50 protein-coding genes and 1 tRNA gene (2 of these 51 only partly in view) are annotated in these 57,050 nt (G+C 72.1%); 33 read left to right on the top strand and 18 right to left on the bottom strand.

Annotated features, from left to right (window positions below; all coding sequences use genetic code 11):
• Positions 1-711, bottom strand: the 5' portion of a protein-coding gene (locus tag AC1DWH_RS07690; protein WP_477093157.1) for an exodeoxyribonuclease III. 81 nt of this gene lie to the left of the window's left edge; only the first 711 of its 792 coding nucleotides appear in the window; its start codon is at positions 709-711; its stop codon lies off the left edge, out of view.
• Between the two features lie 125 nt (positions 712-836).
• Between AC1DWH_RS07690 and AC1DWH_RS07685 the strand changes: the two genes are divergently transcribed.
• On the top strand, positions 837-1,592 hold the full coding sequence (locus AC1DWH_RS07685; protein WP_456847520.1) for an SDR family NAD(P)-dependent oxidoreductase: 756 nt from the start codon (positions 837-839) through the stop codon (positions 1,590-1,592).
• Positions 1,593-1,788: 196 nt separating this feature from the next.
• Here AC1DWH_RS07685 and AC1DWH_RS07680 read toward each other — a convergent pair whose 3' ends face one another.
• Positions 1,789-2,373 carry a TetR/AcrR family transcriptional regulator gene (locus AC1DWH_RS07680; protein ID WP_477093231.1) on the bottom strand — a complete coding sequence of 195 codons (585 nt, stop codon included), beginning with the start codon at positions 2,371-2,373 and terminating at the stop codon, positions 1,789-1,791.
• A 76-nt stretch (positions 2,374-2,449) separates the two neighbouring features.
• On the opposite strand from AC1DWH_RS07680, the gene AC1DWH_RS07675 reads away from it, so the two are divergent.
• On the top strand, positions 2,450-4,750 hold the full coding sequence (locus AC1DWH_RS07675; RefSeq protein WP_477093156.1) for an MMPL family transporter: 2,301 nt from the start codon (positions 2,450-2,452) through the stop codon (positions 4,748-4,750).
• 57 nt (positions 4,751-4,807) lie between these two features.
• Here AC1DWH_RS07675 and glpK read toward each other — a convergent pair whose 3' ends face one another.
• The 3 genes from glpK to AC1DWH_RS07660 form a co-directional block, all read right to left on the bottom strand.
• Positions 4,808-6,331 carry a glycerol kinase GlpK gene (gene glpK, locus AC1DWH_RS07670; protein WP_477093155.1) on the bottom strand — a complete coding sequence of 508 codons (1,524 nt, stop codon included), beginning with the start codon at positions 6,329-6,331 and terminating at the stop codon, positions 4,808-4,810.
• A gap of 101 nt (positions 6,332-6,432) precedes the next feature.
• Positions 6,433-7,158 (bottom strand): MIP/aquaporin family protein, encoded by a 726-nt coding sequence (locus AC1DWH_RS07665; RefSeq protein ID WP_456846232.1) that lies wholly within the window; start codon positions 7,156-7,158, stop codon positions 6,433-6,435.
• Positions 7,159-7,243: 85 nt separating this feature from the next.
• Positions 7,244-8,989: a glycerol-3-phosphate dehydrogenase/oxidase gene (locus AC1DWH_RS07660; protein WP_477093154.1), complete on the bottom strand. Its 1,746-nt coding sequence runs from the start codon at positions 8,987-8,989 to the stop codon at positions 7,244-7,246.
• 144 nt (positions 8,990-9,133) lie between these two features.
• Between AC1DWH_RS07660 and AC1DWH_RS07655 the strand changes: the two genes are divergently transcribed.
• On the top strand, positions 9,134-10,123 hold the full coding sequence (locus tag AC1DWH_RS07655) for a sugar-binding transcriptional regulator (RefSeq protein ID WP_456846230.1): 990 nt from the start codon (positions 9,134-9,136) through the stop codon (positions 10,121-10,123).
• 73 nt (positions 10,124-10,196) lie between these two features.
• A complete protein-coding gene (locus AC1DWH_RS07650) occupies positions 10,197-10,700 on the top strand; it encodes an amino-acid N-acetyltransferase (RefSeq protein ID WP_456846229.1) in 504 nt (167 codons plus the stop codon).
• Here AC1DWH_RS07650 and AC1DWH_RS07645 read toward each other — a convergent pair.
• Positions 10,687-11,040, bottom strand: a complete 354-nt coding sequence (locus AC1DWH_RS07645) for a cupin domain-containing protein (RefSeq protein WP_477093153.1) — start codon at positions 11,038-11,040, stop codon at positions 10,687-10,689. The genes AC1DWH_RS07650 and AC1DWH_RS07645 overlap by 14 nt on opposite strands.
• Before the next feature lie 134 nt (positions 11,041-11,174).
• Here AC1DWH_RS07645 and AC1DWH_RS07640 point away from each other — a divergent pair, with 134 nt between their 5' ends.
• Complete coding sequence (locus AC1DWH_RS07640; RefSeq protein WP_456846227.1) at positions 11,175-11,765, top strand: GNAT family N-acetyltransferase; 591 nt, start codon at positions 11,175-11,177, stop codon at positions 11,763-11,765.
• Here AC1DWH_RS07640 and AC1DWH_RS07635 read toward each other — a convergent pair.
• Positions 11,747-12,649 carry an HhH-GPD family protein gene (locus AC1DWH_RS07635; protein WP_477093152.1) on the bottom strand — a complete coding sequence of 301 codons (903 nt, stop codon included), beginning with the start codon at positions 12,647-12,649 and terminating at the stop codon, positions 11,747-11,749. The genes AC1DWH_RS07640 and AC1DWH_RS07635 overlap by 19 nt on opposite strands.
• Positions 12,650-12,843: 194 nt before the next feature.
• Between AC1DWH_RS07635 and AC1DWH_RS07630 the strand changes: the two genes are divergently transcribed.
• Both AC1DWH_RS07630 and AC1DWH_RS07625 read left to right on the top strand, forming a co-directional pair.
• A complete protein-coding gene (locus tag AC1DWH_RS07630; RefSeq protein ID WP_456846225.1) occupies positions 12,844-13,455 on the top strand; it encodes a hypothetical protein in 612 nt (203 codons plus the stop codon).
• Between the two features lie 88 nt (positions 13,456-13,543).
• Entirely contained in the window at positions 13,544-14,857 is a 1,314-nt protein-coding gene (locus tag AC1DWH_RS07625; RefSeq protein WP_477093151.1) for an APC family permease, read from the top strand.
• Here AC1DWH_RS07625 and disA read toward each other — a convergent pair.
• Positions 14,854-15,972: a DNA integrity scanning diadenylate cyclase DisA gene (gene disA / locus AC1DWH_RS07620; protein WP_456823999.1), complete on the bottom strand. Its 1,119-nt coding sequence runs from the start codon at positions 15,970-15,972 to the stop codon at positions 14,854-14,856. The two genes, AC1DWH_RS07625 and disA, sit on opposite strands and share 4 nt — an antisense overlap.
• Before the next feature lie 833 nt (positions 15,973-16,805).
• On the opposite strand from disA, the gene AC1DWH_RS07615 reads away from it, so the two are divergent.
• The 6 genes from AC1DWH_RS07615 to AC1DWH_RS07590 all read left to right on the top strand — a co-directional run bounded on the left by AC1DWH_RS07615 (position 16,806) and on the right by AC1DWH_RS07590 (position 23,401).
• Positions 16,806-17,981, top strand: coding sequence for an ROK family transcriptional regulator (locus tag AC1DWH_RS07615; protein WP_477093150.1), 1,176 nt, complete (start codon positions 16,806-16,808; stop codon positions 17,979-17,981).
• Between the two features lie 66 nt (positions 17,982-18,047).
• The gene (locus tag AC1DWH_RS07610) at positions 18,048-19,382 is read left to right on the top strand and encodes an ABC transporter substrate-binding protein (protein WP_456845589.1); all 1,335 of its coding nucleotides are present in this window, start codon (positions 18,048-18,050) and stop codon (positions 19,380-19,382) included.
• Positions 19,383-19,396: 14 nt separating this feature from the next.
• The gene (locus tag AC1DWH_RS07605) at positions 19,397-20,323 is read left to right on the top strand and encodes a carbohydrate ABC transporter permease (protein ID WP_477093230.1); all 927 of its coding nucleotides are present in this window, start codon (positions 19,397-19,399) and stop codon (positions 20,321-20,323) included.
• Entirely contained in the window at positions 20,320-21,150 is an 831-nt protein-coding gene (locus AC1DWH_RS07600; protein ID WP_477093149.1) for a carbohydrate ABC transporter permease, read from the top strand. Before AC1DWH_RS07605 ends, AC1DWH_RS07600 begins: the two co-directional genes overlap by 4 nt.
• Positions 21,147-22,412, top strand: a complete 1,266-nt coding sequence (locus AC1DWH_RS07595; RefSeq protein ID WP_477093148.1) for a 6-phospho-beta-glucosidase — start codon at positions 21,147-21,149, stop codon at positions 22,410-22,412. The genes AC1DWH_RS07600 and AC1DWH_RS07595 overlap by 4 nt, the downstream gene beginning before the upstream one ends.
• A complete protein-coding gene (locus AC1DWH_RS07590) occupies positions 22,400-23,401 on the top strand; it encodes an N-acetylglucosamine kinase (protein ID WP_477093147.1) in 1,002 nt (333 codons plus the stop codon). Before AC1DWH_RS07595 ends, AC1DWH_RS07590 begins: the two co-directional genes overlap by 13 nt.
• Positions 23,402-23,563: 162 nt before the next feature.
• Here the strand turns inward: AC1DWH_RS07590 and AC1DWH_RS07585 are convergent, their stop codons facing one another.
• The 3 genes from AC1DWH_RS07585 to radA all read right to left on the bottom strand — a co-directional run bounded on the left by AC1DWH_RS07585 (position 23,564) and on the right by radA (position 26,585).
• A complete protein-coding gene (locus tag AC1DWH_RS07585) occupies positions 23,564-24,625 on the bottom strand; it encodes a LacI family DNA-binding transcriptional regulator (RefSeq protein ID WP_477093146.1) in 1,062 nt (353 codons plus the stop codon).
• Positions 24,626-24,693: 68 nt separating this feature from the next.
• Positions 24,694-24,924, bottom strand: a complete 231-nt coding sequence (locus tag AC1DWH_RS07580) for a hypothetical protein (protein ID WP_477093145.1) — start codon at positions 24,922-24,924, stop codon at positions 24,694-24,696.
• A 239-nt stretch (positions 24,925-25,163) separates the two neighbouring features.
• Positions 25,164-26,585 carry a DNA repair protein RadA gene (gene radA, locus AC1DWH_RS07575; RefSeq protein ID WP_477093144.1) on the bottom strand — a complete coding sequence of 474 codons (1,422 nt, stop codon included), beginning with the start codon at positions 26,583-26,585 and terminating at the stop codon, positions 25,164-25,166.
• Positions 26,586-26,785: 200 nt separating this feature from the next.
• On the opposite strand from radA, the gene AC1DWH_RS07570 reads away from it, so the two are divergent.
• Positions 26,786-27,643: a hypothetical protein gene (locus tag AC1DWH_RS07570; protein WP_477093143.1), complete on the top strand. Its 858-nt coding sequence runs from the start codon at positions 26,786-26,788 to the stop codon at positions 27,641-27,643.
• 18 nt (positions 27,644-27,661) lie between these two features.
• On the opposite strand, the gene AC1DWH_RS07565 is transcribed toward AC1DWH_RS07570, so the two are convergent.
• The 4 genes from AC1DWH_RS07565 to AC1DWH_RS07550 all read right to left on the bottom strand — a co-directional run bounded on the left by AC1DWH_RS07565 (position 27,662) and on the right by AC1DWH_RS07550 (position 31,171).
• Positions 27,662-28,042 carry a VOC family protein gene (locus AC1DWH_RS07565; protein ID WP_477093142.1) on the bottom strand — a complete coding sequence of 127 codons (381 nt, stop codon included), beginning with the start codon at positions 28,040-28,042 and terminating at the stop codon, positions 27,662-27,664.
• 88 nt (positions 28,043-28,130) lie between these two features.
• Positions 28,131-29,687 carry a sensor histidine kinase gene (locus AC1DWH_RS07560; RefSeq protein ID WP_477093141.1) on the bottom strand — a complete coding sequence of 519 codons (1,557 nt, stop codon included), beginning with the start codon at positions 29,685-29,687 and terminating at the stop codon, positions 28,131-28,133.
• Between the two features lie 14 nt (positions 29,688-29,701).
• Positions 29,702-30,439, bottom strand: a complete 738-nt coding sequence (locus AC1DWH_RS07555) for a response regulator transcription factor (RefSeq protein WP_456845578.1) — start codon at positions 30,437-30,439, stop codon at positions 29,702-29,704.
• A gap of 78 nt (positions 30,440-30,517) precedes the next feature.
• Positions 30,518-31,171, bottom strand: coding sequence for a TetR/AcrR family transcriptional regulator (locus AC1DWH_RS07550; protein WP_456845577.1), 654 nt, complete (start codon positions 31,169-31,171; stop codon positions 30,518-30,520).
• Between the two features lie 99 nt (positions 31,172-31,270).
• Here AC1DWH_RS07550 and AC1DWH_RS07545 point away from each other — a divergent pair, with 99 nt between their 5' ends.
• The 16 genes from AC1DWH_RS07545 to AC1DWH_RS07470 all read left to right on the top strand — a co-directional run bounded on the left by AC1DWH_RS07545 (position 31,271) and on the right by AC1DWH_RS07470 (position 52,898).
• Positions 31,271-33,793, top strand: a complete 2,523-nt coding sequence (locus AC1DWH_RS07545) for a beta-d-glucosidase (RefSeq protein WP_477093140.1) — start codon at positions 31,271-31,273, stop codon at positions 33,791-33,793.
• 125 nt (positions 33,794-33,918) lie between these two features.
• Positions 33,919-35,607 carry an ABC transporter substrate-binding protein gene (locus AC1DWH_RS07540; RefSeq protein WP_477093139.1) on the top strand — a complete coding sequence of 563 codons (1,689 nt, stop codon included), beginning with the start codon at positions 33,919-33,921 and terminating at the stop codon, positions 35,605-35,607.
• Between the two features lie 91 nt (positions 35,608-35,698).
• Entirely contained in the window at positions 35,699-36,781 is a 1,083-nt protein-coding gene (locus AC1DWH_RS07535; RefSeq protein ID WP_477093138.1) for an ABC transporter ATP-binding protein, read from the top strand.
• Positions 36,778-37,755, top strand: coding sequence for an ABC transporter permease (locus AC1DWH_RS07530; protein WP_477093137.1), 978 nt, complete (start codon positions 36,778-36,780; stop codon positions 37,753-37,755). Before AC1DWH_RS07535 ends, AC1DWH_RS07530 begins: the two co-directional genes overlap by 4 nt.
• Position 37,756: 1 nt before the next feature.
• A complete protein-coding gene (locus AC1DWH_RS07525; RefSeq protein ID WP_477093136.1) occupies positions 37,757-38,749 on the top strand; it encodes an ABC transporter permease in 993 nt (330 codons plus the stop codon).
• Positions 38,746-39,870, top strand: coding sequence for an ABC transporter ATP-binding protein (locus AC1DWH_RS07520; protein ID WP_477093135.1), 1,125 nt, complete (start codon positions 38,746-38,748; stop codon positions 39,868-39,870). The genes AC1DWH_RS07525 and AC1DWH_RS07520 overlap by 4 nt, the downstream gene beginning before the upstream one ends.
• A 198-nt stretch (positions 39,871-40,068) precedes the next feature.
• Positions 40,069-40,437, top strand: coding sequence for a hypothetical protein (locus AC1DWH_RS07515; RefSeq protein WP_477093134.1), 369 nt, complete (start codon positions 40,069-40,071; stop codon positions 40,435-40,437).
• Between the two features lie 141 nt (positions 40,438-40,578).
• Positions 40,579-41,526, top strand: a complete 948-nt coding sequence (locus AC1DWH_RS07510) for a phosphatase PAP2 family protein (RefSeq protein WP_477093133.1) — start codon at positions 40,579-40,581, stop codon at positions 41,524-41,526.
• A gap of 78 nt (positions 41,527-41,604) precedes the next feature.
• Positions 41,605-44,325 (top strand): type I DNA topoisomerase, encoded by a 2,721-nt coding sequence (gene topA, locus AC1DWH_RS07505; RefSeq protein WP_477093132.1) that lies wholly within the window; start codon positions 41,605-41,607, stop codon positions 44,323-44,325.
• 240 nt (positions 44,326-44,565) lie between these two features.
• Complete coding sequence (locus tag AC1DWH_RS07500; protein ID WP_477093131.1) at positions 44,566-45,573, top strand: Gfo/Idh/MocA family protein; 1,008 nt, start codon at positions 44,566-44,568, stop codon at positions 45,571-45,573.
• Between the two features lie 61 nt (positions 45,574-45,634).
• On the top strand, positions 45,635-46,267 hold the full coding sequence (gene tmk / locus AC1DWH_RS07495) for a dTMP kinase (protein WP_477093229.1): 633 nt from the start codon (positions 45,635-45,637) through the stop codon (positions 46,265-46,267).
• Positions 46,264-47,403: a DNA polymerase III subunit delta' gene (locus AC1DWH_RS07490; RefSeq protein WP_477093130.1), complete on the top strand. Its 1,140-nt coding sequence runs from the start codon at positions 46,264-46,266 to the stop codon at positions 47,401-47,403. Before tmk ends, AC1DWH_RS07490 begins: the two co-directional genes overlap by 4 nt.
• 62 nt (positions 47,404-47,465) lie before the next feature.
• Positions 47,466-49,052: an alpha/beta hydrolase gene (locus AC1DWH_RS07485; protein WP_477093129.1), complete on the top strand. Its 1,587-nt coding sequence runs from the start codon at positions 47,466-47,468 to the stop codon at positions 49,050-49,052.
• Between the two features lie 51 nt (positions 49,053-49,103).
• Complete coding sequence (locus AC1DWH_RS07480) at positions 49,104-49,613, top strand: hypothetical protein (RefSeq protein WP_477093128.1); 510 nt, start codon at positions 49,104-49,106, stop codon at positions 49,611-49,613.
• A gap of 85 nt (positions 49,614-49,698) precedes the next feature.
• Positions 49,699-49,771, top strand: a tRNA-Thr gene (locus tag AC1DWH_RS07475).
• Positions 49,772-50,234: 463 nt separating this feature from the next.
• A complete protein-coding gene (locus tag AC1DWH_RS07470) occupies positions 50,235-52,898 on the top strand; it encodes a winged helix-turn-helix domain-containing protein (protein ID WP_477093127.1) in 2,664 nt (887 codons plus the stop codon).
• A 291-nt stretch (positions 52,899-53,189) separates the two neighbouring features.
• Here AC1DWH_RS07470 and AC1DWH_RS07465 read toward each other — a convergent pair whose 3' ends face one another.
• Complete coding sequence (locus AC1DWH_RS07465) at positions 53,190-53,816, bottom strand: hypothetical protein (protein WP_477093126.1); 627 nt, start codon at positions 53,814-53,816, stop codon at positions 53,190-53,192.
• A gap of 210 nt (positions 53,817-54,026) precedes the next feature.
• Here AC1DWH_RS07465 and AC1DWH_RS07460 point away from each other — a divergent pair, with 210 nt between their 5' ends.
• Both AC1DWH_RS07460 and AC1DWH_RS07455 read left to right on the top strand, forming a co-directional pair.
• Entirely contained in the window at positions 54,027-55,154 is a 1,128-nt protein-coding gene (locus tag AC1DWH_RS07460) for a sensor histidine kinase (protein ID WP_477093125.1), read from the top strand.
• Positions 55,151-55,828, top strand: a complete 678-nt coding sequence (locus AC1DWH_RS07455; protein ID WP_477093124.1) for a response regulator — start codon at positions 55,151-55,153, stop codon at positions 55,826-55,828. Before AC1DWH_RS07460 ends, AC1DWH_RS07455 begins: the two co-directional genes overlap by 4 nt.
• Before the next feature lie 144 nt (positions 55,829-55,972).
• Here the strand turns inward: AC1DWH_RS07455 and AC1DWH_RS07450 are convergent, their stop codons facing one another.
• Positions 55,973-56,221: an SCO4226 family nickel-binding protein gene (locus AC1DWH_RS07450; RefSeq protein WP_477093123.1), complete on the bottom strand. Its 249-nt coding sequence runs from the start codon at positions 56,219-56,221 to the stop codon at positions 55,973-55,975.
• Positions 56,222-56,393: 172 nt separating this feature from the next.
• On the opposite strand from AC1DWH_RS07450, the gene AC1DWH_RS07445 reads away from it, so the two are divergent.
• Positions 56,394-57,032: a DUF4203 domain-containing protein gene (locus AC1DWH_RS07445; RefSeq protein WP_477093122.1), complete on the top strand. Its 639-nt coding sequence runs from the start codon at positions 56,394-56,396 to the stop codon at positions 57,030-57,032.
• 7 nt (positions 57,033-57,039) lie between these two features.
• Here AC1DWH_RS07445 and AC1DWH_RS07440 read toward each other — a convergent pair whose 3' ends face one another.
• On the bottom strand, positions 57,040-57,050 hold the final stretch of the coding sequence (locus tag AC1DWH_RS07440) for a hypothetical protein (RefSeq protein WP_477093121.1). Its footprint extends 529 nt past the window's final position; 11 of the gene's 540 nt are visible here — the last part of the coding sequence; the start codon falls outside the window, past its right edge; its stop codon occupies positions 57,040-57,042.

Genomic DNA, 57,050 nt, shown 5'->3' with positions numbered 1-57,050 from the left:
GGTGACCCGGGCGGCCAGCGCCGGCGTCGCGTAGGTCAGGTCGATGCGCATGCCCTCGTTCCGGGGGAACCGCAGCTGCTGGTAGTCCCAGTAGGTGTACGTGTGCTCGGCCGGGAGGTGGACGCGGGAGACCTCGGTGTAGCCGGCGCCGGCGATGGCGGTGAACGCCTCGCGCTCGGCGGGCGTCACGTGGGTGCGACCGGCGAAGCGGTTGATGTCCCAGACGTCGGTGTCCAGGGGGGCGATGTTCCAGTCGCCGACCAGCGCCACCTGCGCCGCGGGGTCGGCATCGAGCCAGCCCGCCGCGGCGTCCCGCAGTCGGCCGAGCCAGTCGAGCTTGTAGGCGTAGTGCGGGTCCTCGATCTCCCGACCGTTCGGCACGTACAGGCTCCACACCCGCACGCCGCCGCACGTCGCACCCAGCGCCCGCGCCTCGGCCGCCGCCGGGTCGCCCCACGTCGGCATGCCCGGGAAGCCGACCTCGACGTCCTCGATGCCGACCTTGGAGACGATGGCGACGCCGTTCCACTGGCTGAACCCGCTGGTCACCACCTCGTAGCCGAGCGCCTCGAAGCCCTCGCGCGGGAACTGCTCGTCCTTGCACTTGGTCTCCTGCAGCGCCAGGACGTCGACCCCCGTCCGCTTCAGGAAGGCCAGTGCACGGTCGGTGCGGGCGCGGATCGAGTTGATGTTCCAGGAGGCCAGACGCATGGGGCAGGACGCTACCCGGCGTCACCGACAGCCGGGACCTGGATGAATTCGGGCATGTGGGTGTTGAAGGGGAGGAACCGCTCCCGTACGGTGCGCAACAAACACCAGCCACGGGAGGTCGGGAGTTGGAGGACGCGCTCACGGGCCGTCGCGCGCTCGTCACCGGTGGCGCCTCCGGGGTCGGGCGTGCCGTCGCGCTCGCGCTGGCCCGGGCGGGCGCCGACGTCGCGATCACCTACCTGTCGCACGACCCGTCGGACGTCGTCGCCGAGATCAAGGACGAGGGCCGCACCGCCGCCTCCTTCCAGGTCGACCTGCGCCGCAGCTGGGACGTCGACAAGGCGATCAGCGACGCGGCCTCGATGCTGGGCGGCGGCATCGACATCCTGGTCAACAACGTGGGCGGACCCGTCGAGCGCCGCAGCGTCTCGGCGATGGACGACGCCCACTGGCACAACGTGCTGGACCTCAACCTCTCGACCGCGTTCTACGCCAGCCGTGCCGCGCTCGCGGTGATGCCCGACGGCGGCCGGATCATCACGATCGGCGCCCAGGCGGCCCGCAGCGGCGGCGGGACCGGGATGGTTGCCTACTCGACCGCCAAGGCCGCGCTCGAGGGCTTCAGCCGGGCGCTCGCCCGCGAGCTCGGACCGCGCCGCATCACCGTGAACGTCGTCGCGCCGGGCTTCGTCGCCGGCACCCCGCTGCACGCCACGCACACCCCCGAGCCCGCGCAGCGCGCTGCCGTCGCGGCCTCGCCCCTGAGCCGGGCGGGGACCGCCGACGACGTCGCCGAGGCCGTCGTGTACCTCGCCTCGGAGGGCGCCTCGTTCGTCACGGGCACGGTCCTCGACGTCAACGGCGGCGCCCACTTCAGCTGACGCCGCGAACCGCCGCGCCCTTTGCGTCCGCACATCCGGTCCGGGACGCTCGAATCCGCGGACGTCGGCGCTCGGCCTCCCGTTGCGTCCGCACACCCGGTCGCCAGGGCGCTCGAACCCGCGGACGTCCGCACTCGTGGGGGTCGGGGCCCGACTGAGCGCGGACGTTGCGGGGCTGGAACAGGAGAAGAGGAGCTCAGGGCTCCGTCGGCCAGCCGCTGACCGCCGACCACGCCCACGACGCGACCTCCTGCGGCGGGGGCAACGGGTCGCGCTCGAGCCACGCGACGAGCACGCCGATGACGGACCCGGCCAGGGCGGCGGCGGCGATCGGCAACGGCATCGTCGAGAGCGCGGCCGGCCGCCCGTGCAGCGCCAGCCCCTCGAGCGCGAGCGCCCCGATGCGCCGGCGGAGGCGCGTGACGGCGACGGGGGAGCCGTGCTCGCCCAGGGCGCTGCGGTACAGGGCGACGTTCTCGGCGACGTGGGTGGCGTACCGGACCAGCACCTCGGGTGTCTCGGGGTCGGCCGTCCCCGGGCGGATCTGGGTCAGGTCGGCGCCGACCAGGGCGGCCTGCGCGTCGAGGGCGTCGGCCAGGAGAGTGTCGGTGTCGGGGTAGTGCTGGTAGAACGTGCTGCGGTTGACGGTCGCGCGGTCGGCGACGTCGGCGACCGAGATCTCGTCGAGACTGCGTTCCCGTGCGAGCGAGAGCAGGGCATCCTGGAGCAGTCGGCGCGTGCGCAGGACCCTGGGGTCCACCCGGGCGCCCTCGTCCTGCATCGTCACCCTCCCATGATGCCACCCCGGCTATCCAACATCTGTCGTATATCCTGCGCACGTCGACCGAGGAGTGAACATGGCACGCGTGCTGGACCGTCTGGGCCGGGGAAGCTTCCGCCACCGTTGGATCGTGCTGATCACCTGGCTGGTGATCCTGACCGCTGCCGCATTCGGCGCGGTCGCGTCGGGGCTCAACCTGTCGAACACGTTCTCCATCCCGGGGACCGAGTCCGACAAGGCACAGGCACTGGTCGCCGAGCGGCTGGGCGCCCAGGCCGCGGGCGTCGGAGGCAACAACGCGGCGGACGCGCAGGACACCACCAAGCCGTCGAGCTCCCGCGTCGTCGTCGGCGCGCCCGAGGGGGAGTCCTTCCTCACCGGCACGGGCGTCCAGGACGTCATGACCGCGCTGGCGCCCGTGGCGGAGGCCGAGGACGTGGCCGGCATGTCCGACCCCGTGGCCAGCCAGGCCGTCGCCCCCGACGGCAGCGTCATGTACGTCGACGTGCAGTTCACCGTGCCGGCCGACGACGTCCCGGCGGCCACGACGGACACCCTCGAGACCGCCAAGGCGAGCCTCGAGGCCGACGGCTACGAGGTCGCGCTGTCGGGTGGCCCGTTCACCGAGCCGCTCAAGCTGGCCGGTCCGACCGAGGCGCTGGGGCTCGTCGTCGCCCTCGTGGTGCTCGTGGTGACCTTCGGGTCGCTGCTCGCGGCGGGCATGCCGATCCTCACGGCCCTGCTGGGTGTCGGCATCGGCGTCGCGGGCGTGCTGTCGCTCTCGGGGATCACGGAGATCTCGTCGTCGACCCTGACGCTCGCGCTCATGCTCGGCCTGGCGGTCGGCATCGACTACGCCCTGTTCCTGCTGTCCCGGCACCGCCAGCAGCTGGCCGACGGGATGGACCCGCTCCAGTCGGCCGGGCACGCCGTCGGCACCGCGGGCAGCGCCGTCGTGTTCGCCGGCACCACCGTGGTCATCGCGCTCGCGGCCCTGACGATCACAGGGATCCCGTTCCTGGCCGCCATGGGTCTGGCCGCCGCCGGGACGGTCGTCGTCGCGGTGCTCGTCGCCGTCACGCTGCTCCCCGCCCTCATGGGCTTCGCGGGCGAGCGCCTGCGGCCGCGGGGCCGCGCGATGCGGCAGGCCGAGCACTCCCGGGCGGCCCGCAACCGCTGGGGCACGCTGGTCACGACGCACCCGATCATCACGCTGCTCGTCGGTGCGGTCGTGCTGCTCACCATCGCCATCCCGGCGCTGAGCCTGCGCCTCGGCCTGCCCGACGCCGGCCGGGAGCCCGAGGGCTCGGGCGACCGCAAGGCGTTCGAGATGCTGGCCGAGGGCTTCGGCCCGGGCTTCAACGGCCCGCTCGTCGTCCTGGTCGACGCCAAGGACGACCCGTCCGCGCTGTCGAGCGCGGTCGTGGAGGTCACGACGACGGTCGCGGCCCTGCCGAACGTGGCCTACGCGGCGCCGATCGCCGCGCCGGGTGCCACCGAGGGTGCGGAGGCCGCGCTGGTCGTCGTCATCCCGACGGGCGCGCCCGACTCGGTGGTGACCGCGGACCTGGTCCACGCCATCCGCGACGCCCGCCCGGAGCTCGAGGAGTCCACCGGCACGCAGCTGTGGGTCACGGGCGCCTCGGCGGCGAACATCGACATCACGCAGAAGCTGGCCGACGCCTTCCCGCTGTTCCTGCTCATCGTCGTCGGGCTGGCGATCGTGCTGCTGCTCGTCGCGTTCCGGTCGCTGCTGGTGCCCGTCACCGCGGTGCTCGGCTTCCTGCTGACCATCGCGGCGGCGTTCGGCGCGACGACCGCGGTGTTCCAGTGGGGCTGGCTGTCGAGCGTGTTCAACGTCGACTCGACGGGCCCGCTGCTCAGCTTCCTGCCGATCCTGCTGGTGGGCGTGCTGTTCGGGCTGGCCATGGACTACCAGGTGTTCCTGGTGTCCCGGATGCGCGAGGAGCACGTGCACGGCGCCGACCCGACCACGTCGGTCCGGCTCGGGTTCGCCCACGGCGCCCGCGTGGTGCTGGCTGCCGCGCTGATCATGATCTCGGTGTTCTCGAGCTTCGTGTTCAGCGGCTCCGCGCAGATCGGCCCGATCGCGTTCGCGCTGGCCATCGGCATCCTCTTCGACGCCCTCGTGGTGCGGATGACCATGATCCCGGCGGCGATGACCCTGCTGGGGAAGTCCGCCTGGTGGCTGCCACGCTGGCTCGACCGGATCATCCCCAACGTCGACATCGAGGGTGCCGCGCTCGACAAGACCGGCGCCCACACGGCCGAAGCCCCCGTCGACGTGGTGCCCGAGGGCACGCACACCGGCGCCCACGCGGCGCACGGCGTGCACGCCGCATCGGACGAGGACTGACACGACGAGGGCCGGGGTGCCTCGTCGCGCCCCGGCCCTCGCCCGTCGATCGGACGATCAGCTCACGTCGTCGTCCACCCAGTCGAAGGTCTTGGTGACGGCCTTCTTCCAGTTCCGGTACTGACGGTCGCGCTCGTCGTCGGCCATCGCCGGCTCCCAGCGCTTGTCCTCGGCCCAGTTGTCGATGACGTCCTGCTCGCCGCTCCAGAACCCGACGGCGATGCCGGCCGCGTAGGCCGCGCCCAGGGCGGTGGTCTCCGCCACCTTCGGCCGGACCACGGGGACGCCGAGGATGTCCGCCTGGAACTGCATGAGCAGCTCGTCCTGGACCATGCCGCCGTCGACCTTGAGCTCGGTCAGGTCGACGCCCGAGTCGGCGTTCATGGCGTCCAGCACCTCGCGGGTCTGGAACGCCGTCGCCTCGAGCGCGGCCCTGGCGATGTGCCCCTTGTTGACGTACCGCGTGAGGCCGACGAGGGCTCCACGTGCGTCGGAGCGCCAGTACGGCGCGAACAGGCCCGAGAACGCCGGCACGAAGTACGCGCCGCCGTTGTCGTCGACCGTCTTGGCCAGCTCCTCGATCTCCGGCGCCGTCGAGATCAGCCCGAGGTTGTCGCGCAGCCACTGGATCAGCGAGCCGCTCACGGCGATCGAGCCCTCGAGCGCGTACACGGTCGGCTGGTCGCCGATCTTGTAGCAGACCGTCGTCAGCAGGCCGTTCTTCGACGGGACCGGCGACGTGCCCGTGTTGATGAGCATGAAGTTGCCGGTGCCGTAGGTGTTCTTGGCCATGCCGACCTCGAAGCACGCCTGCCCGAAGGTGGCCGCCTGCTGGTCGCCGAGGATGCCGGCGATCGGGACGCCCGGGACCATGCCGCCCTCGCGGCCGGTGCCGTACACCTCGGACGACGACTTGATCTCGGGGAGCATCGACAGCGGGATGCCCATGTCCGCGGCGATGTCCGCGTCCCAGGTCAGCGTCTCGAGGTCCATGAGCATGGTGCGCGAGGCGTTGGTCGGGTCGGTGACGTGCACGCCACCGTCGACCCCGCCGGTCATGTTCCACAGCACCCACGAGTCGGTGTTGCCGAACGCCAGGTCACCGGCCTCCGCCTTGGCCCGGGCACCCTCGACGTTGTCGAGGATCCACTTGACCTTCGGGCCGGAGAAGTAGGTGGCCAGCGGCAGGCCGACCTTGGCCTTGTAGCGGTCTGCGCCGCCCCCGAGCGCCCCCAGCTCGTCGGCGATCTTCTGCGTGCGCGTGTCCTGCCAGACGATCGCGTTGTAGACGGGCTTGCCGGTGGTCCGGTCCCAGACGACGGCCGTCTCGCGCTGGTTGGTGATGCCGACCGCGGCGAGGTCCTTGTACGTGAGGTTGGCACGGGTCAGCGCGAGACCGACCACCTCACGGACGTTCTTCCAGATCTCCTCGGCGTTGTGCTCGACCCAGCCGGCGCGCGGGAAGATCTGCTCGTGCTCGATCTGCCCGGTCTCGACGATCTGGCCGGAGTGGTCGAAGACGATCGCTCGGGAGCTCGTGGTGCCCTGGTCGATGGCAAGGACGTACTTGGTGTCGGGCATGGTGAAGATTCCTCCGGGTGGTTCTGGGGATCCGGACGGCGCTCACCGGGGGGTTGGTGGCGCCGTCCGGACGGGACGACGGGTGGTGCGGGTGCTCGGTCTCAGCCGATGTAGGCGTGCGCGACGAGTCCGCCGATGACGCCACCGACGAGCGGGCCGAAGACCGGGACCCAGGAGTACGCCCAGTCGCTGGAGCCCTTGCCCCGGATGGGCAGGAGGGCGTGCGCGATACGGGGGCCGAGGTCACGTGCAGGGTTGATGGCGTAGCCGGTGGGGCCACCGAGGCTGGCGCCGATGCCGACGACGAGCAGGGCGACGGCGAGCGGGCCGAGACCCGAGGGCGTCTTGCCGAACGCCAGGATGACGAAGACCAGCACGAACGTGCCGATGACCTCCGTGATGAAGTTCCACGCGTACGAGCGGATCGCCGGGCCGGTCGAGAAGACTGCGAGCTTGGTGGCGCCGTCGGCGTCCTCGTCGAAGTGCTTCTTGTAGGCGATGAAGCAGAACAGTGCACCCAGGGCCGCTCCGGCCATCTGGGCTGTGACGTACAGGAAGCCGTTGGCCGCTGTCACGGGAACACCCGGCGCGAAGTCCGCCGCCCCGCTCGCCCAGATGCCGATGGTCACCGCAGGGTTGAGGTGTGCACCCGACTTGAAGGCGGTGTAGACACCAGCGAAGACCGCGAGGCCCCATCCGAAGTTGATGAGCAGCCAGCCACCGTCGAAGCCCTTGTTCTTCGGCAGGATGACGTTCGCGACGACGCCGGTACCGAGCAGCACCAGCATGCCGGTCCCGAGAACCTCGGAGAGGAAGACCTCTCCCATTGTGTAGTCCACTGTCGACCCTTTCTGACGGACGTCGTTGTCACGTGCGCCCCGCGGAGGACCGCGGGGAGTCTTGAGGTGGTGCTCAGGTCCCCTCGGGGACCATCGGCGACAGGTCGGCCGCGCGGAGTCGCACCTTCACGGCCTCGACGTCGTCCTGCTCCTGCGCGGCCGCGTCCTCCGCCTCGCACCGGGCCCGGTAGGCCTCGATCTCCTGGCTGCGCTTGTGGGCGTCCCAGCCCAGGACCGGGGCGACGAGGTCCGCGATCTCCTCCAGCGCGCCGACGCCCTTGTCCACCTGCTCGTAGTTGAGCCGGGTCCGGTGCATCAGCACGTCGTCCAGGTGCAGGGCGCCCTCGTGGCTGGCCGCGTAGACGATCTCCGCGCCGATGTACGCGTCGGCGTTCTTCAGCGGCTCGGCCAGCGCCGGGTCGGCGTCGACCAGGTCGATGAGCTCGCCCAGCAGCGACCCGTACCGGTGCAGGAGGTGGTCCATGCGCGGCCGGCTCCACCCGTACTTGTGGCTGATCGCCCGGGCCTGCCGCTGGAACACCTGCAGCCCCTCCGCGCCGACCAGCGGGAGGTCGTGCGTGATGGACGGAAGGCTGGTGGCCCGGCTGCCGATGGCGAAGTCGACCGCGTCCTTGGCCATCACGCGGTAGGTGGTCAGCTTGCCGCCGGCGATGACCGTGAAGCCCGGCGCGGGGGAGGCGACGGTGTGCTCGCGCGACACCTTCGCGCTGCTGGTTCCCGCCTTGACCTGCGGCTGCAGCAGCGGGCGCAGGCCGGCCCAGGTGCCGATGATGTCCTCGCGCGTGATGGGCCGGGACAGCACCGCGTTGGCGTGCTCGATGACGTAGTCGATGTCCGCGGCGGTGGCGACCGGGTGGATGAGCTCCTGCTCCCACGGGGTGTCCGTGGTGCCGATGACCCAGTACCGCGACCACGGGATGATGAACAGCACCGACTTCTCGGTCTGCAGGATCAGCCCGACGTCGCCGGCGATCCGGCTGCGCGGCACGACGATGTGCACGCCCTTGCTGGCCAGCACGCGCAGGCCGCCCTCGGCCCCGGCCAGCGACTCGGTCTGCTCGGTCCAGACGCCGGTGGCGTTGATGACGGCCCGGGCGCGGACGTCGATCCGCTCGCCGGTCTCCAGGTCCATGACCTCGGCGCCGGTGACCGCACCGCCGGTCGTCGTCTGCAGGTCGAGCACCTGCGTGCGGGTCGCGGCGTACGCGCCGTAGCTGACGGCGGTGCGGACCAGGGTCTCGACGAGACGGGCGTCGTCGACGCTCGCGTCCCAGTACCGGACCGCGCCGATCGCGGCGTCGTGCCGCAGGTCGGGGAACAGGCGCTCCATGCCCTTGCGGGTCAGGTGCCGGTGGATCGGGAGGGCGCGCCTCGAGCCGGTGACCGAGGCGAGGGTGTCGTACAGGGCCACGCCGGCGCCGACATAGGCACGCTCCCAGACGCGGTTCTCCAGCGGGTACAGGAAGCTGACGGGCTTGACCAGGTGCGGCGCGAGGCGGTTGATCAGCAGGTCACGCTCGGTGAGTGCCTCGCGCACCAGGTGGAAGTCGAGCATCTGCAGATAGCGCAGACCGCCGTGCACGAGCTTGCTCGAGCGGCTCGAGGTGCCGCTCGCCCAGTCCTGGGCCTCGACGATCGCGGTGGAGAGTCCTCGGCTCACGGCATCGAGGGCGATCCCAGCGCCGGTGACGCCGCCTCCGATGACCAGGACGTCGAGCTCGTTCCCTCGCTCCCCACTGACGCGCATGGCGTCGAGTGCGTCCTGTCGTGCCTGGGCCGTCAGCGGCGCCGTCCTCATCCGTGTACCCCCGGTGGTTCTGTTGTCCGCGTTGTCCCACTCGCCCGGTACGGGCTTGCTCGCTATCGTCGTCACCAGGCGAACGAACGCGCAACCTGGCTGCACAAACGTGCAACTTTCGTCCGCGTACTGGAGGGGGCGCCGATGTACATCGAACGGGAGCAGGACGTCCTCCGTGCGGCGTCCATGTACTACCTGCAGGACATCAAGATGGAGGTCATCGCCCGCCACCTCGGCACGTCGCGGTCGACCGTCTCCCGCCTGATCAAGCGCGCGCGGCAGTCCGGGCTGGTCGAGATCACGCTCCGGCCCGCGAGCACCCGTGCACCCGGGCTCGGCCGCACCATCGCCGCGACGTTCGGCATCGACACGTACGTCGTCCCCGTGCCGGACTCCGCCAGCCACATCGAGCGCCTCGACCAGGTCTCCATCACGGCCGCCAGGCTGCTGTCCTCGTGGTTCGACTCCGACATGGTGCTCGGCGTCGCCTGGGGCACCACCCTGGCCTCCGTGTCCCGGTACCTCGCGCCGAAGCCGACCCGGGGGTCCGCGGTCGTCCAGCTGAACGGCGCCGCGAACATGCGCACGAGCGGGATCGAGTACGCCAGCGACCTCATCTCGACGTTCGGCACCGCGTTCGCCGCCGCCGTGCACCACTTCTCGGTGCCCGCGTTCTTCGACTACCCCGACACCAAGGCCGCGATGTGGCGCGAGCGGTCCGTCCGCCGGGTGCTCGACATGCAGCGGCGGGCCGACATCGCCGTGTTCTCCGTCGGCGCCGTCGCCGGTGCCGTCCCGTCGCACGTCTACTCGGCCGGGTACCTCGACGACGCCGACGTCAAGAACCTGCACGACGAGGGCGTCGTGGGCGACGTGTGCACGGTGTTCCTGCGCGCCGACGGGTCCTGGCAGGACGTGCACCTCAACGAGCGGGCCACCGGGCCGACCCCCGTCGAGCTCCAGCGAATCCCGCGGCGCGTCTGCGTCGTCGCCGGCGACAACAAGGTCGCGCCACTGCTCGCCGGTCTGCGCGCCGGGGTGGTCACCGACCTCGTGGTCGACGAGATCACGGCGACCGGGCTCCTCGAGGCGGCCGAGCCGCCCCACCGGGGCCGGATGCGCACGCGGGTCTGACCGCGGTCACGCGCCCGTCTCGTGGGCCGGGCCGTTCCGCGGTCCGGGCCGACCTCGCCAGTAGGTTGGCCCGATGTCCTTCCGTGTCCGCCCCGCCCTGCCGGCCGACGTCCGCGCCATCCGCGCCCTCGTCGAGCCCTACGCCCAGGAGCGGATCCTCCTGGCCAAGGAGTGGGTCGGGTACTACGAGGCCGTGCAGGAGTTCCTGGTCGTCGAGGCCGACGACGGGACCGTCATCGGCTGCGGCGCCCTGCACGTCATGTGGCAGGACCTCGCCGAGATCCGCACGCTGGCCGCCGACCGCGGCTGGCGCGGCGCGGGCGTGGGTCACGCGCTGCTCGACGCGCTGCTGGAGCGTGCCCGGGAGATGGGGCTGCGCCGCGTCTTCTGCCTGACCTTCGAGGTGGCCTTCTTCGAGTCGCACGGGTTCCACGTCATCGAGGGCACGCCCGTGACGCCCGACGTCTACCTCGAGCTGCTGCGCTCGCACGACGACGGCGTCGCCGAGTTCCTGGACCTCGCGCGCGTGAAGCCGAACACCCTGGGCAACACGCGGATGCTGATCAACCTCGACTGACCTCGGGGTGGTGCGTCAGGTCCACCTCGTCGGTGGTCTCGACGATCACCGCCAGGAGGTCGGTCGTCGCCCACGTCTGGTGCGACTCGCCCGGCTCCCACAGGACGAGCGTGCCCGGACCGACGTGCCGGCGCGGCTCGTCGTCGACCTGGATCTCGCCCTCGCCCGCGACGACCGCGAAGAGCTGCCGGCGCACGGTCGGGTGCCGGCCGAGCGTGCCACCCGCCGCGAGGCGGCCCACGTGCACGGAGGTCCCGCCGACCGTCGGGAGGAGCTGCATCACGACGCCCGCGCTGTCGAACGCGGTGATGTCGTGCGCCGGGAGCTCGAGGAGTCGCATCAGCGCGTCCGGTGCAGGTCGTCAGGGGCGCTCGCCATGACGCATGCTCCCATGCGGGGTCGTCGTGAGCGGGAGTCGCGCGCGGCGGCGGGAAAAGCCTGGGCCGTCTCGTGCCGCTCGGGCAGGCTTGCCGCGTGAGCACCTATCTGGCGACCGATCGCCTGGTCCTGCGTCCCTTCACGGCCGACGAGGCCGACCTGCTGATCGAGCTGGACAGCGACCCGGCGGTGATGCGCTTCCTGTCCGGGGGCGAGCCGACCGCGCCGGAGTTCGTCCGTGACCTGGTCCTGCCGAGCATCCTCGCGGGCTACGAGAGGTGGGAAGGCCGCTTCGGGCTGTTCGCGGCTCAGGAGAAGGACGGGGGCGCGTTCGTCGGGTGGTTCTGCCTGCGTCCCGAACGGGAGGGCCCGCTGGACGAGGTCGAGCTCGGGTACCGGCTGCGCCAGGAGGCGTGGGGCAAGGGGTATGCCACCGAGGTCGCGTCCGCGCTGGTCGGCAAGGCGTTCTCCGAGCTCGACGTGCGCGTGGTCTGGGGCGCGACGATGTCCCTGAACCTCGCGTCGCAGAAGGTGATGGAGAAGGTCGACATGACGGTCACGGAGATCCTGGCCACCCCGGACGACATGCTCGCCGTCGAGGGCTCCGAGCTCGGCGGACCGAAGTACGAGATCACCAAGGAGCAGTGGGAGCGCCGGCAGTCACGCGGTCAGGACGGCAGCCGGTAGGTCGGGGGGTCCTCGTCGCTCACGGCCGGGACGCGCGTGACCAGCCCGTCGGCGACCAGGCTGTCGACGCAGCGCGCCAGCTGGCGTGCGTCGGGCCAGGCGGCGTCGACCGCGGCGGCCGGGACGGGGCCGAGGGCCTCGCGCAGCAGGGCCATGACGCGTCCCCGCACCTGCCGGTCGGTGCCCTCGAACGTCTGGGTCCGCCGCCGGCCGGTGTGCTCGTCGGCGGGGCGGCCGGCGGCATACCAGGCGCACACGTCCCGGACCGGGCACGCGTCGCAGCGCGGCGAGCGGGCGGAGCAGACGAGCGCGCCGAGCTCCATCGACGCCGCGGCCCAGCGGGCGGCCGTGGCGTCGTCGTCGGGCACGTACGCCGTCGCGCGGCGGACCTCACCCACCGTCTGGCTCGGGGCCGGCAGCGCGACTCCGTCGACCGTGCGGGCCAGCACGCGCCGAACGTTGGTGTCGAGCACGACCGACCGCTTGCCGTACGCGAACGCCAGCACCGCGGCCGCCGTGTAGGAGCCGATCCCGGGGAGCTCGCGCAGGGCGCCCTCGTCCGCCGGCACCTCGCCGCCGTGCCGTTCCACGACCGCCCGAGCGCACTCCTGCAGCCGCAGCGCGCGCCGTGGGTAACCGAGGCGGTCCCAGGCGCGCAGCACGTCCCCGGTCGACGCTGCGGCCAGGTCCGCGGGAGTCGGCCACCGCGCCATCCACGCGCGCCACGCCGGCTCGACCCGGACGACCGGCGTCTGCTGCAGCATGACCTCGCTGACCAGGACGCCGTACGCCGTCCGGTCGGCCGCCCGCCACGGCAGGTCGCGCGCGTGCTCGTCGAACCACGCGAGCACCGGCTCGCGCAGCTCGGCGGGGGACGGCGGCACCGCAGCATCCTGCCCCAGGTGACCCCGACCTGCGTCGTCGTCCGCCTCGTCGTCGTGGCGGGCGCCGGGCCGGGAGATCGTGCGTCTCGCACTCCGGGCGGCCCCGCGCGTCGGTCGGGCGCCCGGCAGGCCGTGCCTCTACGGTGGTCGCGCCGCGACGTCACGCGGTGCACCCGAGATCGGCCGGAGGACGCATGAGCGAGTCGCGACGACTCCCGGGCCGGGTCTACTGGGTGCGTCGGTTCGTCGTGCTGGGCATCCCGCTGCTGGTGATCCTCGTCGTCGTGTGGCTGGTGGCCGGCCGCGGTGGCGACGACGGGGACGGGGCCCCCGCCGCCCAGACGTCGTCGCCGGCGCAGTCCGCTCCGGCCGAGGCCCAGCCGAGCACCACGCCCACCACCGACGACTCCGGGGTCGCCGACTGCGACGCGACGGGGCTCGTCGTCGCCATGACGCCGGACGCCGAGTCCTACGCCGCCGGGGTGAGCGCGACGTTCACGGTGTCGATCACCAACACGGGCAGCGACCCGTGCCTGGTCGACGCCGGCGAGGCCCAGCGCGAGATCGTCATCACGTCCGGCGCCGACCGCGTCTGGTCGAACCGCGACTGCATCGTCCCCGGCACGGAGTCCCGCACCCTGCTGCTGCCCGGCGGCGGCAACGACACCACACCGTTCGCCTGGAACCGGGTCCGGTCGGCGGAGGGCTGCCCGGCCGGGCTGCCCGCTCCCGGTGCCGGGACGTACTCCGCGCAGCTCACCCTGGCCGGGGCCGTCGCGCCGCCGGCCGTGTTCGGGCTCGGCTGACCAGCCATACCCCTCCGCGGCTCCCACCGGCGCGGCTAGGGTCGAGCGTGCCGACCGCGGCACGGCCGTAGCACCCGAGGGAGAGTCCATGTCCGATCCCGCTCCGGCGGCGAACGCGCAGCTGAGCGTGCGGGGTGCCGTCGTGCTCGGGGTGGGTGCGATGGTCGGCGCGGGGATCTTCGCGCTCCTCGGGCAGGCCGGCGAGGTCGCCGGGTCCGCGGTGTGGCTCTCGTTCCTGCTGGCCGGGGCGATGTCGGCCACGCTGGGCTACACCCTGGTGAAGTTCGCCATGCGCTGGCCGTCCTCCGGCGGGCTGATCGTGTACCTGCAGCACGGCTACCGCAGCCGCCGCGTGGTGGGGGTCGCCGCGTGGCTGGGGTACCTCACCGCCATCGTCGTCGTGGGCGCGATGGTCGCCGCCTCGTTCGGCGACTACGCCGCGGTGGTGATCGCCGACGGACCGTCCGGTGGCTGGCTGTCCAAGCTCTGCGCCGTCGCGCTGGTGGTGTTCGGGGCGTGGCTCACGGTCGCCGGGCCGCGTCTGGTCGACCGGGTGCAGTCGGCGATCGTCGGCCTGCTCCTGGTCGTGTTCACCGTGTTCGTCGTCGGCACGCTCCCGCAGGTCGACTTCGCGTTCCTGGCGCCGAGCACGTACCCGGGCGTGAACGACATCGTGGCCAGCATCGCCCTCACGTTCTTCGCCTACCTCGGCTTCGCGGTCATCTCGTTCGTCGGCGACGACATGGCCGAGCCGCGGCGCCAGCTGCCCGTCGCGATGTACGCGGCGCTGGCCCTCACCACCGTCCTCTACGTGGCGGTCGCGGTGTGCGTGTTCGGGACGCTCCCGGTCTCCGAGGTGATCGCCGCCGGGCCGCGGGCGCTGGCGGTCGCCGCGGAACCCACGCTGGGGCAGGCCGGTTACGTGATGATGACGTGCGCGGCGCTGCTGGCGACGGCCTCGACCGTGACCGCGATGCTCTACAGCTCCGTCGGGCTGACCCGAGCGCTGGCAAGCTCGGGGACGTTCCCGCCGGCGTTCGGCCCGGGGACCCGGCTGGGCCGGCACGGCGGCCTGCTGCTGACGGCCGGGCTGATGGCTCTGCTGGTGACCGGGCTCAGCGTGGGCGCGCTCGCCTCGGTCGGCAGTGCGGTGTCGCTGGCGGTGTTCGTGCTCGTGGCCGTCGCGGCGTTCCGGTTGCGGACCGAGCTCGGCGCGTCGCCGGCGCTGACCGCGGTCGCCGTCGCGGTCTCGGGCGTGGTGCTCGTCTGGTTCGTCGTCGACCTGTGGGTGTCCCAGCGGCGCTCGTTCTGGATCATGCTGGTGCTGATCGCGCTGGCCGTCGTGGTCGACTGGGCCTGGGCGCGACGACGCCAGGCGTCCGAGGCCGGCGCTTCGAGCTAGACGTACCGCTCGAGGATGCTCGACTCGGCCAGCCGCGAGAGGCCCTCGCGCACGGCCCGGGCGCGCTGCTCGCCCACGCCGTCGACGGCCATGAGGTCGTCGATGCCTGCCGCGAGCAGCTTCTGCAGGCCACCGAAGTGCGCGACGAGCCGGTCGACGATGGCGCCGGGCAGGCGGGGGACCTTGGACAGCAGGCGGTAGCCGCGCGGGCCGGCGGCCGCGTCGAGGGCGTCGCCGCCGCCGGGCAGGCCGAGCACGCTGGCGATGCGGGCGTTGTCCAGCAGCTCGGTCGAGTCGAGCTCGGCCAGGGCGTCCAGCACGGAGTCGACGTCGCGGCGGCTGGTGTCGACGTAGTCGCGGATGATCAGCGCGCGGTCGGACCCGATGCCGCCGACGAGCTCGTCCAGCTGCAGCGTGAGCAGGCGGCCGTCGGTGCCCAGCTCGACGACGTAGCCCTCGATCTCCTCGGAGATGCGGCGGACCATCTCGAGGCGCTGGACCACCGCGGACACGTCGCGGACGGTCACGAGGTCCTCGATCTCGAGGGCGGACAGCGTGCCGCTGACCTCGTCGAGCCGCGACTTGTACCGCTCGAGGGTGGCCAGGGCCTGGTTGGCGCGGGACAGGATGGTGGTCGAGTCCTCGATGACGTGCCGCTGGCCGCCGACGTACAGGGCGATGATCCGCATCGACGCCGAGACCGAGACGACGGGCAGGCCGGTCTGCTTGGCCACACGCTCGGCGGTGCGGTGCCGGGTGCCCGACTCCGAGGTCTCGATGGTCACGTCCGGCAGCAGCTGCACGGCCGCGCGCACGATCCGCGAGATGCCCGCGTCGACGACGACCGCGCCGTCCATCTTGGCCAGCTCGCGCAGGCGGGTGGCGGAGAACTCGACGTCGAGCACGAAGCCCCCCGAGCAGATGCTCTCGACCGTCCTGTCGAACCCGAGGACGATCAGCGCGCCGGTGCGGCCCCGCAGGATCCGCTCCAGCCCGTCGCGGAGCTCGCCGCCAGGGGCGACGGCTGCGAGGGTCGACCTCAGGAGGTCGTCAGGAGCGTGCGGCACGGTTGCATGGTAACGACGCAAGCCGACGACGGCTCTTGCGACCCGCATGCCGGACCCGTTCGCCTGCAGGCGTTCGCCCGTTCGCCGCCGACGGGTGCCGCGTCGCGACACTCCGGCCATGGCCGGTGCACCCCCGGTCGTCCGCTCGAGCGCGGCCACTCGTCGCCGAGCGCGGCCACTCGCGGCCGAGCGCGGCTGGTCGTCGACGAGCGCGGCCACTCGCCGCCGAGCGCGGCTGTTCGCCGCTGAGCGCGACTGCTCGCCGCCGAGCGCCGTGCGTGGGCGGGCGCATTCGTTGACCGACGGGTGCGCTCCGCGACGAAGGACCGCGCTCGGCAAGGGCGTCGACGACTGACGGCGCCCGCTCATGCCGCGCCGGCCGCGGTGTCGAGCGCGGGCCCCCGTCCCCGAGTGCGGTCCGTCGCCACCGAGCGCGGTCACCGGGCGGGCGCGCTCGGTGACGGACGAGTGCGCTCCGCGACGTAGGACCGCGCTCGGCAAGCGGGTCGACGACGGACGGCGCCCGCTCATGCCGCGCCGGCCGCGGTGTCGAGCGCGGGCCTCCGTCCCCGAGCGCGGTCCGTCGCCACCGAGCGCGGTCACCGGACGGGCGCGCTCGGTTACGGACGGGCGCGCTCGGCTACGGACGGGCGCGGTCGGTCGCGGACAGGTGGGAGCGCCCGGCGGGCGCGCTCCGCGCCAGACGGTGTCCGCAGCTTCGCGGCGACCGACGGGTGCCCCCTCGGGCGAGAAGTAACCCGGCCGTTACGAGACCGAGACGTGTCCGACGTCGTCAGGCTGTTGTCTATTAGGAAAGTTGCCTGTTAGTTTGACGAGGTCGCGCACAGCGGCCTCGGTCAACGACGATCGGACGAGTGGACATGAGCGGCACGCCCAGCCAGCCGGGGACTCCCGGGCTGCTGCGCGCCATGAACGACAAGGCCGCGCTCGCCCTGCTGCTCGAGCACGGCCCGCTCACCCGCGCGCAGATCGGCGAGCTCACCGGCCTGTCCAAGCCGACCGCCAGCCAGGTGGTCACGCGGTTGGAGCAGCTCGACCTCATCGACGTCGTCGGCTCCGTCGCCGCGGCCCGCGGGCCCAGCGCCGTCACGTACGCGGTCCGGACCGACCGGGCCCACGCGGTAGCGGTCGACGTGCGGCCGCACCGGGTGCTGTCCACGCTGGTCGACGCCGCCGGCACGGAGTACCCGATCGCCGAGGTGCCGCTGGCGCGCACCGCTGCCGAGCGGTCGGCCGTGAGCGACATCAGCGCCGCGATCCAGGCCGCGTGCGAGGCGGCGGGCGCGACGCCCGACACGGTCGTCACCGTCATCGTCGGCCTGCAGGGCGCGGTCGACCCGCGCACGGACGACCTCGCGTTCGTCGGCCTGATCCCCGGCTGGCCGCGCAAGGCCGTGCGCGCGCAGCTCGAGGACGGGCTCGGGGTCAGCGTCCGCATCGACAACGACGTGAACCTCGCGGCCGTCGCCGAGCGGGTCGAGGGTGCCGGCCGGGACGTCGACGGCTTCGCGCTGCTGTGGATGGGCGACGGGCTCGGCCTGGCGGTCGACCTGGGCGGCAGCCTGCACCGCGGCGCGTCGGGCGGGGCCGGCGAGATCGGCTACCTGCCCGTCCCGCGTGCGGCCGCCGAGCTGGTCCCGTCGGCCAAGGACCTGCAGGACCTCATCGGCGGCATCGCCGTCGGCAAGCTGGCCCGGGCGCACGGCGCCCGCGGCCGGAGCTTCGACGCCACGCTCAAGGACCTCGCCGTGCACCCCGCGCGGCCCGCGGTCCTCAGCGAGCTCGCGACCCGTGTCGCGGTCGGCGTCATCCCCGTGCTCGCCGTGCTCGACCCGCCCGTGGTCGTGCTCGGTGGACCGACCGGCGCCGCCGGCGGTCAGAACCTCGCCGACCTGGTGCGAGGACACATCCGCAGGACCACCCGGTGGTCCCCGCACATCTCCGTGAGCACCGTGGCTGATCACCCGGTGCTGCGCGGTGCGCGATCCGTCGTCGGCGCCGACCTGCGCTCTCGGCTGCTCGACCTCGTCCCCTAACCCCATCGACGCACGGCGACCCCGGCCGACCGGGTGCGTCGTCGCGCCCCGACACAGGAGCACACGATGAGAACTCGAAAGTCCCTGCTCGTCGTCCCCGCGATCGCGGCCGTCCTCGCACTGACCGCCTGCGGCGGCGGCGCCTCCGGAGGCCCGACCGCCGAGGCCACCGCCCCGGCGAAGGTGACCGGCGACATCCAGTTCTGGCACTTCTTCACCGACCGCGAGGCCGACGTCATCCAGTCGGTGGTCGACGACTTCGAGAAGGCCAACCCCGGCGTCACGGTCACGGTGAAGTCCGGCCAGGACGACGAGAAGATGCGCAAGGCGATCTCCGCCGGCCAGGCCATCGACGTGGGCCTGTCGTACTCCACCGACCAGGTGGGCCCGCTGTGCTCGTCCGGCGACTTCGCCGACCTGACCAGCTTCATCGAGCGCGACGGCGTCGACCTGACGCAGATCCCCGACACGGTGCTCGGGTACACGTCGTTCGACGGCAAGCGCTGCACGATGCCCGCGCTCGCAGACGTCTACGGCCTCTACTACAACACCGACCTGCTGGCCGCGGCCGGCTACACCGAGCCGCCGAAGACGCTCGCCGAGCTGTCCGACATGGCCGTCAAGCTGACGACGTTCAACGACGACGGGTCGATCAAGCAGCTCGGCTTCATGCCGCTGCTCGGCTACTACGAGAACGCCGAGGCGCACTGGGCCCCGGCCGCCGACGCGGAGTGGCTCAACGAGGACGGCACGTCGGCCATCGGCTCGTCGCCGGGCTGGACCTCCATCCTCGAGTGGCAGAAGGACCTCATCGACCGCCTCGGCGGCTACCAGAAGCTGGCGGACTTCCAGGCGGCGCTCGGCCAGGAGTTCTCGGCCGAGAACGACTTCCAGACCGGCCGCGTCGCCATGAACATCGACGGCGAGTACCGGACCGCGTTCATCGACGACCAGGCCCCGGACCTGACGTACGGCACCGCGCCGATCCCGTCGGCCGAGGGCTACGAGGACAGCTACGGCGCGGGCTACATCACCGGCAACATCATCGGCATCGGCAAGGGCTCGAAGAACCCCGAGGCCGCCTGGGCGTTCATCAAGTATCTGACCACCGACACGGCCGCCCAGGTCAAGCTGTCGAACGGCCTGAAGAACGCGCCGACCACCCACGACGCGATCACCTCGCCCGACCTCGAGGTCACGCCGCAGTTCCAGACGTTCCTCGACATCTTCGAGAACGCGAAGTCGTCGACCACCCCGCCCAGCGCCATCGGCGCGGAGTACCAGACGATCTTCGGGACGCACACGGCCAAGTGGCAGCAGGGTGACGTCACCGACCTGCCGGGCATGTTCACGCAGGTCGACGACGAGATCGACGCCGCCGTCAAGCTCCAGGCGGGCTGACGCCCGTGGCCTCGATGATCCAACGCCGACGGAACAGGGCGGCGCTCGCCTTCCTGTCCCCGTCGCTGCTCGGCATGCTGATCTTCTTCGTGTTCCCGCTGGTCATGACGGTCTACTACTCCTTCACGGCGTTCGACCTGTCGAACCCGCCGCGCTGGAACAACTTCGCGAACTGGAAGTTCCTGTTCACGAGCGACCCCCTGATCGGCACCGCGGTGCTCAACACGCTGTGGTTCGTCGCGATCCTCGTGCCGGTCCGGATCGTCGGGGCCATGGTCGTCGCCTGGGTGCTCACCCGTGCCCGGCGCAGCTCGGGCGTGCTGCGCACGCTGTACTACCTGCCGGCCCTCATCCCGCCGGTGGCGGCCACGATCGCGTTCGTGTTCGTGTTCAACCCCGCCACCGGCCCGGTGAACGAGCTGCTGGGCAAGGTCGGCATCGACGGCCCCGGCTGGTTCACGGACCCGGCCTGGGCCAAGCCGTCGCTGGTCCTGCTCGGGCTCTGGGTGCTGGGCGACATCATGGTGATCTTCCTCGCCAGCCTGCTCGACGTCCCCGCCGAGCAGTACGAGGCTGCGGAGCTCGACGGCGCCAACGGCTGGCAGCAGTTCTGGTACGTCACCGTGCCGAACATGACGCCGGTGCTGCTGTTCGCCCTGATCACGGGCATCATCGCCGCGCTCCAGTACTTCACCGAGCCCGCGGTCGCCGCGACGACCGCCCAGGGCAAGGCGAGCGTCGGGGCCGGCGCCGCCGGTGCGCTCGGCTGGCCCGACCAGTCCACGCTGACCTACGGCCAGCTGCTCTACTCCAAGGCCTTCGGCGCCAACCTGCTCGGGTACGCGTCCGCGATGGCCGTCGTCCTGTTCCTCGTCGCCGCCGTCGTGATGGCCGTCCTGCTGCGCCGGTTCAAGGCGTTCACCCCGGAGGTGGCCAGTTGATCCGCCATCGCTCGCCGCTGGTCTGGGTGGCGGACCACGCGATCTTCGTCGCGCTCTGCGTGCTGTTCCTCGCGCCGTTCGTGTTCATCCTGCTCACGTCGGTCATGTCGCCGGAGCAGGCCGGTACGGCCTTCGGGTGGCCCACGTCGTGGCACTGGGACAACTTCGCGCTCGTGTTCCAGAAGCTGCCGATGCTCAAGTACACCGGCAACTCGTTCCTCTACGCGGGCCTGGCGACGGCGTTCATGCTCGTCTCGTCGGTGCCCGCCGGGTACGCCCTGGCCCGCATCCAGTTCCGCGGCTCGAACCTCTACCTGGTGCTCATCATCGCGATGATGCTGCTCCCGCCGCAGGTCACGAGCGTGCCGCTGTACGTGATGTGGTCGAAGCTCGGGCTCACCGGGTCGCTGTGGCCGCTCATCCTGCCGAACCTGCTGGGCGATGCGTTCTCGATCTTCCTGCTGCGGCAGTTCTTCCTGACGATCCCGAAGGAGTACACCGAGGCCGCCCGCCTGGACGGCTGCGGCGAGCTGCGCACGCTCCTGCGGGTCATCGTGCCGATGGCCAAGCCGGGCATCGCGGCGACGGCGATCTTCCTGTTCTTCACGTCGTGGAACGACTACTACGGCCCGCTTCTCTACACGTCGGAGAACGAGTCGGCCTGGCCCGTCTCCTACGCGCTCGCCCAGTTCCGCGGCACCCGCGCCGTTGACTGGAACCTCACGATGGCCGCGACCCTGATCGCGATGGTCCCCGTCGTCCTCATCTTCTTCCTCGCACAACGGACCTTCGTGCGCGGCGTGACACTGACAGGGGTCAAGGGATGAAGCTCACCGTCATCGGCGGCGGGTCCACGTACACGCCGGAGCTCGTCGACGGGTTCGCGCGGCTGCGGTCGCTGCTGCCGCTCACCGAGCTGTGCCTGGTGGACCCGTCGTCCGACCGGGTCGCTCTGGTGGCCGGCGTCTCGCGACGGATGTTCGCGCGGTACGGGTACGACGTGCGGGTCACCGCCACGTCCGACGTCGTCGCCGGGGTGTCCGACGCGTCCGTCGTGCTGTTCCAGCTGCGCGTCGGCGGGCAGGCGGCCCGGCACACCGACGAGACGTTCCCGCACGCGTGCGGCTGCCTCGGCCAGGAGACGACCGGGCCTGGCGGCTTCGCCAAGGCGCTGCGGACGGTGCCGGTGGTGCTGTCGCTCGCCGACGTGGTGCGGCGGCACGCACGGCCGGACGCGTGGATCGTCGACTTCACCAACCCCGTCGGCATCGTGACCCGCGCGCTCCTGCAGGAGGGCCACCGTGCCGTCGGCCTGTGCAACGTGGCCATCGGGTTCCAGCGACGGTTCGCGTCGATGCTCTCGGTCGACCCGTCTCGTGTTGCGCTCGATCACGTCGGACTCAACCACCTCACGTGGGTGCGGGGCGTGACCGTGGACGGCGTCGATCGGCTGCCGGGCTTGCTCGCGTCGTCCTTGAGCGAGCTTGCCGACGAGGTCGAGCTCCCGCCGTCCGCCCTGTCGCTGCTCGGCTGCGTGCCGTCGTACTACCTGCGCTACTACTACGCGCACGACGAGGTCCTCCGTGAGCAGACGGCGCCGGGAGCGGTGTCGAGGGCGCAGGCGGTGACCGACGTCGAGAACGAGCTGCTCGCCCTGTACGCCGACCCGTCGGTCGACACCAAGCCCGAGGCGCTGACCCGCCGCGGCGGCGCCTTCTACTCCGAGGCCGCCGTCGACCTGCTCGCCTCCCTCACGGCCGACCGCGGGGACGTCCAGGTGGTCAACGTCCGCAACGACGGCACGCTGCCCTTCCTGCCCGACGACCACGTCATCGAGGTGCCCGCCACCATCGGCGCGTCCGGAATCGTGCCCCTGCCCGTGGCCCCGCTGGCCGACGACCTCGCCGGGCTGGTCGGGCACGTCGCCGGGTACGAGCGGCTGGCGCTCGACGCGGCGGTGCACGGCGGGCGCGACCGGGTCACCCGCGCGCTCCTGGCCCACCCGCTGGTCGGTCAGTACGACAAGGCGACCGCGCTGACCGACGCCCTGCTGGCGGCGAACCGAGACCACCTCGCGTGGGCACGGTGACCGGGGTCCTGCTCGCGATCGACGGGGGCGGCAGCAAGACCGACGTCGTCGCCCTCGCCCCCGACGGGACCGTCCTGGCGCACACCCGAGGACCCGGCTCCTGCCCGCAGGTGATCGGCGTCGCCGAGGCGCTCGCGGTCGTCGACGACCTGGTCCGCGAAGCGTTGGCGCTGGTCAGCCGCCCGCGCGTGCTGCGGGTCGGCGTGTACCTGTCCGGCCTTGACCTGCCCGTCGAGATCGAGACGTTCAGCGCTGCCCTGCACGCGCTGCCGTGGTTCGTGCAGGCGGCCGGTGTCGTCGTCGACAACGACACGTTCGCCCTCCTGCGGGCCGGGACCGCCGAGCACCAGGCCGTCGCCGTCGTCTGCGGCACCGGCATCAACTGCGTCGGCCGCCGGGCCGACGGGGCGACGGCCCGGTTCCCCGCGCTCGGCCGGATCTCCGGCGACTGGGGCGGCGGCTTCGAGCTGGGCGAGCAGGCGGTCTGGCACGCCGCCCGATCCCTGGACGGTCGCGGGACGCCGACGATCCTGGCCCAGCTGGTGCCGGCCGCGCTCGGGCGCCCGACGATGGCGGCGGTCATCGAGGACCTGCACTTCGGCCACCTCGACCACGACGACGTCGCCCTGCTCTCGCCCGTGGTGCTGGACGCCGCGGGGCGCGGGGACCCGGTCGCGGTCGCGATCGTCGAGCGCCAGGCCGACGAGGTCGCCGCCCTGGCGCTCGCGGCCCTGCGCCGCCTCGACCTCGCCGACGCGGTCGTGCCCGTGGTGCTCGGCGGGGGAGTGCTCGCCGCGCGCGACCCCGGGCTGACCGAGGGCGTCCGGGCGCGCATCGCCGCCGGGGCGCCGGGCGCGCACCTGGTGTTCGTCGCGGACCGGCCCGTGCTGGGCGCCGCGTTCCTGGTGCTCGAGGCGCACGGGGCGTCGCCGTCGGCTCTCGAGGCGGCCCGAGAGTCACTGGCGGTGCGCGAGGTCGTCGCGGGCTGACCGGGTCTCCCGACGCCGGCGACCCGTGTCGCGCGGCGGGACCGTGACCGGCACACGGCCCGCCGTATGGAAACGTCGCTGGCTCGCGCGATCCCGGTCGGGGTCGCGTGAAGACTTTGGTGCGCGCTGCGTGACGAACTCTTCACGCGAGGGGGGCCGGCGTCAGTAGGTTGCGGGCGGAGCCGTGCTGTCGCGGACCACCAGGTCCACCAGGATCCGATGCTGCTCCGGGGCGGTCGCCGCCCCCGCGCGGAAGCGTGCGATCGACGAGGTCAGCGCGTCGGCCGCGGCCTTGCCCTTGGCGACGAAGTCCTGGTGCACCGTGGTCAGCGCGGGCCGCAGGCGGCGAGCCAGGGGCGAGTCGTCGAAGCCGATGACGGAGACGTCCTGCGGCACGCGCAGCCCGAGCTCCTCGGCCGCGTGCACCACGGCGGCCGCCATCAGGTCGGAGAAGCACAGCACCGCGGTCGGCCGGTCGGGGAGGCCGAGCAGGGCACGGGCGCCCTCGGAGATGTAGGGCTCGACGTTGTCGTGCACCTCCATGACCATCGGCGTGACGCCCGCCGCGTCGAGCGGTGCCATCCAGCCCGCCTGGCGCTCGCGCGCCACGAACCCGGAGCCCGCGGCTGCCGGGTCGGGGGCGAGCCCGGGCGGGACCTGCACGTTCATCGTGAGGATGCCGATCCGGCGGTGGCCCAGCTCGAGCAGGTGCTCGGCGCCCAGGCGTGCGCCGTGCTGCTCGTCCAGCAGCACGCTGTCGGCGTCGGCGACCGGCTCGCCGTCGACGAAGACCAGCGGGAGCCGGCGCTTCACCAACCAGTCGACCGCGGGGTAGTCGGCGGCGCAGCCGTAGACCAGGGCGCCGTCCATGGGGATGTCGCGGGCCGGGATCATGCCCTCGGCGCCCGTCGAGGGGAGCAGCACGACGGCCAGCCCCGTCGGGGCGAGCTCCTCGGCGACCGCCCCGAAGAACGCGGCGGCGATCGGGTCCCGGAACGCGGCACCGACCGACTCCGTGAGCAGCACGCCGACGGCGCCGGTGGTGCCGCGGGCCAGCGCGCGGGCCGACGGGTCGGGGCCCACGTACCCGAGGTCGCTCGCGGCCGCGAGGATGGTGCGGCGCATCTCCGCCGAGAGCTGGTCCGGGCGGGAGAACGCGTTGGACACGGTCATCCGGCTGACGCCGACCTTGTCGGCGATCGTCTGCAGCGTCACCCGGGACATGACGCCACCCTGTTCCGCTCCATGCGGGACAGGGTAGGTCGCCGGGACGTGTCCCGGGGGCGAGAGCGTCATCGCGCCGGGTGACCCGCCTCGGTGGTGCAGGCGGGGGCGACGGCGTCGGCCAGGTGGTGCAGCGCCCCGGCGAGCGTGCGGCGGGTGCGTGGTGCCCGGGTCCGGCGGACGCGGGGGATCGGCTCCGGCTCCGGAACCTCCGGGGCCCAGGGTCGTGCGCTGTCCGCCTCGCGCTGGGCGACGTTCACACCGAGCAGCAGACCGAGCTGCGAGCTGTCCATCGACATCGGGCTTCTCCTGTCGGGTCGTCGGTACTTCTGTACCGATAAAGTTACCCCGTGAGTCTGTACCGGTCAAGACGATGATCGGAGTTCGTGTGGAGACGGCTGATGATCTGCTCAGATGCGGAGACCTCGGGCCCGGGACCGCGCTGTGGGCTGACCGGTGGGAGCGGGGCGACCCGCCCCTAGGCTCCTGACGACGGCGCGGCCCGATCGGCCCGGGCGACATCGCCCCGCCGGCCGGCTCAGCGCCGCCCGGCCCCTGCGGTCTCCGGCACCAGGCCGGCGGCGGTCACGGCCTCGATCAGGTCGGCCGCCATCAGCACGGTGATCCCGGCCGGGGGCGTCGCCCCGTCGAGCGCGCCGGCGGGCACGATCGCGCGCGTGAACCCGAGCCGGGCAGCCTCGGCCAGGCGTCGGCCGACCCCGGACACCGTCCGGATCTCGCCGGCGAGCCCGATCTCGCCGATCGCGACCAGCCCCCGCGGCAGCGGCACGTTCTCCCGGGAGCTGAGCGCGGCCAGGGCGAGCGCCAGGTCCGCGCCGGGCTCGGCCACGCGCGCGCCGCCGATGGTCGAGACGTAGACGTCCTGGTCCGCGAGGCGCGCGCCGAGCCGGCGCTGCAGCACGGCGAGCACCATGGCGAGCCGGCTGCTGTCCACGCCGCTGGTGGTCCGGCGCGGGTTCGGCACGGCGCTCGGCGCGACCAGCGACTGGACCTCCGTCACCAGCGGTCGGCGACCCTCGAGCGTCACGGTCAGGCACGTGCCCGGCACCGCGTGCAGCGCCTGCGACACGAACAGCCCGCTGGGGTCGGCCAGCCCGACGATCCCCGACTCGGACAGGTCGAAGCAGCCGACCTCGTCCGTCGGTCCGTAGCGGTTCTTGGTGGCCCGCAGCATGCGCAGGCGCGAGTGCCGCTCGCCCTCGAACTGGCAGACGACGTCGACCAGGTGCTCGAGCGTGCGCGGACCGGCGACAGACCCGTCCTTGGTCACGTGCCCGATGAGGACGACCGGCATGTCCCGGGCCTTGGCGGCCTGGATCACCGCGGTGGCCACCTCGCGCACCTGCGAGACGCCCCCCGCCGTGCCCTCCACCTGCGCGGACGCGATCGTCTGGATCGAGTCGAGCACCAGCAGGTCGGGGTCGACGTGCTCGATGTGCCCGAGGACGGTGCCGAGGTCGGTCTCGGCGGTGAGCAGCAGCTGGGGGTCGAGCGCGTGGATCCGCCCGGCCCGCAGGCGTACCTGCGCCGCCGACTCCTCGCCGGTCACGTAGAGCACGGTGCGGCCGGTGCGGGCCGCGCGCGCCGCCACGTCGAGCAGGAGGGTCGACTTCCCGACGCCCGGCTCGCCTGCCAGCAGCACGACCGCGCCGGGGACGATGCCGCCGCCGAGCACCCGGTCCAGCTCGTCGACCCCCGTGGGGCGCGAACGGGCGGTCTCGACGTCGATCTGGTCGATGGGCTGCGCGGGCGTGCGCGCCGGGGACGTGGCGACCGTGCGCGGCGCGCCGCCGCCCGGGCCGGTGTCCTCGACGACCGAGCCCCAGGCCTGGCACTCCCCGCAGCGGCCCACCCACTTGCTCGCGGTCCAGCCGCACTCGGTGCAGCGGAAGCCCGGACGGGTGCTGCGGTCGGGGCGCTTGGCGGGGCTCGAGGTCACGCGCTGCACGCTAACGGGAGCCTCTGACAGAGCAGTCGCGCGCCACGCCGAACACGTGTTCGACACCGCGGACCGGGTCGGGCGATCGGATGGCGCCCTGGCGACCTTCCGGCGTCGCGACGTCGTGGGACGAGATTGCGTCGGTAGGCTGCGGGGCGTCCGGCGAGGGTTCGGGCGACGCGATGCAAGGGGGAGCCCCGATGAGCGACACCGGCCGTCCCGGCCCCGAGCGGCCCAGCGGTCCGCCGACGCCGCCGCCGATCTCGAACTGGCAGGTCCAGCCCCCGACGACGCCGGCGACACCCCCACCCACAGCGCCGACGCCGACGCCCGCACCCGGCCCGGCTCCCACGACCGACGGCTCGGGCTTCCCGCCCGTGCTCGGGACGCCCCCCGCGGTGTCCCCCGCGACCCCCGTCGACCAGGAGCCCCCGGCGTCGAGCCGCCCCCGTTGGCTGATCCCCGTGATCATCGGCGTCGTCGTCCTCATCGCCGCCGCGGTCATCATCGCGATCGTCACCGGCTCGAAGGGCGACTCGACGGACACCCCGCCGCCGGCTGCCGCGTCGACCGTCCTCCTGCCGTCGCCGACGCCGACCGTCGCCGCCGTCGCCCGGCCCGCGACCACCGCGTTCGCGACCGCCCTGCCGACGACCGTCCTGCAGTACGCGCTCGCGACCTCGGCGCCCGACGCCGAGTGGCAGGCGGCCGGGGCCCTCGAGGCCTACACCGAGACGTACACCGACGGGGGCAGCGGCACCGTCACCGTCCGGTCCGGGCAGTGGGAGACGCCCGAGGAGGCGACCGCGTTCGCCGCGACGCTGGTCGCCGCGTTCCCGGCCGCCCCGCCCGCTCCGTCCGCGTCCGCCTCGCCCGCTGGTCCGACCCTGCCGCAGAGCGGCGACGTGACGGCGGGCGGCGCGAAGGCCGGCACCTACTCGATCGCCGACGCCGGCGACGGCACGGGCATCGCGGTCTGGACCAACGGCAGTGCCGTCTTCCAGGCCACGGTCCCGCTGGCCGACGTCGTCGACTTCTACAACGCGTTCCCGCTCTGACGACCCTGACGCCGGCGGTCAGCTCGCGGCGATGATCGACAGCACGTTGCCGCCCGGGTCCGTGAACCAGGCGATCAGCGGGCCGCCCTTGCGGAACACGAAGTCGTCGTCGGTCTCACCGGGCGTGCCCGCGTACTTCTCGAACTCCACGCCGCGCGCCCGCAGGTCGGCGACGGTGCCGGGCACGTCCTCGACCGGGAAGTTGAGCACGGTGTACGTCGCGGGCGTGTGCGCCGGGCCCTTGGGGTAGATCAGGACGTCGTGACCCCCCTCGAAGTGCAGGAACAGCATCCCGTTCTCCTCGGACACGTCGAGCCTGAGCACGTCGGCGTAGAACGCCCGCGCGGCCGGGACGTCGTCGGTCGAGAACCCGCTGAACGCCTTGCTGAGGTCGGCCATCACCACTCCTGGGGAGATCCGTCGCTGGACGCCTCCAGGTTCCCCCGCCGGACCGCGCCCGGCCACCGGACGTCTGCGGAGCGGCGGGTCAGGGGCGGACCGGGGTGCGGGGTGTCGGGGCGGGGGTCGGCGCCGCCGGGAGGGTGACCGTGAACGTCGTGCCCGAGCCGCTCCCGGTGCTGCTGTCGACCGTGATCGTCCCGCCGTGGGCCGTGACCACGGCGTGCACGATCGCGAGGCCCAGGCCGGTGGACCCGGTGGCGCTGTTGCGGGAGGCGTCGCCGCGGGTGAACCGCTGGAACAGGCTCTCGCGCAGGGCCGGGGGGATGCCGGGCCCGTCGTCGGCGACCTGCACCACGACGGAGCCGCCGGACCGGCGCACGCGGACGGTGACGGTGGTGCCGGCGGGGGTGTGCAGCCGCGCGTTCGACAGCAGGTTGGCCAGCACCTGACGCAGGCGGTGGTCGTCGCCGACCACGAGGACGTCGTCGGCGTCGTCGAGCTCGTCGGGCGACGACGGCAGGTCGAGCTGCCAGTCGTGGTCCGGCCCGGCGGCGTGGGCGTCGGTGACGGCGTCGATGGCCAGCACGGTCAGGTCCACGGGTTCCGACGCCAGCGGCCGGCCGGCGTCGAGCCGCGCGAGCAGCAGCATGTCCTCCAGCAGGGCGGTCATCCGCAGGGACTCCGACTCGACGCGGGACATGGCCTGCAGGGCGCCCACCGGCATCTCCTCGGGGGACCGGCGGACAAGCTCGGCGTACCCGCGGATCGAGGCCAGCGGCGTGCGCAGCTCGTGGCTGGCGTCGGCGACGAACTGGCGCACCTGCGACTCGGACTCGTGCCGGGAGGCGAGCGCTTGCTCGACGTGGCCGAGGAGCTGGTTGAGCGCGGCGCCCACCTGGCCGACCTCGGTCGCGGGGTCGGTGTCGGCCTCCGGCACGCGGTCGGCGAGCACGACCTCGCCGCGGTCGAGGGGGAGCTGGGCGACCCGGTTGGCGGTGCCGACCACCCGGTCCAGGGGCCGCAGCTCGCGGCGCACGAGCACCAGCCCGGCAGCGGCGGCGCAGAGCAGGGCGAGCGCGGCGACGACGATCTCGACGACGACGAACGTCGTGATCGTCATGGTCATGGTCGCGGTCGGCAGCGCGGTGACGTTGGTGGTGCCGTCGTCGCTGACGCTGGCGACGGCCCGGTAGGAGCCCAGGCCGGTCAGGGTGATCGAGTGGGTGTCGCCGTCGGCGGGGACGGCGAGCATCTGGGTGGCCTGCTCGGTGGTCAGGGCCGTGGGCGTGCCGTCGTCGCCGACGTAGCCCGCCTGGAACGCGCTGAGGTCGGCGGGGTCGACGCCCGCGGGCTGCTCGACGTTGACCGTGCCGGCGTCCTGGCCGGGCCGGAAGTTGCCCGCGCCGACGGCCGGCGGCTCGAAGACCTGCCCGGGGGAGCCGGCCAGCGCACCCTCGCGCACGGGTCCGTCGGCCGCGCGGTGGTGGGCCGCGGTGAGCTTCTCGTCGAGCTGCGTGATCAGGGAGCTGTGCAGCGCGAGGGTCGAGATGGTCCCCATGGCCGCGGCGACGACCGCGACGAGCGCGACGACGACCGCGACGAGGCGTCGGCGCAGCGTCCACCGCGGTCGGGTGGTTCCCATGGGGACAGCCAACCTCAGACGGACGGCTTCAGCACGTAGCCGACGCCACGCAGGGTGTGCAGCATCGGCGTGCGCCCCTTGTCGATCTTGCGCCGCAGGTAGGACACGTAGAGCTCGACGATGTTGGCCTGGCCGCCGAAGTCGTACTGCCACACGCGGTCGAGGATCTGTGCCTTGGACAGCACGCGCTTGGGGTTGCGCATGAAGTAGCGGAGCAGCTCGAACTCGGTGGCGGTCAGGCGGATGTCGTCGCCGCCGCGGGACACCTCGTGGCTGTCCTCGTCCATCCGCAGGTCGCCGACGACCAGGACGGCCTCCTCGCGCTCCGACACCGCACCGGTCCGGCGCAGCAGGGCGCGCAGGCGGGCGACGACCTCCTCGAGGCTGAACGGCTTGGTGACGTAGTCGTCGCCACCGGCGGTGAGGCCGGCGATCCGGTCCTCGACCGCGTCCTTGGCGGTGAGGAACAGCACGGGGACGTTCGGGTGCGTGGCGCGGACGCGGCGGAGCACGTCGATGCCGGACAGGTCCGGGAGCATGACGTCGAGCACGATGACGTCGGGGTCGAGGGCCTTGGCGGCGCGGACGGCGGCGTGGCCGCTCAGCGCGTGGTCGACCTGCCAGCCCTCGTAGCGCAGGGCGGTCGAGAGCAGCTCGGCAAGGGTCGGCTCGTCGTCGACCACGAGCGCACGGACGGGGGAGCCGTCGGCACGGGTCAGGGCGTCCGGTCGGCGGAGTGTGGTCGTCGTCATGTCCCCAGACTCGGACCGGTTCCTGGCGTACACCTGGACCGAACCTGTGAAATGTCTGAGTCTCTCGGAGGGGGTCGGTCAGTCGAGCGGGTGCGGGCGCGCGGTGTCCTGCAGGGCGGCGGCGAGGATGGCCTCGATCGCGAACTGCGTGGCGGCGGGCAGGTCCACGTTCTCGTCGAGCAGCCACTGCACCTGCAGGCCGTCCATGACGCCGATGATGGCGCTCGCCGCGCAGTCGGCCGTCTCGGGTGAGACCGCTCCCGCGCCGACCTCGAGCAGCGCCGTCGAGATCTCGCCGCGCAGGACGCGGAAGCGGTCGGTGACCCAGGCGCGGGCGGGGTGGTTCTCGGTGACGGACTCGCCCGTGAGGACGGAGTAGCCCTGGACGATGCCGGGCCGGTCGACGTTCATGCGCGCGGTGCGGACCAGGTGGTGGAAGAGCTCGAGGCCGCCGGGGATGTGCTGACCCTCGAGGTCCCGGACGTCCTCCTTGTCGCGGAACTCCAGCACCTCGACCAGCAGCTGCTCCTTGGAGCCGAAGTGGTGCAGGACGCCGGCGTGCGTGATGCCGACCTGCTCGGCGACCTCCGCGAGCGAGCCGTTCTTGTACCCCTTGGACCCGAAGGTGTTGGCGGCCGCCCGCAGGATCTCGGCCCGGCGCTCGGCGGTGGCCTGGCGGGGCTGCCGCGCGCGGCGCTGCGGCGCTGCGGCGGGGGGAACGGCGTCGTCCATGACTGAAACCATACTGTGATCATCGCACTTACTGACAGGTCAGTAAGTTGTGCTTTCATTCTCGACAGAAGACAACGACGTCCGATCGGAGCACGCGCTGTGTCACTCGACACGGCCACCCAGCCGCCCACGGCTGAACGGCCCACCTCCTCGCTCGACGAGCTGCTGGCTGCCCTCTCCCTCGAGGAGAAGGTCCGCCTCGTCGTCGGTGCCGGCCTCTGGTCCACCACCGCGATCCCGCACATCGGCCTGCGGGCGATGCATGTCTCCGACGGCCCCGCCGGCGTGCGCGGCGTCTCCGAGTCCGCCGACGAGACGTCGGCCTCCTTCCCCGCCCCGAGCGCGCTGGCCGCCACGTGGGACGTGGACCTCGCCGACGAGCTGGGCCAGGTGTTCGCCGCCGAGGCCCGCCGCCACGGCGTCGACATCGTGCTCGCCCCCCAGGTGAACCTGCAGCGCACGCCCGTCGGCGGCCGCCACTTCGAGTGCTACTCCGAGGACCCGCTGCTCACGGGAGCGATCGCCGTGCACGTGGTGCGCTCCGCGCAGGACCGCGGCGTGGGCATGTGCGTCAAGCACTTCGTCGCCAACGACTCCGAGACGCAGCGCACCAGCTACCTGGCGCGCGTCGACGAGAAGACGCTGCGCGAGGTCTACCTCGCCCCCTTCGAGAAGCTGGTGCACGACGCCCAGGCCTGGTCGGTCATGAGCGCGTACTCCGGGATCGACGACGGGACCACGGCCGCCACCGCCGCCGAGCACCGCCCGCTGCTGACCGGCGTGCTCAAGGACGAGTGGGGCTTCGACGGCGTCGTGATGAGCGACTGGGTGGCCACCAAGTCCGTGGTCGGCGCCGCCGAGGGCGGGCTCGACCTGCAGATGCCCGGGCCGGACGGCCCGTGGGGCGACGGGCTGCTCGACGCGGTGACCAGCGGCGACGTCAGCGAGTCGCTGCTGGACGCCAAGGTGCTGCGCCTGCTGCGCCTGGCCCAGCGCGTCGGCGCGCTCGAGGGCGTCGAGCCGTCGGGTGCGAACCGCGACCGCGTGGCCGACGTGGACGTGCGCGGCGTGCTCCGCGAGCTGGTGTCCCGGTCGATGGTGGTGCTCCGCGACGACGAGCACGCGCTGCCGGTCTCACCCGACGACGTCACCCGGATCGCCCTGCTCGGGCCCAACGCCGTTCACCCGTTCGTGCAAGGCGGCGGCTCGGCGTTCGTCCGTCCGGACCACCTGTCGACTCCCGAGGCCGCGCTGCGCGAGGCGTTCGGCGAGGTCGCGATCGAGACCCACCCCGGCGCCGTGTCCCGCCTGCTGCCGCCGTCGCTCGACCTGGCCGGCCGCTGCACGACGCCCGAGGGGCACGTCGGCGCGCTCGGTGAGCTGCTCGACGCCGACGGGGCGGTGCTGACGGGCGCCGACGTGACCGCGTGGAACGGCTGGCTGCGCGAGGTCCCCGGCCCCGCGGCCGCGTTGCGCATCCGCACCACCGTCCGGCTCGACGAGCCCGGCCGCCACGAGGTCGGCGTCGGGACGGTCGGCAGGCACGCGATCACGGTCGGCGGGCAGCTGCTCTCCACCAGCGAGCACGTGGTCGGCGCCGAGGTCATCCTCGACTCGAGCGTCAACCAACCGGCCCCCGCCATGCTCGTCATCGACGTGACCGAGCCGACGACGGTCGAGATCGACGCCGTGGTGCAGGCCATCCACCCGGTCGGGTACCCCAGCTTCGCCCGCGCCGAGCTGGTGCACCGCATCCCCGGCACGTCCCCGGACGAGCTGCTCGCGGTCGCGGTCGAGGCAGCCGCCGCGGCCGACCTCGCGGTCGTCGTCGTCGGCACCAACGAGGAGATCGAGTCCGAGGGGTACGACCGCACGAGCCTGGCGCTGCCCGGCACGCAGGACCAGCTGGTCAAGGCCGCGCTCGCCGCCAACCCCCGCACGATCGTCGTCGTCAACGCCGGTGCCCCCGTGGTGCTGCCGTGGCTCGACGAGGTGCCGTGCGTCCTGTGGGCGTGGCTCGGCGGCCAGGAGTGGCCCGAGGCGCTCGCCGACGTGCTCACCGGCGTCACCGAGCCGACCGGGCGCCTGCCCTGGACGCTCCCGGCGCACGAGTCCGACGTGCCGGTGCCGGACGCGATCCCGGTCGACGGGGTCGTCGAGTACCACGAGGGCGTCCACGTCGGGTACCGGTCGTGGCTCCGGCTCGGCCGCACGCCCGCCGCCCCGTTCGGCCACGGCCTGGGGTGGACCACGTGGGAGTACGAGGCAGTGACTGCCGTCGTCGACACCGACGGTTCCGTCGTCCTGGACGTCACCGTCCGCAACACCGGCGCCCGCGACGGGCGCGAGGTGGTCCAGGTCTACGTCGAACCTCCGACGGACGGGTCGCCCGACGGCGACCGCCCGGTCCGGTGGCTCGGCGGGTTCAGCGTCGTGCACGCCGCCGCCGGCGAGCACGCAGAAGTCCAGGTCCGGGTGGACGCCGAGGCGTTCCGGACCTGGGACTCCGCACAGCCCGGCTGGGTCACCCCGGCCGGTACCTACCCGATCCGCGTGGGTCGCTCCTCGGACGACCTGCGCCTCACTGCCGACGTGGTCCTCACCAGGCCCGCGCCGGCGTAGTCGCACAGCAACCCGCAGCCCGACCAGGCACGAGAAAGCTCCGGTCCGACGAGTTCCGCAGTCCCGTCGGGCCGGTACCAGAAGTGAACGACCAGCAGTTCCGACATCAGTGCAAGGAGGCACTCGTGAGAATCCGCAAGCTCTCGACGGTGGTCGCAACGGCGGCCACCCTCGCGCTGCTCGCCACCGCCTGCTCCGGCAGCGGTGGTAGCAGCGACGACTCGTCCGGCGGCGCCACCGGTGGCGCCTCGGACAAGATCCTGACGATCGGCATGCCCAACGGCCCGCAGCAGCCCAACCAGAACCCGCTCGCGAACGGCTCCGCGTCGCTCTCGCTCGGGTACGCGTTCGCGGTCTACGAGTCGCTCATGCAGGTCAACGAGCTCAAGCCGACGGACCCCCCGACGCCCTGGCTCGCCCAGTCCGTCGAGTGGAACCCGGACTCCACGCAGGCCGTCATCACCGCTCGCGACGGCGTGAAGTGGTCGGACGGCACGGACTTCACCGCCGACGACATCGCGTACTCGATCCAGCTCCGCAAGGACAACAAGGAGCTGAACACCGACTTCCCCGACCAGTACGGCGACATCACGGTCGACGGCAACAAGGTGACGGTGAACTTCAACACCGGCCAGTACGTCAACCAGGCCAAGCTGTACAAGCTCCTGATCGTCCCGAAGCACCTGTGGGAGGGCCAGGACCCGGTCACGTGGACCGACGACGACATGGTGGGCACCGGCCCGTTCAAGCTCAAGTCGTTCACGCCGCAGTCGGTGACGCTCGACCCGAACACCGACTACTGGGGCACCAAGCCGTTGGTCGGCACGCTCCGGTACGACACGTTCAACGACAACGCGGGCCTGACCACCGCCCTCACCACGGGTGAGGCGCAGTGGGGCTGGACGTTCATCCCGGACTTCGAGAACACGTTCATCGCCAAGGACCCCGACCACTTCCACCAGGTGGCGGGCGGCGGCTTCGGCGTCGACGTGCTCTACCTGAACAACGAGACGAAGCCGTTCAACGACCTGGCGTTCCGCAAGGCGCTGAACATGGTCGTGGACCGCGCGGACATCTCGACCACCGCCGGCTACGGCGTGTGGCCGCAGATCAAGAGCGTGACCGGCCTGCCGCAGCCCTCGGGTGACGCGTTCATCTCCGACGCGTACGCGGACGACGAGCTCACGGTCGACGTCGACGGCGCCAAGAGCGTCCTCAAGGACGCCGGCTACACCTGGGACGGCTCGGGTGCGCTGATCGACCCGAGCGGCGAGAAGGTCACCTTCAAGCTCCAGAACCCGACCGGCTGGACCGACTACCTCGACGCACTGGGGATCATCGGCGAGGGCGCGAAGAAGCTGGGTGCCGAGGCCACCGTCGAGGGCGTCGTCCAGGACACCTGGTTCAACGACATCATCCCGCTGGGCAACTTCCAGGCGTCGCTGCACTGGACCGACGGCGGTTCCACGCCGTGGAACATGTACTCCAACATCATGGACGGCGCGTCCTACGTGCCGCTCGGCCAGCCGGCGACCTGGAACTTCGGTCGCTACCAGAACGACGAGGTCACCAAGGCCCTCGCCGACTTCAAGGCCGGTACGTCGGACAACGACCGCGCCGCGGCTCTGGACATCGTCCAGAAGCACTTCGTCGAGGACGTCCCGGGCCTGGTCATCTGGTCGCGCCCGGCCGTCGCGCAGTACTCGACGGTCAACTACACGGGCTTCCCGACCGACGAGGACCCGTACGCGAACCCGCAGCCGACGGGCCCGCAGGCCGCACTCATCCTGTCGAAGCTCAAGCCCACCAACTGAGCTGACACCCGATGAACGAGGTGCGGCGGGCGAGGTCACACTCGCCCGCCGCACCCCGTGCCCGGTCCGCACACTGACCCAAGGTGACCCGATGAGCTCCCCGCACGAAGACCCGCCAGTCCTGCAGGCCGTCGACCTGCGCAAGCACTTCCCCGTCCGTGGCTTCCGCTCCAAGAAGGTCGTGCACGCCGTCGACGACGTGAACCTCTCGCTGTACCGCGGCAAGGTGGTCGCGCTGGTGGGGGAGTCCGGCTCCGGCAAGTCCACGATCGCCCGGCTGCTCGCGCAGCTGATGCCCGTCACCGGCGGGCAGATCCTGCTGCACGGGCAGGACGCCACGGCCAAGAACCGGCGCGCGTTCGGCCTGTACGTGCGCAAGGTCCAGATGATCTTCCAGGACCCCTTCGGGTCGCTGAACCCCGTGCACACCGTGCGCTACATGCTGACCCGCAGCCTCAAGATCCACCGCGGCCGGTTGCGCGGGGTCGAGCTCGAGGCCGCGCTCGAGGAGCTCCTGGACCGCGTCCAGCTGCGCCCGGCGGCCCGGTACATCGACAAGTTCCCGCACGAGCTCTCCGGCGGTCAGCGCCAGCGCGTCGCCATCGCCCGTGCGCTCGCGGCCGACCCCGAGGTGCTGCTGGCCGACGAGCCGATCTCGATGCTCGACGTGTCGATCCGGCTGGGCATCCTCAACCTGCTGCGCGACCTGCGGGACCGCCTGCAGCTCGCCATCCTCTACATCACGCACGACATCGCGTCGGCCCGGTACTTCGCCGACACCACGATGGTCATGTACGCCGGCCGCGTGGTCGAGACGGGCGACTCCGAGTCGGTCACGCAGGACCCCAAGCACCCGTACACCCAGCTGCTCGTGCGGTCGGCGCCGGACCCCGACGACCTCGAGGCCCGCGCCCGCGGCGCCCGCGGCGAGGCGCCGAGCCTGGTCGCCCCGCCCGCCGGCTGCCGGTTCAACCCGCGCTGCCCGTTCGCCAACGACGTGTGCCGGACCGAGGTCCCGCAGCTCATGCCCGTGGGGGAGGGCCGCGAGGCCGCCTGCTGGGGGTACGCCGACCGCGAGGACCGCCCGACGCTGGGCTCGGTGCTCGAGGCCTACGGCGAGCGACCCGCGGTGGACGCCGACCTGCTCGCCGCCGTGAAGGAGGACGACCGATGAGGTTCTTCGCGCGACGGATCGTCTTCTACCTGATCACCGCCTGGGCGGCGATCACCATCAACTTCTTCATCCCGCGGATCATGCCCGGCGACCCGGTCAGCGCCCTGATCGCCAAGAACCAGGGCCGGATCAGCCCCGACGCCGCCGAGGCCCTGCGCACGCTGTTCGGGCTGGACAAGGACATGAGCCTCTGGGACCAGTACGTCGAGTACTGGCGGCTCCTGCTGCACGGCAACCTGGGCATCTCGTTCACGTACATGACCCCGGTGATCGACGTGATCAAGCAGGCGCTGCCGTGGACCATCGGGCTCGTCGGCATCGCGACCCTCATCAGCTTCACCATCGGCACGCTGGTGGGCACGGGCATCGGCTGGCGCCGCGGCACCTGGATGGACGGTCTGCTGCCGCTGTCGACGTTCTTCTCGGCCGTGCCGTACTTCTGGCTGGCCCTGATCGCCATCTCGATCTTCTCGGTGACGCTCGGCTGGTTCCCGGCAAGCGGCAGCTACGACCGCAGCATGGTGCCCAACCTGTCGTGGGAGTTCATCGGGTCCGTCATCTACTACGGGTTCCTCCCAGCCATGACGATCGTCGTGTCGTCGATCGCCGGCTGGATGCTCGGCATGCGCAACATGATGGTCACCGTGTCCTCGGAGGACTACGTGACCGTCGCGCAGGCCAAGGGCCTCAAGGAGCGGACCGTGCGGATGGGCTACGCCGCGCGGAACGCGATCCTGCCGCAGGTGTCCAGCTTCGCCCTGTCGCTCGGCTTCATCGTCGGCGGCACCCTGGTCATGGAGATCGTGTTCTCGTACCAGGGCATCGGGTACTACCTGTTCAGCGCGGTGAACGCGAAGGACTACCCCCTCATGCAGGGCTGCTTCCTGGTGATCACCTTCGCGGTGCTGCTCGCCAACATCCTGGCCGACTTCGCCTACGGCGTGCTCGACCCCCGTACGCGTCAGGAGGGCTGACATGACCGTCGAAGCCGCGTTCCTCGAGGACCTGGAGATCTCTCCCGACCCGACGACCCCCCGCAAGGGCAAGCGCCGGTTCCTCTTCATGCGCAACGCCAAGGCGCTCGCGGGTCTGACGATCCTCGGGTTCTTCTTCCTCATCGCGATCATCGGGCCGTGGATCGCGCCGTACGACCCGAACGAGCGCAGCAAGGCGATCCTGCAGCCGCCGTCGTGGCAGCACCTCATGGGCACCACGCACCAGGGGCAGGACATCATGAGCCAGCTGATCCTGGGCACCCGCAGCGTGCTGGTGGTCGGGTTCGTGGCCGGCACGGTCGCGACGGTGATCGGCGTGCTGGTCGGGGTGACCGCCGGCTACATCGGCGGCCTGGGCGACGAGGGCCTGTCCGCGCTGTCCAACGTGTTCCTGGTCATCCCGCAGCTTCCGCTCATCATCATCATCGCGGGTCAGCTGCCCTCCGCCGGCGGCCTGACCGTCGCGCTCGTGATCGCGGCGACCGGCTGGGCGTGGGGCGCACGCGTGCTCCGGGCGCAGACCCTGTCGCTCCGGAGACGCGACTTCGTCGAGGCCGCGAGAGCCAACGGCGAGAGCACGTGGCGGATCATCACCGCGGAGATCCTGCCCAACCTCACCGCGATCATCGCGGCGGGCTTCGTCGGCACCGTCGGGTTCGCCGTCCTCTCGCAGATCACGCTGTCGTTCGTCGGCATCACGCCCACCAACGAGTGGAACTGGGGCACGGTCCTGTACTGGGCCCAGGCGCAGCTCGCCCTGCAGCGCGGCGCGTGGTGGTGGTTCGTGCCGGCCGGTCTGCTCATCGCCCTGCTCGGCATGGCGCTGACCCTGATCAACTTCGGCATCGACGAGTTCGTCAACCCGCGCCTGCGGTCGGTCGGGCTCAACGCCCGCAGCATGCGGCAGCGCAAGATCCGCCCCCGCATCGGCTTCACGCCGGTGGTCTACGAGGCCAAGGAGGACAGAGCGTGAATGCCGTGACCGGCCCCAGCATGAGTGCCGAGACCGCCCAGCGCGCGTTCCGGGCGAACGCCGCCGCCACTGATCCCGTGCTCGAGATCAAGAACCTCTCGGTCGACTACGGGTACGACGACGACCCGACGCACGTGCTGCGCCAGGTCTCGCTGACCCTGAACCGCGGCGAGGTGCTCGGGCTGGCGGGCGAGTCGGGCTGCGGCAAGTCGACGCTGGCCTACGCGGCGACCCGGCTGCTGCCGCCCCCGGGCCTGATCACGGGCGGGGAGGTCATCTTCACCGACCGCTCCGGGACGCAGACCGACATCCTCACGCTGAACGACCAGCAGCTGCGGGCCACCCGCTGGCAGGACCTCGCGATCGTGTTCCAGGGCGCGATGAACTCGCTCAACCCGGTCTACCGGATCGGGCGCCAGATCGCCGACGCCATCACCGCGCACGTCCCGGGGATCAGCAAGAAGGAGGCCCTCGAGCGGTCCGCCGGCATGCTCGAGCTGGTCGGCATCTCCGCGGACCGGCTGCGGGACTACCCGCACCAGCTGTCGGGCGGCATGCGGCAGCGCGTCATGATCGCCATGGCGCTGGCGCTCGACCCGCAGGTGCTGATCATGGACGAGCCGACGACGGCCCTCGACGTGGTGATGCAGCGGCAGATCGTCGAGCAGATCGCCGAGCTGCGCGACCGGCTCGGGTTCTCGGTCATCTTCATCACGCACGACGTCTCGCTGCTGATCGAGATCGCCGACCGGATCGCGATCATGTACGCCGGCGAGATCGTCGAGGACGCCTCGGCGCAGGACATGTACCGGCGCCCGCGGCACCCGTACTCCGACGCGCTCCTGCACTCGTTCCCGCCCCTGCGCGGGCCGCGGCGCGAGCTGACCGGCATCCCCGGCTCGCCGCCGGACATGTCGAACCTGCCGTCGGGCTGCCCGTACCGGGACCGGTGCGCGCACGTGTTCGACGCGTGCGCCGCGATCACGCCGGAGCTCGTCGCGCCCCTGGTCGAGGGGGACGACCCCCGGCGGTCCGTCGCCTGCCTGCGGCACGACCCCGCGACCGTCCAGGCCGCCGGGTTCGCGCCGGTCCCCGTGCCGGTGGAGCTGTCCGTCCGCTGACCCCGATCCCCGCCCCGCCCCCGGGACCTCCGCCGCGACCGCCCACTCCACGGGGCGCGCGCGTCACCCGGGGCGGGGCGGACCTCGGGAAGCACAGGTCACGGGAGGGTCAGGTCCAGGAACCGCACAGGCCGCGTGGGTGAAGTGGTTCCCACGTACGCGGAGCACCGCGTGCCGGACCCAGCCCGGAGGCCTGCCATGAGCACCGTGACCGCAGCCGTACCCGCCGTTCCCGCTGTTCCCGCTGTCTCCGCTGTTCCCGCTGTCTCTGCCTGGCTCACCGCCAACGTGCGGCCGGCCGGGTCGTTCGGCCGGGCCGACGTCGGGCGGCTCCGCACGCTGCTGGGCGCGCTGTCCGGGTCGGCGTCGCTGGTGGTGCTCGACCTGGCGGCCGTCAGCCTGCGCAGCGGGCACGCGGCCGACGCGATCGACGAGGCCGGCTGGGAGCTCGAGCGCCGCGGCGGTTGCCTGCTGTGCATCAACGCGGACGCCGACGTGCGGGCGCGGCTGGGCGGGTGCCGGCACGCGGTCGTCGTCGGACCGGACGAGCCGGCACCCGCGCACTGAGGCACCGTGACGCCCGCACGTCCGAGCGTCCCGACGACCGGATCTGCGGACGATGCGGAGAGGGGGCGCGGGTCCTGGGGCACGGGGACGGGCGGTGGTGCCGCGTCCGTCCGGGCGGACCTGGTGACCTACCGTGGTGCGGTGAGCGACACCCCCGTCATCCCCGCGCCCGTGCGGCAGGTCCCGGTCGTCCGGGACCGCCGCGGCGTGGTGGTGACGGTCTGCCTGGTGGTCGCGGCCCTCTCGTTCGTCGGCGTGTTCGTGCTGTGGCGGGTGTTCGTCGACACCCTGGCCGGCCAGGAGGTCGAGAACGCGGCTCTGCAGGGCGCGGCGTACGGGCAGACGCAGCTGTGGCGGGTGGCCGAGCGGGTGCTCTCGGTGGTGTCGGTCGGCTTCATCGCCGTGGTGCTGGTCGCCGCGATGGTCATCGCCGCGCTGCGCCGGCGCTGGTCCCTGGCCGTGCAGGTGGCCGTGCTGATGATCGGCGCCAACCTCACCACCCGCGTGCTCAAGAACATCGTCTTCTACCGCCCCGAGCTCGGCGTCGAGGCCTCGTACGGCAACACCCTGCCCAGCGGCCACACCACGGCGGCGGCGTCGGTGTCGGCGGCGCTGCTGCTGGTCGTCCCGCCGCGGGCGCGCCCCTGGGCCGCGGTGCTCGGCGCGGGGTACACGACGGCGACCGGCGTCTCGACGCTCATCGGGCAGTGGCACCGGCCGTCGGACGTCGTCGCGGCCATCCTCGTGGTGCTCGCGTGGACCGCGATCGCGTGCGCGCTGGTGGCCCTGACCCCGGCGCGCGCGTCGACCACGACGGGGGCGCTGCGGATCGTGGGCGACCCGCCGCCCACGCCCGCGACCATGCGTGCGGTCGTCGCCGGGCTGCTGATCATCGGCGTCGCGGCCGGCGCGTCGGCTGTCGTCGCGCTGTCGCACACCTTCGAGAACCTGGGCGATCTCGGGGCTCGCGCGGAGCAGGTCACGGCCTATCTCGGCGGTGCCGCGGGTGCCCTGATGGCGTCGTGCCTGGCTTTCGCCGTCATGCTGGTGCTGCGGCAGGCCGCGGCATCCCGATTGCCGCGGGGTTGACGGGACGCCGTAGAGTCCCCAGCGGTGCACGTGGAAGCGGGTCGTCCGGCCCGTCGAAGTCTGAGAAGGGCCTGACCGATGGCTGCAGGGCGCAAGCTCGTGATCGTGGAGTCGCCCGCCAAGGCGCGCACGATCGCCGGGTACCTCGGCGAGGGGTACGACGTCGAGGCGAGCGTCGGGCACATCCGTGACCTGCCCCAGCCCTCGGAGCTCCCGGCGGACATGAAGAAGGGTCCGTTCGGCAAGTTCGCGGTCGACGTCGACAACGGCTTCGCCCCCTACTACGTGGTCGACCAGGACAAGAAGAAGAAGGTCAGCGAGCTCAAGAAGCTGCTGAAGGACTCGGACGAGCTCTTCCTGGCCACCGATGAGGACCGCGAGGGCGAGGCCATCGCCTGGCACCTGCTGCAGGAGCTCAAGCCCAAGGTCCCGGTCAAGCGCATGGTGTTCCACGAGATCACCCGCGAGGCCATCCAGCGCGCGCTGGCCAACACCCGGGAGCTCGACGACCGGCTGGTCGACGCCCAGGAGACCCGACGCATCCTCGACCGCCTGTATGGCTACGAGGTCAGCCCGGTCCTGTGGCGCAAGGTCCGCCAGGGCCTGTCCGCCGGCCGCGTGCAGTCCGTCGCCACCCGCCTGGTGGTCGAGCGCGAGCGCGAGCGCATGGCGTTCGTCGCCGCCGACTACTGGGACATCACCGGGACGTTCGCCGTGTCCGACGCGGCCGAGCCGTCGTTCGACGCCCGCCTGACGTCGGTCGACGGGCAGCGCGTGGCCACCGGTCGCGACTTCCTGGACTCGGGCGAGCTGCGGGCCGCGGACGTCGCCCACCTCGACGAGGCCCGCGCGTCCTCGCTGGTGGCCGGCCTGGCCGACTCCGCGTTCTCCGTCACCAGCCTGGAGACCAAGCCGTACACGCGCCGTCCGGCCGCGCCGTTCACCACCTCCACGCTGCAGCAGGAGGCCTCGCGCAAGCTGCGGATGGCGTCACGGCAGACCATGCGCACCGCGCAGGGGCTCTACGAGAACGGCTACATCACCTATATGCGTACCGACTCCTCGTCGCTGAGCTCGCAGGCCATCGATGCCGCGCGCCGGCAGGCCTCGGAGCTGTACGGCGCCGAGTACATCCCGGACGCGCCGCGCGTCTACGCGAGCAAGGCGAAGGGCGCTCAGGAGGCCCACGAGGCCATCCGGCCCGCCGGTGACCACTTCCGGACCCCGGCGCAGGTGGCCAAGGAGCTGTCCGGCGACCAGTTCCGGCTGTACGAGCTGATCTGGAAGCGCACCGTCGCGTCGCAGATGGCCGACGCCCGCGGGCAGACCGCCTCGGTCCGCCTCGGGGCCACCGCCGCGGACGGCACGGACGTCCTGTTCTCCGCGTCCGGCACCGTCATCACGTTCCGCGGGTTCCTCGCCGCGTACGAGGAGGGCCGCGACGACTCGCGGTACGACTCGACCGAGGAGGCCGCCGCCGAGAAGGACGACGCCCGGCTGCCGAAGATGGCGGAGGGCGACCCGGTCACGGGCACCGACCTGACCGCCGACGGCCACCGGACCTCGCCGCCGCCGCGCTACACCGAGGCGTCGCTGGTCAAGGCGCTCGAGGAGCGCGGGATCGGCCGCCCGTCCACCTACGCCGCCACCATCTCCGTCATCCAGGACCGCGGGTACGTGACCGGTCGCGGGCAGGCGCTCGTGCCGTCGTGGCTGGCGTTCGCCGTCACGCGGCTGCTGGAGGAGAACTTCGACTGGCTGGTCGACTACGACTTCACGGCCGAGATGGAGGAGGACCTCGACGCGATCGCGGCGGGGGACAAGGACCGGGTGGCGTGGCTGTCCCGGTTCTACTTCGGCGACGGCTCGGGCAACGAGGAGGGCGAGGGTCTGCGCGACCTCGTCGCGAACCTGGGCGAGATCGACGCCCGCGAGGTCAACTCGATCCCGATCGGTGAGGGCATCGTGCTGCGCGTCGGCCGGTACGGGCCGTACCTCGAGGACTCCTTGGCGGAGCCCGGCGAGGACGGCAACCCGCGCCGCGCGTCCGTCCCCGAGGAGCTGGCGCCCGACGAGCTGACCGTGGCCAAGGCCCGCGAGCTGCTCGAGACGCAGCCCGAGGGCGACCAGGTGCTGGGCACCGACCCCGTCGCCGGGACGCCGATCGTGGCGCGCAACGGGCGCTACGGGCCGTACGTCACCGAGGTCCTGCCCGACCCCGAGATCGACACCTCGCTGTCGGCGGCCGCCCAGAAGCGCGCCCTGGCCGCCGCACCGAAGCCCCGGACGGCGTCGCTGTTCAAGTCGATGTCGCTGCAGACGATCACGCTCGAGGACGCGCTCACGCTCCTGTCGCTGCCGCGCGTGGTCGGCGTCGACCCCGAGACCGGCACCGAGATCACCGCCCAGAACGGCCGCTACGGCCCGTACCTGAAGAAGGGCACCGACTCGCGCACCCTCGCGTCCGAGGAGGCCCTCTTCACGACGACGCTCGACGAGGCGCTGGCCATCTACGCGCAGCCCAAGCGCGGCCGCGGCGCCACCTCCGCGCCGCCGCTGCGGGAGCTGGGCGACGACCCGACGTCGGAGAAGCCGATCACCGTGAAGGAGGGTCGGTTCGGCGCGTACGTCACCGACGGGGTCACCAACCGCACCCTGCCGCGCGACCTCACGCCCGAGTCGATCACGCGCGAGCAGGCCGTCGAGCTGCTGGCCGAGAAGCGCGCGTCCGCGCCCGCGAAGAAGAAGGCGCCGGCCCGCCGCGCCCCTGCGAAGAGCAAGGCCGCCGCCAAGAAATAGGTCAGCCGCACAGGTCTCGCGCGTCGGCGCCGAGCCCTCGAGCCGTCCAGCGCGGCCCACCATCACGTCACCGGCGGCAACGTGCGGGCACGTGGCGACGAGGTCGTCACTTTCCGACGAGGTCGTCAGCTGCAGCTCACGACGTCGTCGGAAACTCACGACCTCGTCAGGTCGGTCCGGCGCGTGGCCCGCCTCGGGGTCCGCCTCGCGGGTGTCGCCGTGCGCGCTAGGTTGTCGCCCATGGCAGACCGCGCGCAGGACCCTCGCACCGCACCGCCGATCCGCTGGGGCATCCTCGGCGCCGGGAACATCGCCGCGACGTTCGCGTCCGCGGTCAACGCGCACACCCGCGCCCAGCTGGTCGCCGTGGGCTCGCGGAACAAGGACCGCGCCCAGCGCTTCGCCACCGCGCACCACATCCCCACGACCCACGTCGGCTACCGGGAGCTCGTCGAGGACACGCAGGTCGACGCGGTCTACATCGCGACCCCGCACTCCGAGCACAAGGAGCAGGCGCTCCTCGCCATCCGCGCAGGCAAGCACGTGCTGGTGGAGAAGGCGTTCACGCGCAACGCGGGGGAGGCCGAGGAGGTCTTCGCGGCGGCCCGCGAGGCCGGGGTCTTCGTGATGGAGGCCATGTGGACGCGGTTCCTGCCGCACGTCTACGCACTGCACCAGGTGATCGACGCGGGCGAGATCGGCGAGATCATCAACCTCTCCGCGGACCACGGCCAGGCGTTCACGTTCGACCCGAAGAGCCGGCTGTTCGACCCGGCGCTCGCCGGCGGGGCGCTGCTGGACCTCGGCGTGTACCCGGTCTCGTTCGCGCACGACTTCCTCGGCGTCCCGGACGACGTCCAGGCGACCGGGCAGCTGACCACGACGGGCGTCGACGGGCAGATCTCGATCGTCCTGTCGTACGGCGACCGCACGCAGGCCACGCTGTCGACGACCATGTGGGCCAAGACCCCGACCATGGCGCTGATCTCGGGCACCGAGGGCAACATCGTGGTGAAGGGCAGCTTCTACGCACCCACGTCGTTCCGGGTGCAGCGCCTGGACGGGCGCGTCTGGGAGTTCGACCAGCCGGGCACCAAGGGCCTGCAGTACGAGGCCGCGGAGGTCGCCCGCCAGGTCGCCCTCGGCGCCACCGAGAGCCCGCGGATGACCTGGGGCAACACGCTCGAGGTCCTGCGGACCATGGACACCGTCCGGTCGCTGATCGGCGTGAGCTACCCCGGCGAGTGACCCCGGCGCCGGCTCGTCGGGGCTGTCACCGCGGGCGGCTACCCTGACGCACGTGACCTCGATCGACGCCCCGCTGCACCAGGGACTCTTCGTCTCGTTCGAGGGCGGCGACGGCGCTGGCAAGTCCACCCAGGCGCGGCTGCTGGGCGACTGGCTGACGGGCCTGGGGCGCGAGGTCGTGCTGACCCGCGAGCCGGGCGGGACCGAGCTCGGGCAGCTGCTGCGGGACGCCGTCCTGCACGGGGACCATGTCGACGCCCGCACCGAGGCGCTGCTGTACGCCACCGACCGCGCGCACCACGTCGCGTCGCTGGTGCGGCCGGCGCTCGCGCGCGGCGCCGTGGTCGTCACCGACCGCTACCTCGACTCCTCCGTCGCCTACCAGGGCAGCGGGCGGGACCTGGGTGCCGACGAGGTCGAGCGGCTCTCCCTGTGGGCCGTCGACGGGCTGCTGCCCACCCTGACCGTGCTGCTGGACCTCGACCCGGTCCAGGGCCGGTCGCGGCTCACCGGCGACCCGGACCGGCTCGAGCGCGCCGGCGACGAGTTCCACCGCCGTACGCGCGAGGCGTTCCTCGGGCGCGCCGAGGCTGAGCCCGGGCGCTGGCTCGTGCTGGACGCGACCTGGCCGGTCGACCAGCTGGCGACGGCGATCCGCGAGCGGGTCGCCGGCATCCTCGGCCTGACGCCGTGACCAGCGTCTGGGACGACGTCATCGGGCAGGAGCCCGCCGTCGAGGTGCTGCGCCACGCGGTCGAGGACCCGTCCGCGATGACGCACGCGTGGCTGCTCACCGGACCGCCGGGGTCGGGCCGGTCCAACGCGGCCCGCGCGTTCGCCGCGGCGCTGCAGTGCGCCACCGGCGGCTGCGGCGTCTGCCACGACTGCACGACCACCCTGCGCGGGCTGCACCCGGACGTGACCGTCGTCGCGACCGAGGGGGTGTTCATCCGCGCGGAGACCGCGCGCCCGCTGGTCGAGCTGGCGCAGCGGGCGCCGGCGCAGGGGCGGCACCGGGTCATCATCATCGAGGACGCGGACCGGCTCAACGACACCAGCGGAAACTCGCTGCTGAAGGCGATCGAGGAGCCCGCGGGGCGGACGGTCTGGGTCCTGTGCGCGCCGAGCCCGCAGGACGTCCTGGTCACCATCCGCTCCCGCAGCCGCGCGGTGGCACTGCGCGTGCCCCCGGTCGACGCCGTCGCCGCCCTGCTCGTCTCCCGCGACGGCGTGGACCCGGCGGTCGCGGCGATCGCGGCCCGCGCGGCGCAGAGCCACGTGGGGATCGCGCGCCGCCTGGCCCGTGACCCCGAGGCGCGCGCCCGGCGGGCGGCCGTGCTGGGCATCGCGGCGAAGATCCGCGGGGTCGGCGACGCGGTGCTGGCGGCCGGCGAGCTCGTCGAGACCGCGCAGGCCGACGCCAAGGCCGCCACGGAGCAGCGCGACGCCGACGAGCGCGCCGAGCTGCTGCGCTCCATGGGCGCTGAGGGCGCGGCGACCCTGCCCCCCACGCTGCGCACCCAGGTCAGGCAGCTCGAGGAGGACCAGAAGCGGCGGGCCACGCGCTCGCAACGGGACGTCCTCGACCGCGCGATGGTCGACCTGCTCTCGCTCTACCGGGACGTGCTCGTGGTGCAGCTGGGGGCCGGCGTCGAGCTGGTCAACGTCGAGCACGACGCCTCGATCCGGTCCCTTGCGGAGGCGAGCACGCCCGAGCAGACGCTCCGCCGGATGGACGCCGTGGGACAGGCCCGCACGCGGCTGGCCGGCAACGTGGCGCCGCTGCTCGCGGTGGAGGCCATGGCGGTGGCGCTGCGCCCGCAGGGGTGACCCTCGTCGGGGGGTCGTGGACGTCCCGGTGGGCACCCAGCATCGACGGCTACCCTCTGCGCATGCCGCTCTCCGTCAGCCCTGCCACGCCTGCCGGCGTCGCGCGCGACCGACGGCACCGTCTCGTCGCACTCCTCGCCGTCGCCGCCGTCCTGCTGGCCGGGTGCGTGGCGCCCAAGAACCAGGCCGCAGGCCCGACGCCGGGGGCGACGTCCGAGGCGCCGACCGCCGAGGCGACCGGCGACCTGTCGCGCTACTACGGGCAGCAGCTCGAGTGGACCACCTGCCCCGAGGGCGAGTGCGCGACCGCGCAGGTCCCGCTCGACTACGCCGACCCCGCGGGACCCTCGATCGGGCTCGCGCTGGCGCGCAGCAAGGCCACGGGCGGCGAGCCCCTGGGGTCGCTGCTCCTCAACCCGGGCGGCCCGGGGGCGTCGGGCGTCGACTTCCTCGCGCAGGCCACGGGGACGGATCAGGTGAAGGGTCTGGTCAGCGCCGACGTCCAGCGGCAGTACGACCTGGTCGCGTTCGACCCGCGCGGCGTGCAGCGCTCCAGCCCCGTGCAGTGCGTCGACGGGCCGGAGCTCGACACGATCATCGCGACGGACCACGACTACTCGACCGACGCCGGCATCCAGGACGCCATCGACACGTACGCCGGCCTGGGGGCGGCCTGCCTGCAGAACACCGGCCCGGTGCTCGGGCACATCGACACCATCAGCGCGGCCCGCGACCTCGACGTCCTGCGGGCGGCCCTCGGCGACGACAAGCTCGCGTATCTCGGCTTCTCGTACGGCACACGGCTCGGCGCCACCTACGCGGCGCTGTTCCCCGACAAGGTCGGCCGTCTCGTCCTGGACGGTGCGCTGCCGCCCGACCTGACGTCCTTCGAGGCCTCCGAGGGCCAGGCCGTCGGCTTCGAGAGTGCCCTGCGCGCATACATCACGGACTGCCAGGCAGGCCCGGACTGCCCGCTGACCGGGTCGGTGGACCATGGGCTCACGCAGGTGCACGACCTGCTCGACCGCGCCCGCGTCAACCCCCTGCCCACCGGCACGGACCGCGAGCTGACCGCCATGCTCGCCTTCTACGGCATCGCGCTCCCGCTCTACTCCAAGTCCTTCTGGCCGTACCTCACGCAGGCCTTGACCGAGGCGCTGAAGCAGAACACGGGCTCGACCCTGCTGCTCCTCGCCGACCAGTACTCCGACCGCTCCGAGGACGGCACCTACACCACCAACTCGGTGGTCGCCTTCGACGCCATCAACTGCCTCGACCCCCGTGCCTCCGCGGACTTCGACACCATGCGCCAGGAGGCCGCCAAGATCGAGGCGGCCGCTCCGACGGTCGGCGCCTTCTTCACGTTCGGCGGCACGATGTGCGCGCAGTGGCCGGTGCCCGAGGTCGGCGGCCTGGACTCGTACGCGGCCGAGGGTGCCCCGCCGATCGTCGTCGTCGGCACCACGAACGACCCGGCGACGCCCTACGCGTGGGCCGAGCAGCTGGCGAGCCTCCTCTCGTCCGGCGTGCTGCTCACGTACCAGGGGGAGGGCCACACGGCCTACGGCTCCTCGAACGCCTGCATCGCGAACGCGGTCGACGCCTACCTCCTGAGCGGCACGGTGCCGGCGGAGGGCACCCGCTGCTGACCGGTGCGGTCCTGGGTTGCCCCGGGCCTCCCGACGGGTCACGGTGACTGCATGTCGGCTTCCGTGAGTGCGTCCCTCCCGATCCACCTGCGCGGTGCCGGTCCGGCCCGCCGACGACCGACCGCCGGGCTGCTGGGGCGGTGCCTCCTGCTCGGGTGGGCCGCCGGCGCGCGGTCGGCCCTCGGCCCCGGTGCCCCGACGATCACGGGAGGTGCCCGCCCGGCCGTCCGAGCGGGTGCCGTACTCGGCGTCGTCGGCGAGCTGGTGGCGGACAAGCTGCCGACCGCGCCCAGCCGGCTGGAGCACGGCGGCGCCTGGGTCCGCGCCGGCTCCGGGCTCATCGGCGCGACGATGCTGGCGACCCGCGACCACGCGAGCCCGGTCGTCCCTGCGATCGCCGGTGCCGTGGGTGGCCTGGCCGGTGCTTTCGGTGGCACCGCGTGGCGCGGATGGGCAGCCGACCGGATGCCGGCCCTGCTCGCTGCGGTCGCGGAGGATGCCGTCGCCCTGGCCGCCGCGGCGATCGCGTGCGCGCCGGGCCGTCCCGTGCGGACGTTGTGACCCGTCTCTCCGGGCTCGCTTTGGAGGGCCGGGGGTCCTCCGGGTACAGTAAGCGGGCTCGCCGGGGTCCATGGATCCCGACGACGCCGCCTTAGCTCAGTCGGCAGAGCGTCTCACTCGTAATGAGAAGGTCAAGAGTTCGATTCTCTTAGGCGGCTCCGGACCGAAGGCCCCGTGACCAGCGGAAACGCTGGCGCGGGGCCTTCGTCGTGAGGGCGCGCGACGACCGTATGGTGCCAAGGTGGGTGCCAAGTGGGAGCCCAAATCGGGCGCTCGACGGCTCTCCGAGCTCCTCGTCTGCGGCCGCGAAACTCGCTGACCTGCAGAAACGTCCGCAGTGACCTGCTGGGGACCGGCATGACGTCCCACGCACGGTGAGAAGGTCATCGAAACGTTCTCGCGCTGAGTTGGACCGCCGTCCGCGGCGTAGCTCGGCCCAGGATCGCCCGGGAGCAGTACGCCTTGTCGGCCAGCACCGCGTCGGGCCGGGTCCGCGGCCGGCCGCGACCGGTCGGGGGGCACCCGGATCGCGTCGAGCAGCGGCAGGCACATCGGCGCGTCACCGCCTTGACCAGGACCAATGGGGGTCGCCTGCCTGGCTGTCCGGCGCCATGATGGAGTGTGGCCGGGCTTCCGTCTGGGACAGTCTCGATGTTGTTCTCCGACGTCGAGCAGTCCACGCTGTTGTTGGCGCGGTTGGGGCGGGCGTATGAGCAGGCTCTGGATGGTTCCCGAACCGCGCAGCGCGCTGCATGGGCAAGATTCAACGGCGTCGAGATGGGCACCGAGGGCGACAGCTTCTTTGTGGTGTTCTCGGCCGCGGAGGCTGCGGTCGCGGCTGCTGTGGAGGCGCAACGTGCTCTTGTTGCCCGAGACTGGCCGGAAGGGGAGCAGGTTCGGGTTCGGATGGGTATCCACACTGGCAGTCCGCGGATCTTCGACGACGGTTATGTTGGCGTCGATGTCCACCGTGCCGCGCGGATCGCCGCGGCCGCGCACGGCGGCCAGGTAGTGACCTCTGATGCCACCGCCAACCTCGTCGCCCGGAGCCTGCCCGCGGGCGTGACCCTGAGAGACCTGGGCGCGCACCGGCTCAAGGACCTGAATCTGCCCGAGCATCTGTATCAGTTGTTAATCCCGGGTACCCCGGAGCAGTTTCCACCGCTGAGGTCGGTGGGGACGATCTCGAGCCTGCCGATAGCGACCACACCGCTGCTCGGGCGTGACATGGAGGTGGGCGGGGTAGCGAGGCTGCTGCGGGATCAAGAGGTGCGGCTGGTCAGCCTGACCGGGCCGGGGGGGTCGGGAAAGACCCGGCTGGCGGTCGCGGCCGCCCGAGCCGTCGCGGACGGTTTCCCGGACGGGGTGTTTTTCGTGCCGTTGGCCGCGGTCACGACCGCCGATGTGATCTGGGGCAGCATCGCAGGAGCGATGGACCTGCCGGCTGGCGATGGTGTCCTGCAGGCGTTGTCCGCCGGCGTGGCAGGCCTGCACGCGCTGCTGGTGCTGGACAACCTTGAGCAGATTGACGGGGCCGATACGGCGGTGGCGACCCTGCTGCGGGAGGCGCCGGGCGTGGTGGTGTTGGCGACCTCGCGCCGACCGCTGCATCTGACCAGCGAGCATCAGTACGCAGTGGCGCCTCTGCCGTTGCCGGCCGCGGACACGCTCGGCGGGGCCGAGGCGTCCGCTGCGGTGCAGCTGTTCGTCGACCGGGCCCGAGCGGTGCGCGCCTCGTTCGCGCTGACCGTCGACAACGCCGCGGACGTGTCCGAGATATGCCGGCGCTTGGACGGTCTGCCCTTGGCCATTGAGCTAGCCGCCGCCCGGTCCAAGTTGCTCGGCCCACGTGCGCTGCTGAGCCGGTTGGACCAGGCGCTTGACTTGCGCGGCACCGATGCTGACCGGCCGACCCGTCAGCAGGCAATGCGGGACACCATCGACTGGTCGTATCGCGCGCTGCCCGCAGCCCAGCAGTCGCTGTTTCGCCGGTTGGGCGTGTTCGCGGGCGGCGCTGATCTCGACGGGCTGGCCGCGGTCTACGGCGTCGACACCATCGGAGACCGCGACCTGATCGATGTGGTCGCCGACCTGGTCGACGCCAGCCTGATCACCGTCACTGAGGACGATGAGGGTGAGCCCAGATTCACAATGATGGAGACGATGCGGGTATTCGCCCTCGAGAGCCTCGAGCACGCCGGCGAGCTCACCGCCGTGCGGCTCCGGCACGCCACGCACTTCGCCGACGTGGCCGCCCAGCTGGACTGGCGACTGACGTGGGCCACCCGCGAGCACATGATCCGCTGCAACCGCCGGTTCCTTCGGGAACAGAACAACTTCCGGGAAGCCCTGGCCTGGGCCACGTCCCCTCAGTCCCGACCCGCCGCCCCCAATGCTCAGGGCGCAGAGCACGCCGCGCTCGGTCTAGCGCTACTCGTCGGGCTGTGCGGGTTATGGAGGGAGTACGACGCGGCCGAGGCCCGGCGCTGGCTCGAGGCCGTCCTTGAGTGTGCAGGCTCTGACGAAAGTGCTGAATATGGTCAGTGCCTCTACGCCTACGCGTACACCTGGATGGATCGAGGGGACCTGTCCCGGGCTCACGAGGTCGCGCAAAGCAGCCTGACGATGCTGCGGACTCTGGACACCGCTGAGTTCGCGTGGGCTCTGGTGTGCCTTAGCGACATCGAATCCAGCCTCGGCCACATGGATGAGAGCCGACAGGCATCCCAGGAGGCCGCGCACCTCGCCCGAGGCCTGGACGACCACCTCCTGCTAGGCAACGCGCTCGACCGCCTGGCCTACCTGGAGGGAATCAATGACAACTGGGAAGCCTCCCTGGAAGTGTTCCAGGATGCGCGCCTGGCGTACGAGAACGGCGGTTTTCACTACCTGCCCGTCGTGGACCACAACATCGCCGACGCGGTTTGGAAACTCGGCCGCGCCAACCAGGCTCATCAGCTGATGTCGACGCAACTTCAGCACGAGGCCCGCGACCTCCGTCCGGGCTTGCTTGTGTGGATGATCGAGGATTACGCCGGCGTTCTCGCCGACATCGGTTACGCCAAGTTCGTAGCCGTGCTGCTGGCCGCGTGCGGCGCTGCACGCGATCGAATGGGTTTCCGCCCAGACCGTCGGGCTGAGCGCGGGATCTCTGAAGCCCGAACCACCGCGGAGTCGGCGCTCTCCGCCACCGAATGGGCCGACGCCCACGCGCGCGGACAGGGCATGACAGTCCTAGACGCGCTCGCCGAAGCGCTCGCGGCCACGACTGACCTCCGGATCTGAGTAGATCCCGAGCGCTCAGCCTCTGGCACCCCGCCGCGGGCTGGGTGCCAGGCTGGGTGCCAAGCCATGTGCGGTCGAGCGCATCGCGCTGGACGGCTCCGGACACGGCTTCCAGCCTGACCTGCACGGATCGATGACCGCCGACACCGCCCGCATCTCTCAATCTACCTCGTAATGAGAAGGTCAAGAGTTCGATTCTCTAAGGCGGCTCCACCACGAAGGCCCCGTGACCAGAGGAAACGCTGGTGCGGGGCCTTTGTCGTGCGAGCTCGCCGGACCGGTGGGTCCTTCTCAGACCAAGGACGGTCGGGGCTGGGCCGCGACGAGGGCGCGACGCGAGACCAACGTGACCCCGAGGACGACTGCCCACAGCAGGTAGACGAAGAACGTGAAGTAGAACGGCGCCAGGATTCCGCACACGCCGGCCACGACGGAGAAGACGCGGAGCCAGCGAGGCAGCGCAGTCGTGCGGGAGAGCAGGATCGCGACGATGCCCACGAAGAGTGCCGGCGCGCACCACGCGAGCAGGTTGCCGATCTCCGTCAGGGCGTAGACGGTCGGGGCTGCCACACCTGCCCGGATGCCGGACCCGCCCTCGGCCATGGCCACCGCGACCCCACCGTTGACGAACCAGCCGACCACCCCGGTGGCGGCTGCGGCGACGCCCAGGCCCCACGCGAGCTCCCCGAGGTGGGCGAGCTCGGTCCGCGCCCAGAGCACGAAGGGCAGCAGTGCCACCGACCCCAGGATGCCGAGGTAGGCCGCTGCGAAGGCAGTCGTCGAGTGACCGCTGGAGACGAAGTCGCCGACCAGCGTGGGCTCGTAGTCTCCGCCCGGCGCCGCGAGCAGGATGTTCCCAGCGAAAGAAGCGAACGCGTAGACCAGGAGTGCGGCCCCCGCTGTGCGTCGAGTGATCATCGGTGTCCTCCAAGTGTTGTCGTCGGAAAGTCGTGCCAGGCCGCATCGGGCGGTGCTTCGACGCTAGGTCGGGGGGTGGTGCGAGCGCGTCCCTCGACGACACGAGATCGGGTTGCCTGCCGGAGCATCCCAGCCTCATCCGCAGGTCAGACGCTGGAATCCTCCGCGAGGAGGACGTCAGCGGCCGGGTGGCGGCGGTAGCGTCGGCGTGTGACGCGGCGCTCCACGCTGTTCGACCTGTCGGTCGCCGGGGTGTGCCTGGTCCTCGGCCAGCTCGAGGCGTGGGCGGGTGCCGGCGCGACGCATCGGCAGGGCCCGCACTGGGCGCAGGCGCTCGGTTACGGGGTGGCCGCGGTGCTGCTCGTCGGACGTCGGCGGTACCCGCTCGAGGTCTTCGCGGCGATCGTCGGCGTCTACGTCCTCGAGTTCGCGGCCGTCGGGTCGCCGGAGGGTTTCGGTGTCGCGGTGCCGCCGATGATCGCGGCCTACAGCGTGGCCCGGTGGGAACGCCGACGGCCGGCGTGGTGGGGGCTCGTGCTCATCGTCGTCCTCGGCGTCGCGTGGATCGGGTTCGACCCGGTGGCCGCCACGTCGGTGGCCGCCGCCCTGGTGTGGTGGTCCCCCTGGGTGATCGCCTGGCTCCTCGGGTCCTGGCTCCGTGTGCTCTCCCAGAACGCCGAGCAACGCCGCCTCCGCCGTGAGGAGCGAGCCGTGCGCGCGGTCACCGAGGAGCGCAACAGGATCGCGCGCGAGCTCCACGACGTCATCGGCCACAGCGTGAGCATCATGACGGTGCAGACCTCCGCCGTCCGACGCCGTCTCCGTGAGGACCAGGTGGTCGAACGGGAGGCGTTGGAGACGGTGGAGTCCACCGGTCGTCAGGCTCTGGCCGAGATGCGTCGGATGGTCGGTGTGCTGCGCGAGGAAGGCGAGGTGGACGCCCGGGAGCCCGCGCCGGGGATGGACCAGCTGTCCCGGCTGGTCGAGCAGTTCCGCAGTGCCGGGCTGCCGGTCGAGGTGTCGATCACCGGCGACGCCCAGCCGCTCGCCCCCGGACTGGACCTGACCGCGTACCGGCTCGTCCAGGAAGGACTGACCAACTCGCTCCGGCATGCCGTCTCGCCGAGTCGGGCCGAGGTGACGATCGGGTACACGCCGGAGCATCTCGAGCTCATGGTCCGCGATGACGGCCGGCACCTCGATGCGCCCGCCGAGGCGGGCCACGGCCTGCTGGGTCTGCGTGAACGGGTCTCGGTCTACGGCGGCGACCTCGTGGCCCGGCCACGGCCCGAAGGCGGCTTCGAGCTGCTCGCCACCCTTCCCCTGGCCGCCGCATGAGTCTCGGGACCGGCGAGCGCACGAGGGTGCTGATCGCCGACGACCAGGCGCTCGTCCGGCGCGGTTTCCGGATGATCCTCGAGATCGAGCCGGACCTGGAGGTGGTCGGCGAGGCTGCCGACGGCGCACAGGCCGTGGCCGGAGCCCGCGATCTCGCCGCGGACGTCGTGCTGATGGACGTCAGGATGCCCGGCGCCGACGGGATCGAGGCCACCCGGCAGCTCCTGTCCGACCCGAGGTGCCACGCCAAGGTCATCATGCTCACCACGTTCGACATGGACGACTACGTCTACGACGCGCTTCGGGCGGGGGCGAGCGGCTTCCTGCTCAAGGACGTCGAGCCGGAGACGCTCGTGGCGGGCATCCAGGCCGTGCACGCGGGCGAGTCCTTGCTCGCGCCGACGGTCACCCGTCGGATGATCAAGACGTTCCTCGATCACCGACCCGCCTCGGGCCGCATCCAGGACGCTCGTCTGGCGACGCTCACCGAACGCGAACGCCAGACGCTGGAGCTCATCGCCCGCGGGCTGAGCAATGCCGAGATCGCCGAGACCTTCGTGGTCTCCGAGACGACCGTGAAGACCCACGTCGGCCGAGTCCTGACCAAGCTCGGCGTCCGCGACCGGGTGCACGCGGTGATCTTCGCCTACGAGCACGGGATCAACTCGGCCTGAGCCGTCGGCCATCGCGGCGGACGGCACTGGACGCGCCGCGGCACGAGCTCGACTCTCTTGGGCGGCTCCACCACGAAGGCCCCGTGACCAGCAGAATCGCTGGTGCGGGGCCTTTGTCGTGCCATCCCTCGTGGGTCCGCGGCGCTAGGCCTCGACCGGGACCGGGTAGATCTCGACGGCCGGGTGGCCGGTCCGCTCGTGGATGCGGAGGACCGCATCGGCGTCGGGGGCCTCCGAGATGCACCAGACCATCCCCGACTCCGGGTCGCCCCACGCGCTCTGGAAGTCGACGCCCTCCTCGCCCTGGATGTCGACGTCCGCCTGGTGCGCGGCCCTGAGCGCCTCGGGCGTGATGCCGGTCATCCCGTGGTGAACGTCCATGAACTTCGGCATGGCTCCAACCTCCTGACGGATCATCGGTGCACCCATTTGCACCGATTCGTCCTAGGTCTACTCCGAGCCGGGGGCCGTGGATAGGAGGTGCAGACACCGGATCGGGATGCTCGAGGGCGGCTCGACCCCGAAACTCGCACGGATCGACGGCAGCGAGTCCTACATTGCAGTCATGGCGGACATCCTGTTGGGCATCCTCGCAATCGTCGCTGGGGGCGTGATGCTCTTCGCGGGGCAGTTCGTTCTCCGGCTCGTCCTCCCCATCTGGGGCTTCTTCGCAGGGTTCGCCTTCGGGGCGGGGCTGTTCGCCTCGCTCGCGGACGAGAGCTTCCTCGGCACGGCGCTCGGCTGGGTCTCGGGCCTGGTCTTCGCCCTGGTCTTCGCCGTGCTCGCCTACCTCTACTACGCGGTGGCAGTGATCCTCGCGATGGCGGTCTTCGGCTACGTGATCGGGGCCGGCCTGGTCGTCGCCCTCGGGATCGACTGGAACTGGCTCGCGGTGCTCGTCGGCGTCGCCATCGGCGCGGTCCTCGGTCTGGTGTCGGTCCTGGGGAACATGCCGATGATCGTGCTCGCGGTGGTCAGCTCCATCGCCGGCGCCGTCAGCGTGGTCGGCGGCCTGATGCTGCTGGTGGGCTCGCTGAACTCCGCCGACTTCACGGAGGGCAGCTTCAGCAGCGCAGTCGACGCCGGATGGTGGTGGTACGCGCTGCTGCTGGTGCTGGCCCTGATCGGCGTCGTCGCCCAGACCCGGCAGCGGATCGTGGTGAACCGCACCATCAACGAGGCCTGGTACGCCAAGACGGCCTGACCGGCGCTCAGTCCCTGG

It is taken from the genome of Cellulomonas sp. P2_F12, assembly GCF_056403775.1.
The sequence above is the reverse complement of the archived record's forward strand: the minus strand, read 5'-3'. Positions and strand labels throughout refer to the sequence as shown.

Coding starts and splice junctions, on each gene's coding strand:
- AC1DWH_RS07680 (WP_477093231.1), bottom strand. CDS start 2,373: ATGCAGGACGAGGGCGCCCGGGTGGACCCCAGGGTCCTGCGCACGCGC.
- AC1DWH_RS07675 (WP_477093156.1), top strand. CDS start 2,450: ATGGCACGCGTGCTGGACCGTCTGGGCCGGGGAAGCTTCCGCCACCGT.
- glpK (WP_477093155.1), bottom strand. CDS start 6,331: ATGCCCGACACCAAGTACGTCCTTGCCATCGACCAGGGCACCACGAGC.
- AC1DWH_RS07665 (WP_456846232.1), bottom strand. CDS start 7,158: ATGGGAGAGGTCTTCCTCTCCGAGGTTCTCGGGACCGGCATGCTGGTG.
- AC1DWH_RS07660 (WP_477093154.1), bottom strand. CDS start 8,989: ATGAGGACGGCGCCGCTGACGGCCCAGGCACGACAGGACGCACTCGAC.
- AC1DWH_RS07655 (WP_456846230.1), top strand. CDS start 9,134: ATGTACATCGAACGGGAGCAGGACGTCCTCCGTGCGGCGTCCATGTAC.
- AC1DWH_RS07650 (WP_456846229.1), top strand. CDS start 10,197: ATGTCCTTCCGTGTCCGCCCCGCCCTGCCGGCCGACGTCCGCGCCATC.
- AC1DWH_RS07645 (WP_477093153.1), bottom strand. CDS start 11,040: ATGCGACTCCTCGAGCTCCCGGCGCACGACATCACCGCGTTCGACAGC.
- AC1DWH_RS07630 (WP_456846225.1), top strand. CDS start 12,844: ATGAGCGAGTCGCGACGACTCCCGGGCCGGGTCTACTGGGTGCGTCGG.
- AC1DWH_RS07625 (WP_477093151.1), top strand. CDS start 13,544: ATGTCCGATCCCGCTCCGGCGGCGAACGCGCAGCTGAGCGTGCGGGGT.
- disA (WP_456823999.1), bottom strand. CDS start 15,972: ATGCGGGTCGCAAGAGCCGTCGTCGGCTTGCGTCGTTACCATGCAACC.
- AC1DWH_RS07615 (WP_477093150.1), top strand. CDS start 16,806: ATGAGCGGCACGCCCAGCCAGCCGGGGACTCCCGGGCTGCTGCGCGCC.
- AC1DWH_RS07610 (WP_456845589.1), top strand. CDS start 18,048: ATGAGAACTCGAAAGTCCCTGCTCGTCGTCCCCGCGATCGCGGCCGTC.
- AC1DWH_RS07605 (WP_477093230.1), top strand. CDS start 19,397: ATGATCCAACGCCGACGGAACAGGGCGGCGCTCGCCTTCCTGTCCCCG.
- AC1DWH_RS07595 (WP_477093148.1), top strand. CDS start 21,147: ATGAAGCTCACCGTCATCGGCGGCGGGTCCACGTACACGCCGGAGCTC.
- AC1DWH_RS07585 (WP_477093146.1), bottom strand. CDS start 24,625: ATGTCCCGGGTGACGCTGCAGACGATCGCCGACAAGGTCGGCGTCAGC.
- AC1DWH_RS07580 (WP_477093145.1), bottom strand. CDS start 24,924: ATGTCGATGGACAGCTCGCAGCTCGGTCTGCTGCTCGGTGTGAACGTC.
- AC1DWH_RS07570 (WP_477093143.1), top strand. CDS start 26,786: ATGAGCGACACCGGCCGTCCCGGCCCCGAGCGGCCCAGCGGTCCGCCG.
- AC1DWH_RS07565 (WP_477093142.1), bottom strand. CDS start 28,042: ATGGCCGACCTCAGCAAGGCGTTCAGCGGGTTCTCGACCGACGACGTC.
- AC1DWH_RS07560 (WP_477093141.1), bottom strand. CDS start 29,687: ATGGGAACCACCCGACCGCGGTGGACGCTGCGCCGACGCCTCGTCGCG.
- AC1DWH_RS07555 (WP_456845578.1), bottom strand. CDS start 30,439: ATGACGACGACCACACTCCGCCGACCGGACGCCCTGACCCGTGCCGAC.
- AC1DWH_RS07550 (WP_456845577.1), bottom strand. CDS start 31,171: ATGGACGACGCCGTTCCCCCCGCCGCAGCGCCGCAGCGCCGCGCGCGG.
- AC1DWH_RS07535 (WP_477093138.1), top strand. CDS start 35,699: ATGAGCTCCCCGCACGAAGACCCGCCAGTCCTGCAGGCCGTCGACCTG.
- AC1DWH_RS07530 (WP_477093137.1), top strand. CDS start 36,778: ATGAGGTTCTTCGCGCGACGGATCGTCTTCTACCTGATCACCGCCTGG.
- AC1DWH_RS07525 (WP_477093136.1), top strand. CDS start 37,757: ATGACCGTCGAAGCCGCGTTCCTCGAGGACCTGGAGATCTCTCCCGAC.
- AC1DWH_RS07515 (WP_477093134.1), top strand. CDS start 40,069: ATGAGCACCGTGACCGCAGCCGTACCCGCCGTTCCCGCTGTTCCCGCT.
- topA (WP_477093132.1), top strand. CDS start 41,605: ATGGCTGCAGGGCGCAAGCTCGTGATCGTGGAGTCGCCCGCCAAGGCG.
- AC1DWH_RS07500 (WP_477093131.1), top strand. CDS start 44,566: ATGGCAGACCGCGCGCAGGACCCTCGCACCGCACCGCCGATCCGCTGG.
- AC1DWH_RS07485 (WP_477093129.1), top strand. CDS start 47,466: ATGCCGCTCTCCGTCAGCCCTGCCACGCCTGCCGGCGTCGCGCGCGAC.
- AC1DWH_RS07480 (WP_477093128.1), top strand. CDS start 49,104: ATGTCGGCTTCCGTGAGTGCGTCCCTCCCGATCCACCTGCGCGGTGCC.
- AC1DWH_RS07465 (WP_477093126.1), bottom strand. CDS start 53,816: ATGATCACTCGACGCACAGCGGGGGCCGCACTCCTGGTCTACGCGTTC.
- AC1DWH_RS07455 (WP_477093124.1), top strand. CDS start 55,151: ATGAGTCTCGGGACCGGCGAGCGCACGAGGGTGCTGATCGCCGACGAC.
- AC1DWH_RS07450 (WP_477093123.1), bottom strand. CDS start 56,221: ATGCCGAAGTTCATGGACGTTCACCACGGGATGACCGGCATCACGCCC.
- AC1DWH_RS07445 (WP_477093122.1), top strand. CDS start 56,394: ATGGCGGACATCCTGTTGGGCATCCTCGCAATCGTCGCTGGGGGCGTG.